We start from the raw sequence: 57,671 nt of genomic DNA, 5'->3' as shown, positions 1-57,671 counted from the left end.
GGGCGCGAGCAGAGGCACACTGGCCGGCGCCGGCGTCGTCACCGGACTCGGTGTGGCAGCCATGCACTATCTGGGCATGGCGGCGCTGCGCCTCGACGGCAGCATCCGGTACGACACGTTCGCAGTGGCACTCTCCGTCCTGATCGCGATCGTCGCCGCGACCGCCGCGCTGTGGGCGGCCGTCACCATCCGCGGCTTCCTGACCAGTCTCGGCGCCAGCCTGGTCATGGGCGTGGCCGTGTCCGGGATGCACTACACCGGCATGGCCGCCGTCAGCGTCCATCTGCACGGCGCGACCGGCGCGTCATGGGCGGGCGACTCGTCCTCCTCGCTGCTGCTTCCCATGCTCCTGGGACCGATCGTCTTCCTCGTCCTGGCCGGCGTGGTGGTCATGTTCGACCCGCTCCTGGTCCTCGGCGAGGGCGAGCGCAGCCGCCCCGGTACGGCACGGCAGACCGGCACGGCCGCGCGGTCCGGCACCCGGCAACAGCCCGGCCGCGCCCCCGGGTTCAGGGCCCCGGCCGACACTCCGCAGCCCAACCGGGAACCGTACGCCCGCAAGTGGTGACCCGGGAGCGCGGCGACGCGCCGGGTCCGCGCTCCCCCTCTCGGCCTTCTCTAGATCATTGTTACGGTGCACAGGTGTCTGACTCCTCACGTGATACCGCCGAAGGCGCCGGCTGGGGCGCCCCCGAACTCGGTACGTACAAGCGGCTGATGCCGACCGAGGTCGAGAAGATCTCCTGGCTCAACCCCAAGATGCTGTGGGCCGCCCGCAACGGCGTGCTGGCGTCCTGGTTCGGGGACCCCACGGGCCGTACCCGCGGCCGCTGGGTGGCGCAGCGGACGGCCGCGGGCGCGCCCGCCGACAAGGTGATCCGGCGCGACGACCCGGACCGGTTCTCGTTCCTCGTCATCGGCGACACGGGCGAGGGCGACGATCCCCAGTACGCCGTCGTGCCCGGTTTTCTGAAGGCGGGTCAGGACACCAGGTTCGCGGTCCTCGCCAGTGACGTGATCTATCCGGTCGGCAGCGCCGACGACTACGGCACCAAGTTCTTCCGGCCGTACCAGGACTACCGGGCACCCATCTACGCGATACCGGGCAACCACGACTGGTACGAGGACCTCGGCGCGTTCATGCGCGTCTTCTGCGACGACGCCCCGCCCCTCGCGCCGGAGCCCGCACCGCGTCCGCTCAGCCGGGCTCGGCTGCGGTCGCTGCTGTGGCACCGCCCGCGCAAGAACGACGGCCAACGACTCGCGGACGCACGTGAGTTGAGGTCCGCGGAGGTCCAACAGGCCGTCCAGCCGGGGCCGTACTGGGCGATCGACACCGGGCCGGTGCGGATCATCGGCATCGACACCGGACTCCTCGGGACCATCGACGCCGAACAGGGCGCGTGGCTGCGCGAGGTGTCGAAGGATCCCCGCCCGAAGATCCTCATCACCGGCTCGCCGCTGTACGTGGACGGCGCACACCACCCCTGCACGATCGAGGGCGGCGGTACGGTCGACGAGATCGTCCGTGACCCGGCCCACCGCTATGTGGCGGCGATCGGCGGCGACATCCACAACTACCAGCGCTACCCGGTCCAGGTCGACGGCCGCACGATCCAGTACGTGGTCGCGGGCGGCGGCGGCGCGTTCATGCACGCCACCCACACCATCCCGCGGGTCGACATCGCGAACGTCACCGAGAAGGAGTTCCGCTGCTACCCGCTGCGCGGCGACTCCCTGGCCTTCTACAGCAAGCTCTACGGCCGCAGGCTGCACCTGCGTCGCTTCTTCGCCGTCACCGAGGCGGAGGCCGCGGCCGTCGTCGCCGAGCGCCTGGGCATCCCGCTGACCCGAGCCCAGCAGACCACGACCCGCATCACCTGGCGCACCCGCCTGGTCGCCAGTCTGCTCGGCGCCGGCCGACGTCCGGACCGCACCGCCCGGTTCCGCCTCCCCGTGCGCAAGATCTACACGCAGCTGTTCTCGCCGAGCTCGGCGACCTACAGCCCGCCCTTCTTCAAGTGCTTCCTGCGTCTGGACGTCACACCGGAGACGGTCCGCCTGCGCTGCTACGCCGCGACCGGCAACCGCGCGCAGGAGGTCGACCCGCCGGTCGAGGACGAGGTGACGATCCCCTTGCACTGATCGCGGGCTTGCACGGATCGCGGGTGGCGGGAACACCGCGGGCGTTGATCGAGTTGGCAGTGCCATACGCCATTGAAGGTTCAATGATGGAGGGGCCCATGCCGTCGACCTCACGCCCGCTGCGCAAGCTGGGCTTCCTCACCATCGGGCTCTTCGACGAGGCGGATCCACGCCGGGGCCACGAGTCCACGCTGGAGATCATCGAGCTGGGCGAACGACTCGGCTTCGACAGCGCGTGGCTCCGCCACCGTCATCTCCAGTACGGCATCTCCTCCCCCGTCGCCGTCCTGGCGGCGGCCTCGCAGCGCACCAGCCGCATCGAATTCGGCACGGCGGTCATCCCGCTCGGCTGGGAGAACCCGCTGCGGCTGGCGGAGGACCTGGCGACGGTCGACCTCCTGTCCGGCGGCCGCCTCAACCCGGGCGTGAGCGTGGGCCCGCCGATGCACTACGACCGGGTCAAGGAGGCCCTCCACCCGGACACGGCCGGCGCCGAGGACTTCGGGTACGAGCGGGTACGACGGCTGCTGGACTTCGTGCGGGGCAAGCCGGCCACGGACTTCAGCGGGCACGAGGGCTTCGAAGTGTTCTCCGACCGGGTGCAGCCGCACTCGCCCGGCCTCGGCAGCCGCATGTGGTACGGCGGCGGCAGCCTGAGTTCCGCCCGTTGGGCCGGCGAGCACGGAATGAACTTCCTGACCAGCAGCGTCGTCAAGGTGGAAGGCCCCGAGGACGCGGCGTCGACGTCACCGGACTTCGCGGAGATCCAGCTCTCTCACATACGCGCCTTCCGTTCCCACCACGCCGACGGCGACAGCGCCCGCGTCTCCCAGGGCCTCGTCGTCATCCCCACCGACTCCGCGACGCCGAAGCAGCGCGCGCGGTACGAGGAGTACGTCGCGCAGCGCACCCCGCGCACCGCGTCACCGCAGGGTCCGGCCCGCCTGCTGTTCGCTCCGGACATCGTCGGCACCTCGGCAGAGATCGCCGAACGCCTCCACGCCCACGCCGCGTTCCGCGAGGTGGACGAGGTGGCGTTCGCGCTGCCCTTCACCTTCGAGCACGAGGACTATGTGCAGATCCTCACCGACCTCGCCGGCCGGCTCGGGCCGGCGCTGGGGTGGCGCCCGGGACGATGACCCGGTCGAGCAGGTGCAGCGGGGCGGGCCGGATGCCGGCGGCCTCCGCCGCGTCCCAGTGGGCCAGTGCACGGGGCAGGTCGACGAGACCGTGGGTCAGTGGCAGGTGACTCCGAGGCCGGCCGGAAGCCCTGAGGTGGGAATGGAGGAGTGACTCCAGTCGGCATGAGGCCATGGTTGCCGGAATCCCGGGCCGCAGGGCGAAGCCCGCGCTCGCCACGGCCGGCAGGTCCTGGCTGAGCCGCGTCTTTGTGGCGTCGAGGGCCAGCAGGCCGCCGCCCACGACCAGCACGTCCTGGTGACTGCCCATCCGGTCCAGTGCCTTCCCGGTGTCGAAGCAGTGCGGGAAGGAGTCGTCGACCACGATCGTGCCGGGGCGGAGCCGGTCGACGTCCAGAAGGGTCGACGCCCCGCTGACGGCGGTGACGACCACGTCGGCCTCGTAGATCTCCGCGGGCAGGGACAGCCCGGACTCCACGACCTGGACCGGCATCGCCGCAGGCGGGTACTCGGACGCCAGGTCCGCTGCCAGCCGTTCGAGTCGCGGGGCGCTGCCGGGCAGGTCGCACAGCAGCAGGCGGGCCGGTGGCCCGGATTCCGTCGCGAGCAGCAGTCGTAGGGACGAGGTGCCGATCGAGCCGCATCCGACGACGGCGAGGGAGAGTCCGTCGAGGCGACGGTCGGTCGCCGCGAGAGCGGAGTGGACGGTCTTGACCACGGCGACGGTCGTCGACGCGTGTCCGGTGGTGATCTCCGCGCCGGTCGTGGTCTCCCGCAGGACGTCGTAGCCGTAGCCGGTGAGCGACGGGATCATGCCCGCGAGCGAGACGCAGCGGGCGCCGAGTGAGGCGGCGTGCTCTACGGCGCGGGCGGTGCGGGCCGCCAGGTCACCGGCCGGGGCCAGTTCGTCGGCGAAGAGCGGGAGGGCGACGAAGCCGGAGTTCCCCAGCGGCGTGCCGGTCTCCTCCAGCAGGCGGGCCCGGCCGTCCGGGAACAGGAGCGCCCGGATCTCCTCGCGCCCGAGGCCGGGGCTGTCGTACGGCAGCCCGGCCAGGGCGGCGAGGTGGTGGGGCGCGGGCAGGTAACCGACGAGCGCGGCGTCGAGGTGGGGGCGCCGGCGGCGGCCCGCGCGGGCTGGGGCAGTGTCGCTCAGCGCCTCCCGCATCTGCTTCCGCATCTCCTCCGCGAACCGGGTGACTTCGCCCGGCGTGAGGGCCGCCGCCGAGGCCCGCACGATGAGGCGCAGGCCTTCGCCGTCCGGCAACGGCCGCACGGCGAGGAACACATCGGTGCCCACCGGCGGCGGGGCGAGGGAGGTGTCGGACTCGTCGGCGTGCAGGGTCAGGCCGGCACCGGCCGCCTCGGTGCCGAGCGAAGTGAAGTCGAGGAAGGTGAAGAAGAACTGGGCGTGGCACGGCAGTCCGGTCGCCGTGCGCACGTCGCTGGGTCCTTCGGCCCTGGCCAGGTCCGTCTCCGCGGCAAGTCGCCGCAAGTCGTCGGCGAAGGCCGGTCGGTCGACTCCGGGGCCTCCGGCAAGGGCCGGGCGCAGCGCCACCGCTTCCGCGAACGGGCCGAACAGCCGGTGTGCGTCCGGCGTGGACTCCTCGCGTCCGGTGACGGCGAGGCCGAGCATCACGTCGCGCTGTCCGGTGAGTACGGCGAGGGCACGGTAGTACGCGGTGAGCAGCGGCGCGTACAGGGTGCGGTGTGCTGCTCGGGCGAGTCGGCGCAGTTCCCCGGTCGTGGCGGCGTCCAGGGTGAAACCCGTGGTGTGGAAGGCCGGTTCGGTATCGAGGGTCTCCTGGGTGGCCGGCCGGCGCAGTGCGGGCGGTGTGTAGGGCGCACGAACGCGGGCGCGGTACTCCTCGGCCTCGGGTCCGTCCGGTCGCGGGCGGGCGGCGGACAGGGCCACGTGGTCGCGGAAGGTGCTGTCGAGCGGTGCCAGGCCGTGCGGGAGACCGCGGTCGAGGCGGTCGTAGACAGTGAGCAGTTCCCGGGCGAGGAGCGCGGCACTGAAGCCGTCGCCGATGAGGTGGTGTGCGTGGACGACGAGCACGTGCTCGCCGGGTGTCACGGTGAACAGCCGCAGGCGCAGCAACGGCCAGGCCCAGGGCTCCAGTCGGCGCCCGGCCTCCTCGTCGATCCGCTGCTCCAGCAGATCGGGGTGCGCGAGGGTCTCCGTCTCCACGGGCAGGCGCAACGAGTCCGGCAGCTCCTGCTGAACCGGCGGACGGGCGCCAGCGGGGAAGACGGTCCGCAGCATCGGATGCCGGGCGACCAGAACGTCGACGGCGCGCTGGAAGACGTCGTGGCGCAGCGGCCCGCGCACCCGGAACCGGGCGAGCCAGCCGGAGCCCGCCCCCGGGTCGATGGCCTCGGCGAGCAGGAATCCGCGCTGGGACGGCGTGAGGGGACAGGGGCCGGCCAGCTGCGGGGGCGTGGAGTCCGGCGCCGATTCGGGCGAGGGATCGGGGACGTGTGTGTCGGCTGCGGCATCGAGAGCCGCCGCGAGTGCGCTCAGCGTGCGGTGGGTGTAGACCGTCGTCGGCCGCGGAACCGCGGGGAGTTGCTCGCGCAGGCGGGCGAAGAGTTCCAGCACCATGATGGAGTCACCGCCGAGTTCGAAGAAGTCGTCCTGGCGGGTCACCTCCGGTACGTCCAGCAGGGTCGACCAGATGCGCGCAACGGTGTGCTCGGTCGGGGTGGCGGGTGGGGTGCCGGGCTCCACACCGTGATCGTCGACCGCGCCGGAGGCATCGGCGCTCGGCGTCCCCTCGCGCTCGCCCGCCAGCCGGTTGCGGTCGACCTTGCCGGTGCCGGTCAGGGGCATCGCGGGGAGCGTGCGGATGCGTCCGGGCAGCATGTACGGCGGCAGGACACGGGACAGGAACGCGCGCACCTCGCGCGGGTCCGGCTCGGCCGTGCCGGACCGGGGTTCGAGGTACGCCACCAGGCGTCCGTCGCGCAGCAGCACGGCCGCGCGGGCGATGTCCGGGTGGGCGAGCAGCGCGGCCTCGACCTCGCCGAGTTCCACACGGTGGCCGCGCACCTTGACCTGGCCGTCGAGGCGGCCGAGGAACTCCAGAACCCCGGCCGCGGTCCGGCGGACCCGGTCGCCGCTGCGGTACCAGCGGCGCCCCTCGCGCTCGACGAAGGCCCGCGCGGTGAGCTGCGGCTCGCCGAGGTATCCGGCTGTCAGACCTGTTCCGGCGATGAGCAGTTCACCGGCCTCGCCGGGGGCGCACGGACGGCCGTCCTCGGTGATGACGGCCAGTTCCGTCCCCGCGACCGGCCGGCCGATGGGCAACTGCCGTACGTCGTCGGCCGGACGGGTGTCGATGACGTGATAGGTGGCGTTGATGGTGGACTCGGTGGGCCCGTACAGGTTGGAGATCCGGTGCTCCGGTCCCCCGCAGTCGTCGAGCAGGTCGAACCAGCGGCGTACGTGTGCCGCGGGCAGCGCCTCGCCGCCGACGTGGACCCAGCGCAGCGCCGACAGGTCCGGGGGCGTCCCGTCCTGCCGTGCTCGGGTCTCGGCGGCGGTCAGCAGCCGCTCCCACAGCGTCGGCACCGAACTCCACACCGTGATCCGGTCGTTGACGATCCGGTCCAGCAGTGCTTCGGGGTCGCGGAGGAGGTCGCGGGTCAGGGTGTGGACGGTGGCGCCGACGAGCAGCGGTGCCAGCAGCTGGCGTACGGAGGCGTCGAAGCAGACGGATGCCGTCTGCACGAGGCGGTCTCCGGGTCGGTAGCCGAAGGTGGCCAGTGACCAGTCCAGATAGTTGACCATGGACCGGTGCGTGATCGGGACGGCCTTGGGGCGGCCCGTGGAACCCGATGTGAAGATGACGTAGGCGGTGGCGTCCGGGTCGGCGGGCTGCGGCACATCCCGAGTCGGCGACGTCGAGGGCGGTGCGTCGGCGGCCACCGGTGTGATGCCGTCCAGCACGGCGACGGCTTCCCGCGTCGCGCGGTGGCAGACCACTGCGCCGACACCGGTGCGCTTCACCTGGTCCCGCAGCCGGGCCGCGGGGTGGGTCGCGTCCATGGGCACCCAACCGGCGCCCGCCCGCAGGATGCCCACGACGCCGACTACCGTGTCCGGGCCCGGCTCGGTGAACAGGCCGACCAGGTCACCGGGGCGCACACCACTCGCCCGCAGCCGGTCCGCGAGGGCGCCGGTGGCGGCGTCGAGTTCGGCGTAGGTGAGCGTGGTACGGCCGGTGTCCACCGCGATGGCTCGGGGTGTCGCCCGGAACTGTGCGCACAGCCGGCCGACGATCCCGGCTTCGCTGTCGAGCCGCTGCGCAGGGATCAACTGACCTGCCGCTGCTCGCAGTTCCTCCAGATACTCCCCAGCGAGGCGTTCGACGGTCGCACGCCGGAAGAGCTGCGCGGGGTGGTTCCAGGAGAGGCGCAGGGTCGCGTCCGATTCCCAGCACAGCAGGCCGAGCCGGGTCGCGGCGGAGGCGGTGGCCGCCGCGGTCGGGGTCACGGTGACCGGCCAGTCCTGGCCGTGGCTCACCGGGAAGCGGGCAAAGCTGAACCCGGCCGGGGCGACCGCGCGCGGGGCGGGGCCCGTGGTGGGCAGCAGCGCGGCGATGTCGGGGCTGGCGAGCGTCGCGTTGGACTCCGCCTGGTGCCAGATCCGCTGCAACCGCCGGGCCAGTACGGTCACGGGTTCGGCGGGGTCGACGGTGGCAAGCACCGGCAGGGTGTCGGCGAGCGGGCCCACGAGACGCTCGATCCCGGGCAGGGCTGCCTCACGGCGCGCACGCGCCACGTTCACGGCGACGGCCTCCTGTCCGCTCCAGCGGGCGAGGCAGCGGCCGTACACCGCGAGGAGCAGATGGAAGAGGGAGACTTCGTGCCGGGCGGCCACCTCCCGCAGCGCCGCCGTGAGCGAGGTGCCGACGGTCGTCTGGTGGTGGGTGAGCGGCGGCGCCGGCAGGGCTTCCGGGTCACCGTCGTAGGGCAGCGTCATCGGCGCGCCCGCTGCTGTGTGCTCGGCGATGCGGTCACGCCAGTACTGCTGGTCCCGGGTGAAGGCCGGGGACCGGCGGTCGGCGGTGATCAGAGCGGCGTAGTCGGTGAACTCAGCGTGCAGGGCAGGTAGTTCGGGAGGGCGGCCGTGGGCGAGCGCGGTGTAGAGCGACCACAGCTCCTCGCACAGGACCTTGAGGCTGTAGCCGTCAGCGGCGCTGTGGTGCACGACCAGCAGAAGGTGGGCGAGGTGCTCGTCCAGGCCGTCGCGGACCAGGACGGCACGCACCGGATCCTCGGCGGTCAGGTCGAACGGGCGGTTGTACAGCCGCTGTTCGAGGTCGGACAGGGGCGGCGCGGTGACGTCCGGCTCGTGCACCTCGTACCAGCGGGGCGCGCGGTCGGTGGACTCGACGGGCGTGACGCACTGACGTGGCGGTGTGCCGTCTCCCGTGATCCGCAGCCGCAACATGGGCTGGCGGGCAGCGAGTTGTGCGAAGGCTCGGCCGAGGAGGGCCGGGTCGAGAGGGCCGCGGATGGTCTGGCGCAGGTAGCCGTAGGAGGTGATGCCTTCGTACAACTCCTCGGTGGTGAGGAAGGCGCGCTGAAGCGGCGTAAGGGGGTGCGGGGTGTCGTCGTGGTCGCGGTTCACGGTGGCGGGCGCGTGGGAGGCTTGTGGGCTCTGCGCGCCGAGGTAGGCGGTCAGTTCGCCGACCGTACGGTACTCGAAGAGCAAGGTCGCGGGCAGGGGGAGTCCGAGTTCCCTCTCCAGGCGGCGGGCGAGGTCGACAGCAGTGAGCGAGTCCAGTCCGAGGCTGAGGAACTGCTCGTCGTCGCCAATGTCCTCCGGGGCGCGGTGCAGGGCCTCGGCCAGCAGGCTGCGAATCAGGTCGGTGGTGCGGGCCGGGTCGGATACAGCGGCGGCGTCGGCGGGCGACGAAGGGGCGGCGGCAGGCGAGCTGTCGGCCTGGGACGGACGGGTCGCAGCCGGCGGGCGGCCCGGAGCGGCAACCACTGAGGACTGCGCGGGGCTCACCAGCAAGTGCGCGGCACCGGTCGCGACGGCCGTCCGCAGTCCCGCGATCGCTGCCCGCGTGGTCATGGGACTCAGTCCGCGGGCGCGCAGCCGCGCCTCGGCCGGTGACCCGGCGGCCAGTCCCGCGTCCGCCACCGGCCCGAACCCGACCGCCAGCCAGGGCCGGCCCGCCGCGCGCTCGGCGGCGGCGAAGGCGTCGAGGAAGGCATTGGCGGCCGCGTAGTCACCGAGCGCGCCTGCCAGACCGGGCAGGACCGAGGAGACGGAGGAGAAGACCACGCATACAGCCGGTTCCTGGCCGTGCCGGCGCAGCGCCTCGGCGACCAGCAGCGTGCCGCGCACCTTCGCGGCGAACATCTGCTCGATCTCCGCATCGGTCTTGGAGCGGAGGGTGCCGGGCCGGACCGAACCGGCGGCGTGGAACACCCCGTCCAGCGGGGGCAGCGCGCCGAACAGCGCGTCGACGTCGGCCTCGTGGGAGACATCCGCCGCGTGGTACCTGGCCCGGGCGCCCCGGGCACGGAGATCGGCGAGCAGTTCGTCGGGGACGGCCCGGGAGCGTCCGGTCAGGATCAGTTCGCATGCACCGCGGCCCGCGAGGTCGCGCGCGAGGGCGGAACCGAGCCCTCCGGCTCCGCCGGTGATCAGGTATGTACCGTCCGGCGGCAGGTCCGCGCGCGCCGTGGATACGTCCGTCACGTGGGCCGGTGTACGGCTGACCCTGCGCCCGGAGCGCCAGGCGACCGCGCCCTCGGCGCCGGGCTCGTGGGCGGAGTACAGCTCACGTTCCAGGGCGTCGACCCGGGCGTCGAGCGGGTCGCGGGAGGACAGGTCGACGCTGCGGGCGGCGAGCCCGGGGTGTTCCTCCGGGAGCGCGAGGGCGAAGCCGTGCAGGAGTGCCTGCGTCGGGCGCGCCGACTCCTGCGGCATGCCGGTGATGTACGCGTCCTCGGTGGCGATGAGGAGGCGGGTGCATTCGGTGGAGAGCAGGTCGAGTGCGTGGCGCAATGCGGAAATGGCCGCGCCGGGGGTCTGCGGGCCTCCGCCGCCGGCGCCTGCCTCCTCTCCCAGCAACACCAGGGTGTCCGCCGTCGCGTCGGCCGGCCCGTGAGCCTCCAGCACGGTCACGCCACGGTCGGTGAGCCTCTCGGCGAGAGCCCGGCCGAGCCCCTCGTCGCCGCCGATCAGCCGCACGACGCGGGGCCCGGCCGCAGGCGTGAGCGGTGCGTCCCTCCAGTCGAGGCGCTGCACCATGGGCGTGGCGTCGGGCTTGCGCGGCCAGTGGCGGGTGCGCTGGAAGGGGTACGTCGGCACCGGCACCGCAGAACGGTTGCCGGCCCGGGTCGTCCGGTCCAGAGCCACGCGGTTCAGGGCAGCCCCGCGTGACCACAGTCGGCCCGCCGTCTCCAGCAGCGCCCGCGCACCGGAGGGGTCGGCATCGCGGTCCGGGGCTGAGGGGAGCCCTGTCGTCGATGCCGAGACGTCCGAGGCATCCTGGGCCCGCGCGACGGCGCGGACGGCCCCGACCAGGGTGTTCCCTGGGCCGAGCTCCACGAAGGTGTCGTACCCCTCCTCCAGGAGCCTCGCCACGGCCGCACCGAACCGCACCGGCTGGACGGCATGCGCCTGCCAGTAGGCGGGCGTGAGGTCGGGTCGCCAGTCACCGGTGACCGTGCTCAGCATCGGTACGGTCGCCGACTTGACCGTCAGTGCCTTCGCGGCGTCCCCGAGTGGCTCGAGGACAGGCTCCAGCAGCGGTGAGTGGAAGGCGTGCGAGACACGGAGCCGACGTGCGGCCACGCCCCGGCTCCTCAGTTCGGCGAGGGCACGGTCGACGGCGTCCCCGGCACCCGAAATCACCACCTGATCGGGCCCGTTGACGGCGGCGACGCTCAGCGAGCCGCCGGATGCGGAGACAAGCTCGGCGACGGTGGCCTCGTCGCCCCTGACGGCGGCCATGGCTCCGGGGAGGGCCCGTTCACCCACCAGCCGGCCGCGCTCCGCGGCGAACCCCACCGCCTCGTCCAGGGTCAGCACCCCGGCGACACACGCCGCCGCGATCTCACCCACGCTGTGCCCGGCCACCGCGTCGGCCGACAGCCCCCATTCCGCCAACTGCCGGGCCAGGCCGACCCCGAAGGCGACGAGCAGCGGCTGGGCCACCTCCGTCCTGGCCAACTCCTCGGAGTCCATACGGGGATCGAGGCACCACTCGGCGAGCGAGCGCCCCTGTATGGGGCCCGTCAGCGAGGAGGCCTCGTCCAGGACGTCCCGGAACACCGGAGAGGATCGGTACAGGGCACGTCCTTGGCCGGGCCGCTGTGCGCCCTGGCCCGGTAGGAGGAACACCGTCCGGGGGCGGGACCGGGCGACCGTGAAGTCCGCTGCGCGGGCCGCGTCGAGGCGTTCCGCGAGGTCGCCGTCCGCGACCACGGCGAGACGGTGGGGACCGTCGTCGCGCGCGGTGTTCACGGCGGCGCACATGTCCGCCTCGTGCCGGTCCGGATTCGCGCGGACACAGGCGGCCAGATCGGTGGTGGCGGCGCGCAGGGCGTCGGCACTGCGCGCCGACAGGGTGAGCAGGTGCGGGCCGTCAACGGCGGGCCTCGCGGTGATGGTTGGCCTGGGCGCCTCCTCCAGAACGGCGTGCGCGTTGGTGCCGCCGAAGCCGAAGGCGTTGACGCCCGCGATGAGGGGCCCTGGTGCGCGCAATTCCCGCTGCTCGGTGACGAGTTCGAAGCCGGGTGCGACGCGTTGCAGGTACGGCGCGGGCGGAGTGGTGTTCGGGGAGGGCGGGACCTCGCGGTGCTGGAGCGCCAGGACTGTCTTGACCAGGCCCGGCATGCCCGCGGCGTTCAGCAGGTGACCGATGTTCGCCTTGACCGAGCCGAGCAGGCGGGGCAGCCCGTCCGCGCGGGGCGCAAACGCGTGCCCGAGCGACTGCGCCTCGACGGGATCGCCGACCGGAGTGCCGGTTCCGTGCGCCTCGACGTACGACACCGCTTCGGGGTCGATGCCGCACTCGCCGTACGCCTGCGTGATGACTTCGCGCTGGGTGCGCGGGTTGGGAGCGAGCAGGCTCAGCGAGCGGCCGTCGTTGTTGACCGCCGTGCCGCGCACCAGGGCGAGGACCGGGTCCCCCGCCCGCTGCGCGTCGTCCAGGCGGGCGAGGACGAGGGCCGCTCCGCCTTCCCCGGGCACGATTCCGTCCGCTGTGGCGCCGAAGGGGCGGCTGCTGCCCGTCGGGGAGAGCGCACCAGCTTGTTCGAGCAGCCGGTGGCCGGTTGGGGTGAGGGCGAGTTGGACGCCCCCGACGACGGCGATGTCGCACTCGCCGCTCTGGAGGCTGCGGCGGGCCAGGTGGAGTGCCACGAGCGCCGAGGAGCAGGCGGTGTCCACCGCCAGGGCGGGGCCGTCGAGGTCGAGTGCCTGGGAGAGGCGGGCGGCGATCAGGTTGGGGAGGTTGCCGGTGAGCGCGCCGGCATGGGCTGCCAGGTCGCCGTGCGCGGCGGCGGCCAGGATCTCGCGGTAGCCGCTGTCGCCGACCGCGGCGAACACCCCGACCTTGCGGCCGGTCCGGCGCGGCCCCGCGTAGCCCGCGCGTTCCAGGGCCTCGTGGGCGAGTTCCAGGAAGACCCGGGCCTGTGGGTCGGTGGCACGGGCCTCCTCGTCGTCCATGCCGAAGCAGGCGGCGTCGAAGGCGGCGGGGTCGGGGAGGAAGGAGCCGGAGAAGCGGGGAGCACCGGGTGTCTTCTCGGTCCCCGCGGCGTTCCCTCCGTCCTCGCCCTCCCAGCGTTCCCCCGGCACGACTGTGATCGTGTCCCGGCCGGAAGCGAGCAGTTCCCAGAAGGCCTCCGGCGTGTCCGCGCCGGGGAACCGGCAGGCCATGCCGAGCACCGCCACCGGGCGGTTTCGCGCAGGGTCCCCGACCGGCTGATGCCCCGGCTCCGCGGCCGCCGGCTCCAGCACCCGACCGTCGTCCGTGACCGCCCTCACGCCGTTGCCCGACGCCCCGTCACCCTCCGACAGCAGAGCCAGCACATGCCCAGCCAGTGCGGCCACGCTGTCATGGTCGCGCAGCACGCGAGGCTCCACCGTGACGGAGAACGTGTCCTCGATCCCGGCGAGCACGGCCATCGCCTTGAGGGAGGAGCCGCCGAGGGCGAAGAAGCGGTCGTCCCGGTCGATCATCGCCGGTGAGAGGTCCAGCGTCCGTGCCCAGATCCCCCGGATCGCTTCCTCGACGTCGCTTCGCGAGCGCGGCACAGCGCCACCCTGCGGACCGAGCTCCTGCTCCTGAGCCCCATCCGTCGGCGCCTGCCTGGCGTCGCCCACCGGAGCCTGGTCGGCCTGACCGGCGACGCCCCGCGCCGTCGACAACCGCCCCTCGACCTCCGCATACGCACCCGCCTCGAACCGCTCGCGCATCACAGCGCGCCGCAGCTTGCCGCTCGTCGTGCGGGGAAACGCCCCCGGCGGCAGCGGCAACACCCTTACGTCGTCGTGGCCCAGCGCTTCCCGGAGCCGGGCCGCCGCCGCGTCGAGCACGGGAAGGGCCGTGGCCGAGGCGGGCCGTGCCCACTGCACGAACACCACGACCCGGTCGGCTCCGGTGTCCGGATCGGTGGACCCGATCGCCGCCACCGTCCCTCCGGGCAGTCCCGGGGTGGCGGCGGCGGTCTCCTCGAGGTCGGGGGCGTGGAAAGTCCGGCCGCCGACGAAGACGACGTCCTTGTGCCGACCGGTGACACACAGCCGGCCCTCGTTCAGGAAGCCGAGGTCGCCCGTCCGCAGCCAGCCGCCGTCGAACGCGGCCGCGCTCGCCTCGGGCGCCCGGTGATAGCCGCGAGCCAGCTGAGGCCCGCGTACCTCGATGTGACCGATCCGCCGGTCGCCGAGCGGCTCGCCGGAATCGTCGGTGACACGGACCCCGCAGTCCGGGACGGGACGGCCCACGTCCATCAGTTCGACGGCGTCCGGGCCAGGTTCCGCGGGAACGGCCCGGCCACGGCTGAGCGCCGCGCGGTCCAGTCGCAGGGGCACGGCGGTCTCGCCGAGCGGGGGCACGGTCACCGCGAGCGTGGCCTCAGCCAGCCCGTACACGGGGAGCATGGCCTTGGCGTCCAGTCCTGCGGTGCCTGCCTTCGCGGTGAACTCCCGCCACACGCGCGGCGCGATCGGCTCCGCGCCCACGAGCATCAGGCGTACGGCGCTCAGGTCCAGTCCGGCCCAGGTGCTGTCCGGCACCCGCCGTGCCGCCAGCGCCAGCGCGAAGTTCGCCGCCGACAGCAGGGTCGCCCGGTGCCTGACCGCCGCCTCCAGCCAGCGGGCCGGGCGCTTGGCGAAGGTCAGCGGCTCCAGTCGTACCTGCTTCAGGCGCGCCGCCATGGGGACGAGGTGGGTGCCGATCAGGCCCATGTCATGGAAGTACGGCATCCAGCTCGCCACCACGTCGTCAGGCGTGATCGCCATGGCGGTACGGATCTGCCGGAGGTTCGCGAGAACGGCCTCGTGGGTGAGTTCCACGCCTTTCGGGGCGCCGGTGCTGCCGGAGGAGAACTGGAGGAACGCGAGGTCCTGTGGCCCGCGCCGGGGCAGTGAGCGGGGCGGGCCGGCCTCGCGCAGCTCCCCCAGTCGCAGCGCGTGCACGGGTCCCGGGATCTCATCGAGCAGCGCTTCCGTGGTCGCGTCCACGACGACGGCGGGCCTGCCGAGGAACTCCCACACCGGCCCCACCCGACGCGGCTCCGGAGCGAGCGGCACCGGCACGAGTCCCGCCGCCAACGCTCCCCAGAACATCGGCTGGAAGTCCTCGCCGAGACCCGCGAGGAGAGGCACAGGTGTGCCGGGCTCCAGTCCCGCCGCACGCAGACCACCTGCCACGCGCAGGGCGTCGTCGCGGAGTCCGGCGAAGGGGACCGTGCGTTCGCCGCCGTCTCCGCGGACGTGGACGACGACCTGCCCGGGGGCCTCCTCGGCGGCGTGCAGCAAGACGTCGAGGAGCGTGTCGGCGGTACGGCGCCCGGGAGTCGGCATGCGCTTCCTTCCTCATCGCACGGGGCGGGCCCGCGGACGTGCCCGGCGGGGTCCGGTACCCGCGCTGAGCGTTGTCGATCATTCACCTGTACGACGAGGAGTCTCGTCGAACGGTTCACCGGGCGAAATGATCAATTGGTGACGGCTGTTCCGCCGAGGGCAGCGGTGATGTCCTGCAGGAACGCCGAGACCGGGCCCAGGGTGAGCAACCCGCTGCCGGCTCCGGCCAGTTCGTTCGCCGCCGGGGTGAGGGCGGTGTGGGCGCGTGCCAGGGTCGGCCGGTCGCCGAGGCTCAGGGCCGCTCGGGCAGTGAGGCACCACAGGGCCTCCTGGAGGAGGTCGTGGGGTGGTTCGGGTGTGGCGTGGAGGGCCTCGGCGGCCTCGGGGCGGTGGCCCCGGTCGATGAGGAGCAGGGGGTGCGCCCAGGGGGCGTAGGGGCCCCAGTCCGTGTCGTCGTCGAAGCGGAGGGGCTGGGCGTGCCGCACGCGCAGGCACAGCAGCGCGAGCGGCAGCAGGCCTTGGGCGAGGCCCGGCATGCCCGCGCCGTGCAACAGGGTGGCCGCCTCCTGGTAGGCCGCCGCCACCTCCGTCACCGGTGCCCGGCCTGTGGCATCCAGTCGCAGTGTGGCGTACCAGCCGGTGAACACACCCACCAGCGGCGTCTCGTGGCGTACGGCCAGCGCGTCCACGGCGGCTGCATGCCGGTCCGCCGCGTTGAAGTCCCCGAAAGCGCTGCGGGCCTGGAGCCGGATCAGGTGGCCGAGGATCTCGAACGTGGTCAGGCCGTGGCGGGTGGCGAGGGCGACCAGTTCCGCACCGATCCCGTCGCGGCGCGACGCCAGCCCGGTGCTGTCGAAGCACTGCATGAACGCCGCGTTCAGGGCGAACGCCAGCAGCGCCGGATCGTCCAGCCGACGAGCCATCTCCTCGGCCTGGCGGGCGGCCTGCGGGCCACGGGCGTGCGGGGTGCCGCGCGACTCCAGCGCGATCGTGGCCAGCAACCGGGCCTTGGCCGCCTCGTGGCCTTCGGCGGGCAGAGCGACAAGGGTGCGTTCGGCGGCGGCGACCACATGTTCCGCCTGCTCCGGGTCGTCGAGGCGGGTCCAGAGCGCCGGGACGTCGTAAGCCCCGATGACCCGGGCGGTCAGCTCGGCGTCGCCCAGCTCCTCGGCCGCCGCAATGGCCGCGACCCGATGCTCCCGGGCAGCCAGCAGCCCGCCGCCTCCGGTCACGGCGAGGCCGCGCAGCAGACCGGCCGAGGACTCCAGGCGGGCACGGGCACCGGGAGCGACGGCACGGTCGTAGGCGGCGGCCACCTGCTCCCAGACTCGGGTGGCCGGGGTGGACGTGTGGGCGTCGGGGTCGGCCTGGGGGAGGTCGGCGGCTTGGCGAGGGTGGTCGCCTTGGCCGGGGTGCTCGGCTTGGCGACCGGGTTCACCCTCACCAAGGTGCTCCTGGCGACGGTCGTCACTTCGGCTGAGGTGCCCGGCTTGCCGACGGTGGTCCCCCTCGCCGGGGTCCTCGGCTTGGCGACAGTTGTCCCCCTGGTCGGGGTACTCGGCATGGCGGAACGAGTCGCCCGGATCGAGGTGCCAGGCCCGGCCGAGGAAGTCACCTGGACGAAGGGGCTCGGCCGCACCGAGGGACTCGTCCCGGCGAAGGCCTTCAGCCTGGTCCAGGTGCTCGTCCCGGCGGAGACGCCCGCTCTGGACCAAGTGCTCGGCTTGGCGGAGCCCGTCGCTCGGGTCGAGGTGCGTGGCCTGCCGGAGAATGTCCGTCTCCAGAGACCGCAGACCCGGCCCCGGGTCGATACCCAGCTGCTCGCTCAGCAGCCCCCGTGCCCGCCGCAGCACCTCCAGCGCATCGGCCTGCCGGCCCGTGCGGTACAGCGCCAGGGCCAGCAGCCGCCAGGCGTTCTCGCGCCAGGGATGCTCGGCCGCGTGCGCCTGAAGGTCCGCGGCCGCCCGGTCGGCCGACCCGAGGGTCAGCAGGGCCTCGGCGCGCAGCTCCACGGCGTGCAGGCGCAGCTCGGCCAGGCGGCGGCTCTCGGCCCTGACCCACGGCTGGTCGGCGAACTCCGCGTAGGCGGGGCCGCGCCACCAGCCGAGCGCCTCGTCCAGCCGTACGGTCGCCTCCGTGGGCAGCCACGTCACGGCGTCGGCGACCGTCTGCTCGAAACGCCAGGCGTCCACCGCGTTCGTCCCGGCGCGCAGGGCGTAGCCCGGACCGTCGGTGACCAGCAGCCGGGCCGGAGCGCGGGGCGGGCGGTCGGGTTCCAGGGCGCGGCGCAGTGCGGCGACGAAGGTGCGCAGAGCACCCACGGCGTCGGCGGGCGGGTCCGTCCAGAGGTCGTCGGCCAGGAGGGAGACGGGCACGACTCGGCCCCGGGCGACGATCAGCCGGGCCAGCACCGAGCGGTGTCTCGGCCCCTTCAGGGCGATCACGTTCCCGTCCGCGTCCCAGGCGGTCACGGACCCGAGCACACCGAAAGCCAAGCCAAGGTCCACGTCCGTCATCACCTCCGTCCGCCGCCTCGGTCACCCGGGCGCTGCTCATTCACTGCTCATCCGCCCCAGGGACGATCGAGGAACAAGATCCCTCACGAGGAGTCTCCCGACAGGCCCTCCCGCAGAAGAACCCCTCACAGAAGAACCCCTCGCAGAGATCCTCCACCAATCGACCAACATCGGAAGGAGCGGAGCCATGCCACCCGTCATCCCCGGCTTCGATCACCACCGCGTCCCCGTGGCGGACGGCGTGTCCCTGCACACGGCCGTCGGCGGCTCCGGCCCGCCCGTAGCCCTGCTGCACGGCTTCCCGCAGACGCACCTGATGTGGCGCCACGTGGCCGCCGACCTCGCCGCCGACCACACCGTGATCTGCCCGGACCTGCGCGGTTACGGCGCCAGCGACAAGCCTGCCGAGACCGACGGCACCGTCTACTCCAAGCGGACCATGGCCACGGACATCGTGGCCCTGGCCCATGAACTCGGGCACGAGCGCTTCGCGTTGGCCGGGCACGACCGCGGCGCCCTGGTGGCCTTCCGTGCCGCGCTCGACCACCCCGCCACGGTCACCCACCTGGCCTGCCTCGACGTGCTGCCGACGCTCGACATGTGGGAGGTGATGCACGGCGTCACCGCCGCCGTCGGCTTCCACCTCTATCTGATGGCCCAGCCGCCCGGCCTGCCCGAGCGCATGATCGGCGCGGCGCCGGACGACTTCTTCGGCCACTTCCTCGACATCTGGACGTCCGACCGGCGGGCCGTGCCGGACGAGGTCCGCGCCGCCTACCTGGCGGCCTGCCGCGAGGCCGTGCCCTCGATCGTCGCGGACTACCGGGCCTCGGCCGGCGTCGACGTCGAGCACGACCGGGCCGACCGGGCGGCCGGAACCACGCTCCGGATGCCGGTCGGTGTGCTCCAGCAGGACTGGGGCGCCGCCCTGGGCTTCGACGCCGCAGCGCTGTGGCGTGCCTGGGCGCCCGATCTGCGGCACACCACGGTCACATGCGGTCACTTCATGGCCGAGGAGGCGCCGGACGAGATGGTGAAGGCGCTGCGTGACCTGGTCGCCCGCTGAGCGCTGTGCGCGCACCGGGGGCGCCGGCTACCAGCGCCCCCGCTCGGTCCCGGTGATCGGCTCCGACGGTTTGCCGTCCACCCCCACCGGCACGTCCCCCGCGAGCATCACCCGGTGCATGGTCCGGGGGAAGTCGAGGTGGGCGTTGTCGCTGGGGGCGAGGTGGATGGTGGCCCGGTTGTCCCAGAAGGCCACGCTGCCGGGCTCCCAGCGGAAACGGACCGTGTACTCGGGGCGCACCGCCTGCTCCAGCAGCATGTCGAGGATCGCCCGGCTCTCGGCCCGCGACAGGTCGGCGATCTGCTCGACGTAGTAGCCGTTGACGTACAGGATCCGCTCCCCCGTCTCGGGGTGGACCCTGACCAGCGGATGCAGGGTCGCGACCTGGTGGTCCAGCAGATGACGGACGTACGCGTCGTCGCCGGGCCGGGGCTGATAGCCGACGCCGAGGCGGTGCTCGACCCGCAGCCCGTCCACGAACTCCCGTACCGGGCCGGAGAGTCCGGCGTACGCGGCCGCGAGGTTCGACCAGGTCGTGTCGCCGCCGTACGGGGGTACGGTCTCGGCGCGCAGGATCGTCGCGGCGGGCGGGTCGATGCGGGCACCGTGGTCGCAGTGCCAGCCACGCAGCAGCGTGTGCCGGCGGCGCTGCAGCCACTCGTCGTGCTCCATGCCGAACTTCCCGCCCAGCTCCAGCCGGTCGGCGGTCGTCTCGATCTCGGGGAAGTCCACCGGAGACGCGCTGCCCCGCTTGCGCAGGACGACCGGTTCGCCGAACCGGCGCGCGAACGCCACATGCCCGGCATGGTCCAGCCGCTGTCCCCGGAAGAACACCACCTTCCAGCGCAGCACCGCCGCCCGGATCGCGGTGACCACGGCCTCGTCCGGCTCCCCGGCCAGGTCGACGCCCGTGATCTCCGCCCCGATGTGCCCGGCGACCGGTCGCACCTCGATCCCCGCGATCGGCTCCGTCCCGTCCGCTGTGGCCCTGTCCCTCGTCATGCCCGCTCCGTCGGTCGTCCGTCCGCACCGGCTCCGGTCCGAGCCGGTTCCAGGAAGATCGTGGCAGTGTTCGGCGGGCATGGCGACAGGGCCACGACAGAGCCTCAGACCGCGAACTCCCGTATCACCGTGTTCCGGAACACCGCCGTACCGTCGACCGTGAACAGCGCGAGCCCGGTGTCGATCAGATACGGGAAGACCTCCGACGAGTGCACGTACCGGCCGTCGTCGACGAACATCTCGACGGACGTACGGTCGACCAGGATCCGCAGCCGCACGGTGCGGGCGGACGGGTCGAAGGGGCTGTGGCTCTCCTGCCACCTGCCGGAGGCGTCGGGGTTCACGGTGGGGCGACGGTTGAGGAAGGCGTAGTCGCCGTAGATCCCGGCGTCGACATGGCGGGCACCGTCGGGTGAACGGCGCAACTGGAGTCCGGCGCCCTTGAGTTGGTCCCAGGTGATCTCGCAGGTCACCTCGTAGGCCGTGCCCTGGTAGTCGAGCACGCGGGTGCCGGTGACCTCCAGGTCGCCCAGGTCCACCGTGCGGGAGACGTGGTCGTGCAGGGCGGCGACCGGTTGTGAGGCGAGGTGGTACGTACCGCTGGATCCCCGCTTCAGGGTGATCTCGCGGACGATCGAGTCGGTGCCGTTGAAGCCGTCGCAGTCGATGGTGGGCGTGGTGTTGGCGTAGTCCCAGTTGTTGAGCCAGCCGATCGCGTAGCGCACGGCCGGGTCCACCGAGCCGTCGCTCCGGTGCTTGTCGAAGGTGACGGCGGCGTACCAGTCCCAGCCGTGGTCGAGCCACTGCGGGTCGGCCGCGTCGGCGGTGAAAGCGGTGCCGTCGAAGGAGCCCGTCCAGTAGGCGTACGTGTTCGGCAGTCCCGAGCCCTTGCCGTTGGCGCTCACGCCGAGCACCCACTTCGCGGTGCCGTCGTCGGTGGTGATGCGGAACAGGTCCGGGCACTCCAGGACGCCGATCCCGCCCTTGACGAAGCCGCTGACGTACCTCCAGGACTTCAGGTCGGTGGAGTGGTAGAAGCCCACCTTGTCGTTCTCGGCGAGCGTCATCACCCAGCGCCCGCGCTCCTCGTCCCGGATCACTTTGGGGTCGCGGAAGTCCCGGACACCGGGGTTGGGCAGCACCGGGTCGGTGCCGTGGGGCGTGAACGTGCGGCCGCCGTCGGTCGAGTAGTACAGGTACTGCGCCTGCGTGACCTCGTCCGGCGCCATGGTGGCGAGGACGATCACCGCGCCCGCGCCGAAGCCCGCGGTGTCGTCGGTGTCGATCACCGCCGAGCCGGACCAGACGTCGCCGTTGGGGGTGGTGTCCTTCGGCACGGCGATCCCGCGGTCGGTGAAGGAGACCAGGTCGGTGCTGGTGGCCAGGCGCCAGGCGGTGCCGGTGGTGGTGCCCCCGGCGAGATAGTCCGGGTTGTACAGGTAGTAATAGTGATACTCGCCGTCGATCCAGATCGGGCGCTGGGGGTCGTTCTTCCACTGGTCGGGGACCGTGAGGTGGTACTGGGCTCGGTAGCTGGCGCAGGTGCTTGCCGCCTTCCTGGGCCTGGCGGCCGCTGTGGGTGCGGTCGGCAGCAGCGCGGCCGAGGCACCCGCCGCGGAACCGGCGAGCAGCGCTCTCCTGGACATCCCTCGCATCACGGATCGTTCCCTCTCGTCTGAGGCGTCAGAACGGTGGCTCGTGGGATCAGGACTGTGGGACCTAACTCGTTAAAGGTCAAGTGGTTCGCACCTATTGACAGGGCCGTGGGCCGCTTCCCATCATCTGGGGCATCACTACTCGACTAACACGAGTTAGGCCCGTTAGATGACCGACTCGCACCTCACCCGCCGCACCCTGATGCGGTACGGCGCCTACGGCGCGGGAGCCGCCGCGCTGGCCGGTACCGCCGCGAGCTGGGACCGGCTCACCGGAGCCGACATCCCCGGCCGCGACGACGGCTCCCTCGTCGTCGCCACGCTCGGCCCCGCCTACGGACCGAAGGCCGTCCGCACGCTCACCGAGGGCTTCAGCAAGGTCCACCCCGACATCAAGCTGCGGATCAACGCGGTGCAGGCCGTCGACTGGTCGGACTTCTTCGCGAAGATCCTCACCCAGATCGCGGCGGGCACCGCGCCCGATCTCGTCTACGTCGCCACCGAGGGCGTCCAGTTGTTCGCGCAGCGTCTCGGGGTCCCGCTCGACGACTGGGTGCGGCGGGACGCCGAGGAACTGCGCGAGTACTTCACCGACGTCCATCCCTCGCTGGTGGAGTCGATGATGTACGAGGGCAGCCTCTACCAGCTGCCGGTCGAGTTCAACGCGGCCGACATCTACCTCAACAACCAGGTGCTGAGGCGGGCCGGAGCGGACTTCCCGGCGGCCGACTGGACCCGCGACGACTTCACCGCGCTGCTGCGGGACATGAAGCGGTCCAGCGGCTCCCAGTTCACGCCGTACTTCTGGACCAACCGCCTGTGGGGCGGCGTGGTGCCCTGGCTGTTCGCGAACGACACCAACCTGCTCGCCGAGTCCAAGGCACCCGGCGGCGCCTGGCTGTGGGACTCCTTCTACCCGGCCGCCCAGCGGCAGGGACGCGGGGGCGGCTTCCGGTGGACGACGCCGCAGGCATCCGACGCGCGCGTGGAGGAGGCGTACGACTATCTCGCCTCCCTCATCCAGGAGGGGCTGTGCACGCGCCCCGAGGGCGGCAACGGCCAGAACCTGATCGGCGTGTTCTCCACCGGCCGGGTCGGGGTCACGCCCGCGGGCGGCTTCTGGGCGGGCGGCCTGCATCTGGCGGGCATGCCGGCCGACGGCTTCGACGTGCAGTACTTCCCTCGCTGGCGCACCCAGCGCATGCAGTACGGCGCCGCCGGCTACGCGCTGCTGCGCACGTCGAAGCGGCAGGAGGAGGCGTGGGAGTTCATCAAGTACGCCGCCCGCCACGACACCCTGACACGGCTGTTCACGACCAACCAGACCACCCCGGCGCGCCGCTCGATGCTGACTGCCGACCGCTATCGCGAGACCGGCCCGAACCGCTGGCAGGTCTTCTACGACACCCTCGATCAGTTCCCCGACACCGGGCCGATCCCGGCGCCGCCGCAGGTCGCCGAGGTCGAGCAGGTGCTGCTCAAGCACACCGGTACCGCGCTGTCCTCCCGGCGTGCGGTGGCCCCCGCGCTGCGCCGGATGCAGGCCGATCTGGAGAAGGCCATGGAGCGTGACGTATGACGAACACCCGGATACCGGACCACGTACGGCCGAAGCAGCCGGCCGCTCCACCGGCCGCCACGGTCCGGCCCTCCGCCCGCGACCGTGGCGCGCGGCTGCTGGCCACGCTGTTCCTGGCGCCCACGATCGTCGGCATCGTCGTCTTCACGGTCGTGCCGATCGTCGGATCGGTGGTGCTGAGCCTCTTCCACTGGAACGTCATCGACTCCCCGAGCTTTGCCGGGGCCGCCAACTACCGTGAGGCCTTCACCGACTCGACCGTGCTGGTCTCCTTCCGCAACACGCTCGTCTTCATGGTGTTCGCGGTCGCGCTGCAACTGCTGATCGCGCTGGTGCTGGCCCTGGCGGTGAACGGGCGGATGCCGGTATGGCTGCGCTCGGTGTTCCGGTCGGCGTTCTTCTTCCCGCTGGTGCTGTCCGCCGCGTCGATCTCGGTGGTGATGAAGTACCTGTTCAACCAGGACTTCGGTGTCGTGAACTGGCTCCTCGGACTCGTGGGCGTGGCTCCGGTGCCCTGGCTGACGTCCGAGAACGCGGCGATGACCACGGTGATCCTGGTCTACGTCTGGCAGCAGTTCGGGTTCTCGTTCCTGCTGTTCGTCGGAGGCCTGAACAACATCCCCAAGGAGATCCACGAGGCAGCCTCCCTCGACGGCGCGACCGGCCTGCGCAAGCACCTGAACGTCACGCTGCCCCTGCTGTCCCCCACGCTGCTGGTCGCGTCGGTGGTCGGCATCATCAACGCGCTCCAGGTCTTCGAGCAGCCCTACGTCCTCACGAACGGCGGTCCCGGTGACGCCACCCGCACCGCGGTGATGGTGATCTACGAGAGCGCCTTCGAGCAGCTGCGGTTCGGCGAGGCCTCGGCGGTGGGCGTGCTGCTGTTCGTGCTGATCATGGCGGTCACCGCCCTCCAGTTCCGGCTCAGCCGGCGTTTCGTCCACTACCAGTGAGCCGGTGAGTCCCATGAGCCAAGCAAGTCCGTCCCTGAGCCGAACCCGGCACTCGCTCGCGCCGTGGGCCCGGATCGTCGCGCTGGCGGTGTGCGCGCTGCTGACCCTGGGCCCGGTCCTGTGGACCGTCTCCACCTCGCTGCGCACCCCGGCCGAGGCCTTCGACCTGCCGCCGAGGATCATCCCTACGGACCCGTCCGTCGAGGCGTACCGCGGGGTCTTCGACCAGATCGACGTCTGGCTGCTCGCCCTGAACTCGACGCTGGTGACCGCGCTGATCGCGGTGGGCCAGATGATCACGGCGGGACTGGCCGGATACGCCTTCGCGCGCCTCGAATTCCGGTTCAAGAAGCCGCTGTTCGGGCTGGTCCTCGCGACCATGATGGTGCCGTTGCAGGTCACGATCGTGCCGGTGTTCCTGGTGCTGAAGTCGATGGGGCTGACCGACACCCTGCTCGGTCTGATCATCCCGGCCTTCCCGACCGCGTTCGGCACGTTCCTGATGCGCCAGTACTTCCTGGGCATGCCCAAGGACCTGGGCGAGGCGGCGATGCTGGACGGCTGCGGGCCGTGGCGGATCTTCCGGTCGGTGTACGCGCCGCTGGCCGCGCCCGGTCTCGCGATCGTCGGTGTGCTGGCCTTCAACTACCACTGGAACGAGTTCTTCCGCCCGCTGATCCTGGAGACCTCCGGCCAGAACTACACGCTGCCGCTGGGCCTCGTCTCCCTCCAGGGCAACCTCGGCACCGGCTCCATCTCCGTGGTGCTCGCCGGTGTCGTCCTCTCCATGATCCCCGCCGTCGCCGTGTTCGTCGTCGGTCAGCGTCCTCTGCGTGAGGGCATCACGTCCGCAGGAGTCAACCGTTGAGCGACACCGCTCGGTTCCCGGATCCCAGCGCCCCGCGCTTCCGGGTGCGTCCCCCCGCCCACTGGATCAACGACCCCAACGGGCCCTTCCGTTGGCGGGGCCGCCATCACCTCTTCTACCAGCACAATCCGGCCGCTCCTGTGCACTCGAACGTGCACTGGGGACATGTGTCCAGCGCCGATCTCGTCCGGTGGGAGCACCATCCGATCGCGCTCACCCCGATGCCCGGCGGCCCGGACGAGGCGGGCTGCTGGTCCGGGTGCGTGGTCGACGACGACGGCACACCGACCGCGGTGTACACGGGCGTCGACCGCCACCACACCGGCCTCGGCACGATCTGCCTGGCGCGCGCGGTGGTCCCGGAGGACGAGACGCTGACCGACTGGAAGCCGCTGCCTACACCGGTGGTGACCGGCCCGCCCGCCGACCTGGACGTGGTGATGTTCCGCGACCCGTTCGTGTTCAGGAGCGGCGGACGCCGCTGGGCACTGGTCGGCGCCGGGCACGCCGACGGGACGCCTTCGGTGCTGCTGTACGACTGTGACGACCTGGCCGACTGGCGGTTCGCGGGGGTGTTCCTGGACGGTGACGACCCGGTCGCGGCGGATGCCTTCGGGGACGGGGCGGTGGGCTGGGAGTGCCCGCAGCTGTACTCGACGGCGGGCGGCGACTGGGTGCTGGTGCTGTCGCTGTGGGACGGAAACCCCTGCACCACCGGCTATCTGACGGGGCGTCTCCAGTCCTACGGCGAGGGGGAGTTGCGCTTCGAGGCCCGCACCGGCGGACGGCTCGACCACGGGCGGGACTTCTACGCCCCCGCAGTGCTCCAGGAACCGGACCGGGCGTTGATGTGGGGCTGGTCGTGGGAGGCCCGTGATCAGGCCGAGGTCGATCGGGTGGGCTGGGCCGGGGTCCTGACCGCACCGAGGGTCGTCGACGTGCACCCGGACGGGACCCTGCGGGTCGTACCGGCGCCGGAGCTCGAACTGCTGCGTGCGGCCGAGCCGTTCGCCACGTCGGGGGGCAGCCCCACCGCACTGCCGGAGGCGTACGACCTGACCGTCACCGCATCCGGCCGCACCACCGTCAGTCTGCTCCGATCGGCCTCGGGCGCCGAGCTGACGGTCGTTCTGGACCCGGACGCCGGCACCGTGACGCTCGACCGTGACGACTGGCCCCGGACAGGACGTGAGGCATCGGGGCCGATCGTGGTGCGGGTGCCGGTCGGAAAGGTGCGGGTCCTCGTCGACGGCTCGCTGCTGGAGCTGTTCGTCGGCGATCGGGCGGTGGTCACCGAGCGGGTCTACCGGCGGCCGGACGACATCCCCGATCTCCTCGTCACCGGAGCGGGGGCCGAGGTCACCGGCTGGGAGCTGGTCCCACCGACGCGCGGCTGATCACCGGACAGGCCAGGCGCCGCACCGTCGCGGGCGGCGTCCTGCCGGTGTCGATGGCGTCGAGGACCAGCCGTGCGGCCGCGTCGCCCATGGCCCGGTGGGGCAGCGCGACCGTGGTGAGGGGCGGGGTGAGGAACTCGGCCATGTGTTCCTGGTCGTCGTAGCCGACCACCGACAACTCGCCGGGAACGGCGATGCCGAGCCGGGTCGCGGCGTGCAGGGCGCCCGCCGCGACCCGGTCGTTGTAGCAGAAGATCCCGGTGGGACGCAGGTCGGCGGGGACGCCGTCGAGGACGCGCAGTGCGCCCTCGAACCCGCCGGCGATCTCGCCGCCGGTGCGCCCGACCCACTCCTTGGGGACGGTGATCCCCTCGGCACGCAGCGCGTCCCGGAAGCCGCGCAGCCGGTCGACGGAGGCGATGTCGTCCTGGCCGCCCACCATGGCGACTCTGCGGTGCCCCTCGTCCAGCAGCAGCCGCGCCGCCGTACGACCGCCCGCGCGCTCGGCGGGAATGACGGCGGGCAGGGAGTCGTCCTCGGGCAGGCAGTTGGCGAGGACGGAGTGGGTGCGGTGCAGGCCCTCGGGGACGCGGACGCGGCGCAGCGACATCGCGGCGTAGATGATGCCGTCCACCCGCCGGTCCAGGAGTTCGGCGACGGCGGCGTCCTCCTTGGCGGGGTCGCCGCCGGAGTCGATGGTCAGCACGAGGTGCTCGCTGTCCCAAGCGGTCTCCATGGCGCCGCGCAGCAGCCGGCCCGCGAAGGGCGAGGTGGCGATCTCGTCGGTGACCAGGCCGATCACGGCCGTACGACGGCGGCGCAGGCCTCGGGCGACGGGGTCCGGGCGATAGCCCAGCTCGGTCGCGGCGCGGCGGATCCGCTCCTGGGTGGCGGGCGAGAGGTTGCCCTCGGCGCGGCCGTTGAAGACGAAGGAGACGGCCGTGTGCGACACCCCGGCCAGCCGGGCGACGTCGCGCGACGTGGGACGCCCGGGTCCCGCCGGCTGCTTCTCCTCGGTGCCGCCCATGCCGTCCGCTGCCCTCGTCCCCGCCGTTCCGGTTGATCACCGCTCACCCTATCCGTGACGCTGGATGCACGACACAGTCAAGGGAAGGTCCGGCAGTGATCAGCATCCCGACCCACACGCTCAACGACGGTACGACTCTGCCCGCCCTCGGCCTCGGCACCTGGCCGATGGACGACGCGCGGGCCGAGGAAGCGGTTCGCGGCGCCCTGGAACTGGGGTACCGCCTGGTGGACACGGCGACGAACTACCGCAACGAGACCGGCGTCGGCCGTGGCGTCGCGGGCAGCGACGTACCCCGCGAGGAGATCGTCGTGACAACCAAGCTGCCCGGCCGGCACCACGGCTACGAGGAGACCCTCGCCTCCTTCGAGGAGTCCCGCGCCCGCCTCGGCCTGGACTACGTGGACCTCTACCTCATCCACTGGCCGCTCCCCCGCGTCGACAAGTACGTCGACTCCTGGAAGGCCATGATCAAGCTGCGCGAGGACGGCCTCGTCCGGTCGATCGGGGTCTCCAACTTCACGCCCGCGCACATCGACCGGCTGGAGAACGAGACCGGGGTCCTGCCCTCCGTCAACCAGATCGAGCTGCACCCGATGTTCCCGCAGGACGAGCTGCGCGCCTTCCACTCCGGCAAGGGCATCGTCACCGAGAGCTGGAGCCCCCTGGGCCGCGGCACCAGCCTCCTGGAGGACCAGGCCGTGAAGGGCATCGCCGACGGCCTCGGGGTGACTCCCGGCCAGGTCGTCCTGCGCTGGCACACCCAGCTCGGCGCCCTGCCCATCCCGAAGTCGGCGAGCCCGCTGCGGCAGCGCGAGAACCTCGACATCTTCGGCTTCACCCTGGACGACACCCGGATGGCCGCCCTCTCCGACCGCGCCCGGCGGCGCCTCGGCGGCGACCCCGAGGTGCACGAGGAGTTCTGAGCGGGCGGGATGTCGACCGAGTGCCCGGCGGGCGTCGGAGACACGGCGCGGGGGTACTCGGGGCGCTCGGGAAGGAGGCGACCGTGGGCGAGACGGACCGACGCGGGACTATCGCGGCAAGCGTGACTTCGGGCGGACCCGCGAACCGGAGGGCCGCTCGACGGCCTCCGGTGCTCAGCCGCGTTTCGTGGTGCAGATCCATGACGCCGGCACCCTGCACTTCGACTTCCGGCTGCAGGTGGACGACGTGCTGAAGTCCTGGTCGGTGCCCAAGGGGCCGTCCGACGATCCCCACGACAAGCGGCTCGCCATGCCCACCGAGGATCATCCGCTGGAGTACGAGGACTTCGAGGGCGTGATCGCGAAGGGCGAGTACGGCGGCGGCACGGTGATCGTCTGGGACAACGGGACGTACGAGCCCCTCAGCCATGACCGCAAGGGGCAGCCGGTCGACTTCGGCGAGTCGCTCGCAAGCGGCCATGCCACCTTCCGGCTGAGCGGCTCGAAGCTGCACGGCGAGTACGCCCTCACCCGGTTCCGCAGCGGGGAGAACGGTGACCGGGAGGCGTGGCTGCTGGTGAAGGCCGGCAAGGGAGGGACCCGCGGGCACGGCACGCCCGACCCGTACCGGGCCCGTTCGGTACGGACCGGCCGCACGCTCGGCCAGGTCGCCGCCGAGAGCGACGAGGGGTGAGCGGTGGCGCCCGATCTCGTGGACTTGCCTACCGGGGATCACACCGGCGGCAGTGGCTGTTCCGCCCAGATCGTCTTGCCGCTGCCGGTCTGCCGGCTGCCCCAGCGTTGGGTGAGCTGGGCGACGAGGAGCAGTCCACGGCCGCCCTCGTCGTAGGCGTGGGCCCGGCGCAGGTGCGGGGAGGTGGCACTGCCGTCGGAGACCTCGCAGATGAGGGTGCGGTCGCGGATCAGGCGCAGCTGGATCGGCGGTGCGCCGTACCGGATGGCGTTGGTGACCAGTTCACTGACGACGAGTTCGGTGACGAAGGCCGCCTCGTCGAGGCCCCAAGCGGTCAGCTGGTCGGTGGCGGCCTGCCGGGTTCTCGCCACGAGCTCGGGGTCCGGCAGTACGTCCCAGGTGGCGATGCGGTCCGCGCCCAGGGCCCGGGTGCGGGCCAGGAGCAGGGCCACGTCGTCGCTGGGGTCCTCCGGGAGGACGGCCTTGAGGACCGTGTCGCACAGGGCGTCCAGGGTTTCGGCGGGCGCGGTCAGCGCGCGGCACAACTCGGCGGTGGCGTGGTCGATGTCGCGGTCGCGGTCCTCGATGAGACCGTCCGTGTACAGCGCGACCAGGCAGCCCTCGGGTAGTTCCAACTCCGCGGCCTCGAAGGGCAGCCCGGCCACCCCGAGCGGGGGGCCGGCGCTCATCTCGACGATCTGCGTGGTGCCGTCGGGCAGCACGAGGGCCGGTGGCGGATGGCCCGCGGCGGCGAGGCTGAGGCGGCGGGTCACGGGGTCGTAGACGGAGTAGAGGCAGGTGGCGCCCAGTTCGGCGACCTCGTCGGTGTCGTCGCCCGCTAGGTGGGTGACCAGGTCGTCGAGGTGGGTGAGGAGTTCGTCGGGCGGCAGGTCCACGTCGGCGAGGGTGCGTACGGCCGTGCACAGGCGGCCCATGGTGGCCGACGAGGGAATGCCGTGCCCGACGACGTCACCGACGACGAGGGCGACGCGGCCGCCGGACAGCGGGATCACGTCGAACCAGTCGCCGCCGATGCCGGCCTGCGATCCGGACGGCCGATAGCGGTGCGCCACGTCGACGGCAGCCTGTCCGGCCAGTCCCCGTGGCAGCAGGTTGTGCTGCAGGGCGAGTGCCGTGGTGCGCTCCCGGGCGAAGCGACGGGCGTTGTCGACGCAGACGGCGGCGCGGCTGGCGAGTTCCTCGGCGAACACGGCGTCGTCCGCTCCGTAGTCGTCCGACTGCCTGATGCGCACGGCGACCGCGACACCGAGTGTGGTGCCGCGGGCCCGCAGCGGCACGGCCATCATCGAGTGTGCGCCCACGCGGTGGCGCCGGCCGGACGGTGCGCGGGCGTTGCGCTCCGCGATCCACCGCATGAACGCCGGCTCGCCCGCCTGACTCTGGATCACGTTGCCGTCGAGGATGGCCCGCGCCGGTGGCGAGAAGGGCGGGTAGTGGTCCACCTCGCCCAGGTGCACGGCCGCTTCCGGGGTGCCCTCGGTGCCGGAGCCGTGGGCGACGTGGCGCAAGGTGATGTCGGTGCCGGCCAGGGCCGGAGGCTCCTCCGATCCCAGGACCCAGTCGAACAGGTCGACGCTGGCGAAGTCGGCGAACCGGGGCACCATGATCCCGATCAGTTCCTCCGCGGTGCGCACCACGTCCAGGGTCGTGCCGATGGCGGCCGCCGCCTCGTTCAGCAGGGCCAGCCGCTCCCGCGCCCAGTACTGGTCGGAGCTGTCGAACGCCGCCAGGGCCGTGCCCACGACATCGCCGGAGGTGTCCCGTACCGGCCACATCTGGATGCTCCAGGCGTGCTCCCGGTTCAGGGCCGGGGCGCCCGTGAAGCTCTCGTAGCGGACGGGCCTGCCCGTCTCGGCGACCTGCCGCAGATGCCGGTGGAAGCCGCGGCTGTGCTCCGCGTCCTCCACGGTCTCCGGGAAGGGCCGGCCGATCAGGACCTCTTCGGGCACGCCCATCACCTGGCAGGCGACGTCGTTGAGGCGCAGGTAGCGCTGCCGGGTGTCGAAGACCGACATCGACATCGAGGCCTGCTGGAAGGCCCGCTCGGCGAGGGTCGGCTCCGGCTGCGCCGAGGGTTCACCGACGACCATGTACCCGTCGGATGCGCCGTCCTCGCCCTGCACGCCGTGGGCCCACAGCGACAGACGTACGTGCGAGCCGTCCCGGTGGCGCAGCACCACGGTGCCGGCCAGCGCTGCCACGGCCTCGGGCGACGGTTCCTCGGCGAGCAGTTCCCGGGCGGGCCGTCCGACGACCTCATCGGCCGTGCGGCCGGTCAGCCGCAGGGCACCTTCGCTCCACCCCTTGACCACACCCTGGGCATCGAGGATCACCGCAGCGGAGACGCGCTCCATGGGGTCCAGCATGAGTCCTCGGCAGCACCGCATCAACCGCGAAGCCCGGCCGTCACCGCCCGTCACGCCATGGCGTCCGCTGCCGCCGCGCCCCGGGCGGCCGTCGGGTCACTTGCGCAGCGCGGCGAGGGCCCGGTCGGCGTGGGTGTTCATCCTGAGTTCGCTGCGGACGACCTCCAGGACGGTGCGGTCCTTGTCGATGACGAAGGTGACCCGTTTGGTGGGGGCCAGTGAAAAGCCGCGCGTCACGCCGAACCGGTCCCGGATCTTTCCGTCGGCGTCGGACAGCAGGGTCATGCCGAGCGTGTGCCGGTCGGCGAACTCCTGCTGGCGTTCGACCTCGTCGCCGCTGATGCCCACGGGACGTGCGCCGGCGGCGGCGAACTCGGCGGCGAGATCACGGAAGTGGCAGGCCTCCGCGGTGCAGCCGGGGGTGAGGGCGGCGGGGTAGAAGAACAGCACCACCGGCCCCTCGGTGAGCAGTTCGGTGAGGCTGCGGGTGGTGCCGGTCTCGTCCGGCAGCGTGAAGTCCTCGACCTTGTCGCCGACCTTCAGCTGTGCGCTCATGCCCGTCCCTCCGTGTTCTTCGCGACGCCTCGCGCCCACAGCACGAGGGGGATCTGCAAGGGCAGCCGGCCGATGGCCACGGCCTTCTGCGGGGTGGGGCGGTGCCGCCAGTCGACGGCCATCTTCACGTTCGCGGGGAACACGCCGACGAAGAAACCGGCGGCTGCCAGCGCGGCGACCTTGCGGGTGCGCGGCAGTGCCACCCCGGCCGCGAGCGCGAGCTCGGCGACGCCACTGGCGTACGTCCAGGTCCGGGGCCTTCCCGGCAGGGCGCGCGGCACGACCGCGTCGAACTGGCGTGGGACGGCGAAGTGGGCGACCCCCGCGGTGGCCAGCAGGCCGGCGAGCAGCAGGGGTGAGCGTTCGGACCGGGGCACGGATCCTCCTTGGATGGCCTGCCGCCGGATGCTACCGGAGGGTAGGTCACGGCCCGTCACCCGCCCCTGGGCGGTTGTCCGCCCTGTTCCGCGCGGCGGTTGTGCGTTCCCGGCGTGTGTCCGAAGGAGCGGCGGAAGACGTCGATGAAGGCGCTGGCGGAGGACCAGCCGCAGCGGTGGGCGACGGCGGTGACGGGGGTGTCCTCGGCGAGCAGCCGCAGCGCGTGGTAGAGGCGCGACTGGGTGCGCCACTGCGGGAAGGTCATGCCGAACTCGGCCCTGAAGAGCCGGCTGAGGGTGCGTTCGCCGGCCCCGGTCGCTGCGCCGAGCGCGGCGAGGGTGCGCGAGTCGGCCGGGTCGGCGTGGACGAGGGCGCAGACCGCGGCCAGGCGTGGATCCGCGGGTGTGGGCAGGCGCAGGGGCTGCTGGGGCGAGGCGCGCAGCTGGTCGCGCAGGACGGCGAGCAGGCGGCGGCTCTCGGGGCTGTCGTCCGCCGGGTCGCGGGTGTGGACGAGGATCAGCTCGCGCAGGAGCGGGCTGACGGCGAGCACGGTGGGGGCGTCCAGGCCGAGAGGGTTGTCGTCGGCGGGCAGGCCGACCAGGTACAGGTCGAGGTGACCGTGGGCGCGATGGGCGTGCACGGTGCCGGCGGGGACCCAGATGGCGCGGTTGCCGGGTGCGAACCAGGTGCCGGCGTCGGTGGTGACGGCGAGGACGCCGGAGCCCGCGTAGACGATCTGGTGGTCGTCGTGCCGGTGCGCGTCGATGCGTTCCCCGGCGGCCAGGACCTTGGCGCGGGTCGGCGCGGTCGGAGTGTGGCGGATGTCCGGCATACTTCGGCAGATTATCGGAAGCGGGCCACCTCCGGGGGCGGCGACGATCGCGGGGTGACCGAGAAACGCAATCGAGCGATCACCCTGATGTCCCTGGGCCATGCCTGTGTCGACGTGTACCAGGGTGCCGTCGCGGCCCTCGTCCCCTTCTTCGTCGCCGAGCGCGCCTACAGTTACGCCGCCGCCTCGGGTGTCGTGCTCGCCGCATCCCTGTTGTCGTCGGTGGTGCAGCCGCTGTTCGGGGCGCTCACCGACCGGTGGGCGATGCCCTGGCTGCTGCCGCTCAGCGCGCTGCTGGGCGGCACTGGGGTCGCGCTGAGCGGCGTCATGGGTTCCTACGCGCTCACGTTGGCGGTGGTGGCCGTGTCGGGTATCGGGGTCGCCGCGTACCACCCGGAGGCGGCCCGCGCGGCCCGCGCCGCCTCGCGAGGCAGTCATACGGCGATGGGCTGGTTCTCCCTCGGCGGCAACGTCGGCTTCGCTCTCGCGCCGCTGCTGGTGGCGGCGGTGATCGCCACCGGCGGACTGCGCGCTTCGCCCCTGCTGGTCGTACCGGCCCTCGCGGGGGCGGCGCTGTGTGCCGCGGCGGTGCGTACGGCGGCGGGCCGGGGCGCGACCGGGACCAGGGCCGAAGGGGCCGGCACCGACGACTGGCCGTCGTTCCTGCGGCTGTCCGGCGCCATCGTGTGCCGGTCGATCGTGTTCGTCGGCCTGAGCGCGTTCGTCTCGCTGTACGTCCGTCAGCGCACCGGCGGCGGGGACGTGGCCGGCACGGCCGCTCTGTGCGTGCTCTACGCGGGCGGCGCGGTGGGCACCGTGGCCGGCGGCCGGCTGGCCGAGCGGTACGGGCGGCTCACGGTCGTGCGGCACGCGTATGCGCTGTCCGCGCTCGCGGTGGCCGGGGTGGTTCTCGTTCCCGGGCCGGCGGTGTATCTGTTCGTCGCCCTGACGTCGGCCGGCCTGTATGTCCCGTTCTCGCTGCACGTCACGCTCGGCCAGGACTATCTGCCCCGCAGGGTGGGCACCGCGAGCGGTGTCACGCTGGGGCTGGCCGTGAGCGTGGGCGGTCTCGCCGCCCCGGTGATCGGCGCGCTGGCCGATGCCACCTCGCTGCGGACGGCGCTCCTCCCGCTGATCGCCCTGCCCGTGCTGGGAGGGCTGCTGCTGCGCGGGCTGCGGGAGCCCGCCTCGCCCGGACAGTCACGGCCGGACGCCGCCCCGGCGTCCGATGCCTCTGGTGATGCCGCCGGCGGCCGCCCTCGCACCGCGTCGGCGTAAGAGGACGGTGACGAGCCGGTCAGACGGTCCCGGCCGGTTGCTGTTCGGGGTCCTCGTCGACGGCGTGGGCGAGGAAGTCGTCGACCATGCGGTGGAAGAGGGTGGCCAGTTGCCGCAGCTCCTCGGGGGTCCAGTCGGACAGGGCGAGCTGCATACCGCGGGCGCCCGCCTCGCGGACCCGGGCGATGGCCTGCCGGCCGGGCTCGGTGAGCTCGATGCGCTGCGCCCGGCGGTCCTGCGGGTCCGGAACCCGGGTGACATAGCCGCTCTTCTGCAGCTGCTGCACCGTGCGCGTCACGTGCGAGGCCTCCACACCGAGCCGGTTGGCCAGCTCCCCGGGACGCAGCGACTCCGAGTCGGCGACCTGGCGCAGCAGCGCCACGGCGGCCCGGTCCAGCGGCACGTGGGCCAGGGCCATGAGCCGGTCGTGCTGCCGGGCCCGCGTGCTCAGATAGGTGATGCGGGTGAGCGCGCGCTCGATCTCGATCACTTCCGGGGACGCGGGCGTGTCGGGGAGTTCGGAGAGCGGTGGTGTGGACATGGAGCCACTTTACCATCTCATTGCGTAACTCAATTAATTTACGGCTCCCCTGGCACCCACCGCCTCCAGCCAGTTCGTGCCGGACGCGATCGCCTGTCGCCACTGCCTGAGCGCACGGGGCGGCATGCCCACCGCGAGCGCGCCGGTGACGCGGTCGCCGGTGCGGTAGGCGGCGACGAACCGGCGTTCCGTCAGGTCGCCCTCAACGATCGCGACTTCGTCGTGGCCGCGCAGACAGCCGTATGCCTGGATCCTCATGTCGTACTGGTCGGACCAGAAGTACGGCACCGGAGCGAACGGCTTGCGTCCGTCAGGGTTGAGCAGATTGCGGGCGGCCGCCATCCCCTGCTCGGCGGCGTTGGTGCGGTGCTCGATCCGCATCGACCGCCCGAACAGCGGGTTGTGCCAGCGGGCGACGTCGCCGGCGGCGTAGACATTGCGGGCGGCCTCGCAGTACTCGTCGCACACCACGCCGTCGCCGACGGTGAGCCCGCTGCCGTCCAGCCAGTCGGTGTTGGGCAGCGAGCCGACCGCGATCAACACCTCGTCGGCGTCGACCGGTTCACCGTCAAAGAGCCGTACGCCGCTCTCGGTGACCTCGGTGACGGTGACGCCGCAGCGCAGGTCCACGCCCCGTTCGAGATGGGCCCGCGCCAGCATCTCGCCGACCTCCGTGCCGACGGCGTGCGCCAGCGGGACCGGGGCGGGTTCGAGGAGCGTGACGTCGCAGCCCAGCCGCCGGGCGACGGCGGCGGCCTCGGCCCCGAGGAACCCGGCACCGACCACGGCCAGCCGCCTGCCCGGCGTCAGCCGGTCCCGCAGCCGCACGGCTTCGTCCAGGGTGCGCAGCACATGCCCGCCCTGCCCGGGCAGCCGACGCGGGCGTACTCCGGTGGCCAGGATCAGCCCGTCGTACGGCACCGTCGAGCCGTCGGCCAACTGCACTGTGCCGTCGGCGAGGTGGAGGCCCGTGGCGGCCACGCCGAGGCGCAGGTCGAGGTCGAGACCGGCCAGGTCGTCAGGAGTGCGCAGTGCCAGCCGCTCGGGCTCCCACTCGCCGGCCAGCACCTGCTTGGACAGCGGGGGTCGGTCGTACGGGGCCGTCGGTTCGTCGCCCACGAGGGTGAGCGTGCCGTCGTGGCCCTCGCGGCGGAGCGTCTCGGCCGCCGCGAGTCCGGCGGCCGAGGCACCCACGACGACGATGCGCCTCACTGGTCCACCAGCCGGATCGCGGCGGCCGGGCAGACCGCGACGGCCTCACGAACGCCGTCGAGGTGGCCGGCGGCGGGCTGCTCGTCGAGCAGGATCGCGATGCCGTCGTCGTCCTGGTCGAACACGTCCATCGCGGCGAGCACGCACTGTCCCGACGCGACGCACTTGTCTGCTTCCAGCTCCACCTTCATGACCGGATTCCCTTCTTCGTAGAGGGTGTTGTTCGTGTGCGGGTGAGGAGGAGCCGTCACCAGGCGACCGGCAGTGCGTGGACGCCGTAGATGAACGCGTCGCTCTTGAAGCGGACGTCCGCCAGCGGGGCGGCCGACTTCAGGGTCGGGATGCGCTTGTAGAGGGTGCCGTAGACGACCTGGAGTTCCATCCGGGCCAGCGGCTGGCCCAGGCACTGGTGGACGCCGAAGCCGAAGGCGACATGGCGGCGGGCGTCGCGGGTGAGGTTTAGGCGGTCGGGGTCGGCGAAGACCTCGGGGTCGCGGTTGCCGATCTCGTTGACCATGATGACGCCCTCACCGGCCTTGATCACCTGACCGCCGATCTCGATGTCCTCGGTCACGGCACGGCGCCGGCCCAGGTGGGTGATGTGCAGGTAGCGCAGGAGTTCCTCGACGGCCCCGGCGACGAACTTGGGGTCGTCGGTCGCACGCAGCAGGGCGAGCTGGTCGGGGTTCTGGAGCAGCGCCAGGGTGCCGAGCGCGATCATGTTCGCGGTGGTCTCGTGGCCCGCGATCAGCAGGAGCAGGGCCATCTCGGTCGCCTGCTGGTGGGTGAGTTCACCGGCGGTGATCCGTGCGGCGATGCTCGACAGCAGGTCGTCCTTCGGCTCGGCGAGCCGCTTGCCCAGGAGTCCGGCGAGGTAGCCCGCGACATCACGGCTCGCCTTACCCCGTTCCTCGGGCGTGGCGGTCGTACGGACCATGGTCTTGGTGTGCTCCTGGAAGAAGTCGTGCTCCTCGTAGGGCACGCCCAGCAGCTCGCAGATGACCAGCGAAGGGATCGGCAGCGCGAACACGTCCACCAGGTCCACAGGGGACGGACCGGCCAGCATGTCGTCGATCAGACCGTCCACGATGCGCTGTACGGCGGGCCGCAGCGCCTCGACCTTCTTGACCGCGAACGGCGCCGTCACCATCCGGCGCAGCCGGGCGTGTTCGGGGTCGTCCATCATGATGAAGCTGAGCTTGCCCTCACCGGCATCGGGGCCGGCCTTGGTGGGATAGCCGGGGCTGTCGGTGTCGGCGCTGACGCGCGCGTCGCCCAGCAGGGCCCGCTGCTCGGCGTACCGGGTCACGAGCCAGGGCTCACTGCCGTCCCACAGCCGCACCTTGGTCAGCGGACCCTGCTCCTGGAGGTTCTTGAGCGCGGGCGGCGGGTCGAAGGGGCAGCGGGACTCCCTGGGCATCGGGAACTCGGGGACGGCGTCCGGCGCTTCGGGCGCGGGGTCGGTCAGGATGTCGGCCATGGTTCTCCTCGGATGGGGGGGGCTCCGGGTGGGGTGGAGCGCCGGGCGAAGGGGGCGAGGCCTCGATGAGCACATGCAAACAGAGGGGTCTGACGCGACCCGGTCAGTTTCCTGACAGGAGGCTGACGTGGCCCGGATCACAGGAACGCCGGGCTCAGGGACGGTTCTCGGCCCGGCCCAGCCAGTAGCCGAAGCCCCGGCGCGTGTGGATCAGCGGCGAGGCGTTCCGGTCCACCTTGCGGCGCAGTCGGGAGACGAGCTGCTCGATCGCGTTGTCGCCGCGGTGGTCTCCCCAGACGTAGCGGCCGATCTGTTCCTTGGACAGCACCCGGTGCGCGTTGACCAGGAGATGGCGCAGCAACCGGTACTCCGCGGGCGTGAGTTCGAGCGCCCGCGTCCCGCGCCGCGCCCGGCACGCCGAGTCGTCCATCACCAGGTCCCCGTACTGCAGCGGATGCCCCCTTGACGGGCCTGGCCGGGCGCCCCGCAACAACACCTGGATCCTGGCGAGGACTTCGGCCACCCGGAAGGGCTTGGTGACGTAGTCCCGCTCCCCCGGTCCGAGTTCGGGCACGAGCCGGTGCAGGCGGTCGGTCCCGCTGAGCAGCAGGACGGGCGGACGATACGGAAGCCGGGGCCGACGCTCCCGACTGAACCGCCCCATGTCCGGCACATCCGTGTCGAAGACGACCAGATCAAACCGCCGCTTCCCCATCCACGCCAACGCGTCGACACCGGTGCCGGTGAGGCTGATCCGGTAACCGGCCAACTCAAGGGTGATCGCCAGCAGTTCGGCGAGATCGGCTTCGCCTGCCACGACCAGGAGACGCTGCCCGGCACCACGGGCCAGGGCGAGTCGGGTGCCGGGAGGTGCGGGGGTGGGGGGTGGCAGGTCCGGGGTGGGGCTGTGGGGTGGGGGTGGGGTGGCATCGGGGGTGGCGGGGGCTGAGGCGGGTGGAGCATTACCCGCGCCGCGTGCAAGGGCCGGCGGCTCCTGAGAGGGGCCGTCACCGGGTGGGGTCGTCTGGCTCGGGGTCATAACCCGCCTTGCCCGGCGTCGCGGTGGCGGCTTTGGGCGAGAGTCGGTTTCACCGGTGTGCTCCCTGTCGTGCTCCGTGCCGGGTGGTGTCAGCGGATCGGTGTGACGGGTGCCAGCCACATGCCGACGACCGCGTCGGCGAGGCCCGTGGCCGCGTCGTCCCAGCTGGAGCGTGGGGTGGGGGTGTGCTCGGCGAGGGCGCGTTCGCGGTCGGCGGCCACGTGGACGATCAGGTGGCGGACCATCTCACCCCGTTCGGCGCTCACCTCGGCCGGGAGGTCGGGCAGGCACCGCCTGAGGCCCTCGATGATCGTCTGGAGGGACGGGGAGGTCAGAGCCTCCTCGACCATGATCTGGTGCAGCGCCGGATCGGAGACGACCTGGGCGCAGAACCGCGCGTACCACGTGGGGCTGCCGAGCGCGGCGAGGTGTTCGAGCGCCGGGCGGACCAGGCAGTCCACCCAGCCGCGCAGGTCGTCGGGATCCGCGAGGTCGGCGAGCAGCCGGGCGCGGATCTCCTCGATGCGGGTGGCGTGCTTGCGGACGATGGCGCGGACCAGGTCGGCCTTGGTCCCGAAGTGGTAGCCGACCGCGGTGTTGTTGCCCTGCCCCGCGGCCTCGCTGACCTGACGGTTGGACACCGCGTACACCCCGTGTTCGGCGAAGAGCCGCTCGGCCGAGGTCAGGAGCAGCTCCCGGGTCGCGTTGACCTGTTCCTCCCGCAGCGTCCTGCCTGCCATGTTCACCACCGCACCGGGACTTCACGGAGCACCACGACGGCCAGTCCCTCGAGCCGCCCGCGGTTTCACAGACCTACAATCTAAGTCACTTGATTGAAAGAATACGGCGGGCACGGGCGATGGACATGGTGGAGCGGGCCACATCTGCGCCTCGGGTGTCCGCACCCCGGCGCGCAGGGATCGGGTCACCTGGCGCCGAAGGCATGCGGGCGACGTTGCGGCAGGCCGGACGGGCGACGGTCCATCTGACGGTGGCCGCCGCGATGGCGTTCGGGACGTACCTGTTCATCACCGTGCTGCTGATCACCGCCATCGGGACGGTCGCGGTGATCGGTGTCTGGCTGCTGCCCGAGACCGTGCTGCTCGTGCGGCGGATCGCCGGGGCGAAGCGGCGCCTGACGACCGCCTGGACGGGGCGGGAGATCCCCGAGGCGTACCAGGTCGTCGACGGCCCGCTGACCCAACGGCTGCGGACGGCCGTACGCGATCCCGGCACGCTGACCGACCTGCGCTGGATGGCCGCTTACTACGTCTACGGCGCACTGCTCCTGCTCGCCCTGCCGCTGTGGCCCGTCGGACTGGTCGTGGACGGCGTGGGCTGCGGACTGCTGCACCGGCGGGCAGTGGTCCTGCCGTGGATCACGCGTCTGGCGGACCGGGAGGCCAACTGGTCCACGTCGTTGCTCCGGCCCTCGCCCAAGGCGCTGCTGGCCGCCCGGGTCGAGCAGCTGACCGCGACCCGGGCCGACGCGATCACCGCGCACGGCGCCGAGCTGCGCCGCATCGAGCGGGACCTGCACGACGGTACGCAGGCCCGGCTGGTGGCCCTCTCCATGCGGATCGGCCTCGCCAAGCGCGCCTACGACCATGATCCGGACACCGCACGCAAGCTCCTGGACGACGCCCAGGAGCAGGCCGAGCAGGCGCTGACCGAGCTGCGGCACGTGGTCCGCGGCATCCATCCGCCGATCCTGACCGACCGCGGCCTCGTCGGAGCGGTGCGCGCGCTGGCCGCCGGCGCCGGGCTGCGGGTGACCGTGGACGTGGCGGGGCTGGCGGACGACGGCCCGAGGGCCCCGGCGGCGGTGGAGGCGGCCGCCTACTTCGTGGTGGCCGAGGCCCTCACCAACGCCGCCAAGCACAGCGGCTCGCCCACGGCCTCGGTCCGGATCACCCGCGTCCGGCGTGGGCTCCGGGTCGAGGTGGCCGACCAGGGGCACGGCGGGGCCGCCGAGTCGAGCGGTTCGGGACTGCTCGGGATGCGGCGCCGGGTGGCGGCCCTCGACGGGACGGTGCGGATGTCGAGCCCCGCCGGTGGGCCGACGGTGATCGAGGTGGAGCTGCCGTGCGTGTGGTGAGCCCGCGACGGGGCGGGGGCTCGGCCCGGGTCGTCCTGCTCGGGGATGACCTGACCCACGGCACGTACTGCGTTCCGAGTAGGCGCGAATGTAGGCAGCCGCACGACGACACGGCGGGCCGATCCGGGAAGGCTGAGTCCTGTCCAACGATCCGGAACCGGAAGAATCCCCGCCCATGACCATCCGCGTCCTGCTCGCCGACGACCAGGCCCTGCTGCGGGCCACGTTCCGGATCCTGATCGACTCCTGCGCGGACATGGAGGTCGTCGGGGAGGCCACCGACGGCGCCGAGGCCGTCGCCCTCGCCCGAACGCACCGCCCCGACCTGGTCGTGATGGACATCCGCATGCCGGGCACCGACGGACTGGCCGCGACGTCCGCGATCTGCGCCGACCCGGACCTCGCGGCGGTGCGGGTACTGATCCTGACGACCTTCGAGATCGACGAGTACGTGGCGCAGGCGCTGCGCGCCGGGGCGAGCGGCTTCCTCGGCAAGGACGTCACCGCGGACGTGCTGCTCGACGGGATCCGGACGGTGGCCGCCGGCGAGTCCCTGCTCTCCCCCACGGCGACCCGCACGCTGATCACGCGCTTCCTGGCCTCCCCCGCCGAGAGTTCGCAGTCGGCCGCGCCCGAGCACCTCGCCGCTCTCACCGCCCGCGAGCGGGAAGTCATGGCGTGGGCGGCCGAGGGCCATTCGAACGAGGAGATCGCCGAGAAGCTCTTCGTCAGCCCTCTGACCGTGCGCACCCACGTCCACCGCGCCATGACGAAGCTGGGCGCCCGCGACCGTGCCCAACTCGTCGTGATGGCCTATCAGTCGGGCCTGGTACGGGCCGTACCGCCGGGCGGCGACCACTGAGGTCCCGGCCGCCGTACAGGTGAAGCCGCCGTTCAGGCGAAAACGGCCGCCGGGGTGCGTGGCGGCGGGCCGGGCCGTCGACAACTGACCCGTGAGCCTGCCGCTGATCCCTCCGATGCTCGCCACGCCCGGCACCCTGCCGCCCACGGCGCAGGATGCGCGCTGGGCTTACGAGACCAAGCAGGACGGCCAGCGGGCAGTGATCTATCTGGAAGGGGACGGCAGCCTGCTGGTGCGCGCCCGTTCCGGCGAGGACATCACGGCCGCCTATCCCGAACTTCGGCCGCTGGGCGACGCGCTCGGCACGACACCCGCCGTACTCGACGGGGAGATCCTGGCGCTGGACGAAGAGGGCCGCGCCGACTTCCAGTTGCTGCAGTCCCGCATGGGCCTCGCGCACGCCCCCGCGCGGGCCGCCCGTATGGCCGCGCAGACCCCGGTCCACCTGGTGCTCTTCGACGTCCTGCACCTGGCGGGCGGCTCCCTGCTCAAGGTCCCCTATTCCCGGCGGCGCGGCCGGCTGGAGGGGCTCGGCCTGGGCGGGCCGTTCTGGTCGACGCCGAGCGCGCTGGTGGGACACGGCGCCCAGGCGCTTACGGCCACGCGTGAGCACGGGCTGGAAGGGCTGGTGTGCAAGCGGCTGGACTCGGTGTACGAGCCCGGGGTGCGCTCCCGCGCCTGGATCAAGATCCGCAACATGCGCAGCGAGGACGTGATCGTCGGCGGTTGGCTGCCCGGCAAAGGACGGCTCACCGGTCTGCCGGGCTCGCTGCTGGTCGGCCAGTACGCGGCCCGGCGGCTGCGCTACGTGGGCGGGGTGGGCACCGGCTGGAGCGAGGCCGAACGGGCGCACCTGGCCGAACTGTTGCGGGCGTCCGAGACGGACACCTGCCCCTTCGACCCCGCCCCGCGCGTGCCGGGCGCGCACTGGGTGCTGCCCCGGCTGGTCGGCGAGGTCCGCTACAGCGTCCGCACCCGGTCCGGGATGCTGCGCCAGCCGTCCTGGCTGCGACTGCGACCTGACCTCACCCCGCAGGACGCGTCGGCCGACTTCCCCGAAGACATCTGACACGCACGCCCGACACTGACGTCCGGCACACAGGTCGGGCGGCAACTATTGCGCTGCCCTTCACCCACCGGTACGCCCGTGGCTCTTGGCGCGTAAGTGAAAACCCGGGATCCTGAACTGCCTTTCCCCCCACAGCCGTTGGGCTGCGCCCGGACCCCGAGGAGACGCAGTGTCGTCACAGACGTTCCGCACACATGGCAAGAGATGGCTCACCGGTCTGGCCGGTGCCGCCGCGCTGGTCGTCGCCTTCCCCAGCGTCGCCTTCGCCGCCCCGCCGGGGGCACTGCCCGCCAACGCCGAAGCGGCCGAAAGGACGTACCAGCCGGCGTTCGACTACGACACCGACGGCTGCTACTCCACCCCGGCCATCGGTGCCGACGGCAGCGTCAACGGCGGCCTCAACCCCACCGGTGCGCTCAACGGCAACTGCCGGGACGCCTCGGACCTCGACAACACCAACGGCTACTCCCGCTACAAGTGCAACAACGGCTGGTGTGCCTACATGTACGGCCTGTACTTCGAGAAGGACCAGGCGGTGCCTGGCAGCAGCATCGGCGGGCACCGGCACGACTGGGAGCACGTCGTGGTGTGGGTGCAGAACAACGCGGTGCAGTACGTCTCGACGTCCAACCACGGCTCGTTCACGATCAGCCCCGCGTCGTCGGTGCGCTTCGACGGCACGCACGCGAAGATCGTGTACCACAAGGACGGCATCAGCACGCACTGCTTCCGGCTCGCAAACTCGGGCGACGAGCCGCCGGAGAACCACAAGGGAACCTGGCAGTACCCGCCGCTGGTCGGCTGGAACGGCTACCCGGCGGGCGTGCGCGACAAGCTGGTGGCGTACAACTTCGGCAGCGCCAACTTCGGTCTGAAGGACGGCAGTTTCGCCAGTCACCTGGCCTCGGCGAAGCCGTCCGGGATCGCGTTCGACCCCAACGCCTGATCGTTGCGACCGAACACCTGAGCCCTAGTCACATCGGGCGCGGGACCTAGGCCGCCGGCACGCTCGGCTTCCGTCCCGCGCCCGATCCCCGCGCACCCGTGTGCGACATAGCGTCCCGTTCATGGACACCATCGCCACGAGCGGACACTTCGAAGAAGCCCTTGAACGCCTTCACACCTCCGGTCCGGAACGAGAGGGCTGGCTGTCCAACCACGCCCCCATGGTCGTCGAGGCGCTGGCCGCCCACGGACACGCGGGCGCCGTCCACCGCTGGGTGGACCTCTACCGGGAGAAGCTGGAGGACTTCCCCGACCGCGTCGCTCCCGTCACGGACGACAACTGGCGTGCGGCGCTGGGGGATCCACGGCGGATCACGGACTGGACCGACCACTACTCCCGTGTGCTCGCCGAGCGTCCGTGGCGCGCCGTCCTCGCCGAGTGGTGGCCGCGCCTGCTGCCCGGCCTGTACGGCGGCGCCACTCATACGGTCATCCGCGTCGGCCATGCCGTGCGCGCGCTCGAAGCGAACGAGAACGCACCCCGGCTCACCGAACTCGCGCACGCGCTGGGCTATTGGGCGGCCCGGCACCAGTCCGTGACCGGAGTCGTCCCGCTGTCCGGCGCGCCGACGGCCACGGCCGCCCTGGACGCCGTACCCGCGATCGAGGCGGGGCACACGGGATTCCGGAACCGGCTGTCCGCCGTACGCCGACTGCCCGCCTGGGCGGACGACGTGACCGACCCGGACACGGCCCGCGAGCGGCTCACCGAACTCGTGCGCGCCGCGACCCACCGCTACGCCACGCACGGCCACGGCGAGCCGACCATGCTCGTGCACGCGGCCACGGCGCCCAACGCCGTGCTGCGCACTCTGGATTCGCTGCCCCGCGACCAGTGGGTGCCGAGCCTGCGCGCGGCCTGGACGGCGTCCGCGGCGGTCACCGCGATGTACGCCCCCGTCGAGCCGGTCGCCTACGCCCCGGCTGCCCGGCTGACACGCGAGGACGTCATGGAGCGGGCCCTCGCCCACGGCGACGAGCACGTCATCAAGCTGACCGACACCGCGCTGGACGTCGGCGACGAAGTCGCCCTCGCGGCGGCCCTGCGCGCCGTCGAGATCAGCCCGCCCCTGGTGTGAGCCGCCCGTTCGCCAGGGCGTCCCCCAAGGCCGTTCGCCCGTACAGCACGTAGTAGCCCTGACGCCTCGACTCCAGCAGGCCCGCCTCCCGCAGGACCGACAGATGGGCCGACACGGTCGACGGCGCGAGCCCGTGGCGGCGCGCGAGGTCCGTCGTCGAGGCGGGCACTGCGAGGCCGGTGAGGACGGCCGCGCGCTGGTGGCCGAAGAGGCGGGGAAGCGCCTCCGGCGGGCGTGGTGCCGGGGTGATGTGAAGGCGCCCCATGCCTCGGGCCGGGTAGATGACCGTCGGCTGCCAGGGCCGGGCGAAGCCGCTCACCACGTCCGGCCACACGAACACGCTCGGCATGAGCAACACGCCCCTGCCGTCGGGCCGTTGGGCATCCGTCACATCGGCGTACTTGCGCAGGGTGAGCGTCTGGCCTGCCCAGTCCACGGCCGGGTGGAGGCCGGTGAGCAGCGCGTCGAGACCGCCGTCCGCGGCCCGGCGCGAGCGGTGCGCGATGTCCGCCTCCAGAACGGCACGGTGGCGCGGCCAGTCCGGTGCGAGCAGGGCGTGCCAGGCCTGCTCGGTGAGGTCGGCCAGGCGCCGGACGGTGCCGGCGGGGTCGTCGAGCGCGGCGCGCCCTCGGGGCGACTCGGCGAGTCCGGGAGTGCAGGCCAGCGAGCGGGTCATCTCCGCGTGGGCCAGGACGGGATCGGTGGCGCGCATCCTCGCCAGCTCGTCCTCGATGGTGGGGTACGGCTCCTGCGGCGGCGGGCCGAGGAAGTCGGGGGTGTAGCCGCCGGCGGGCGGGATGAACAGCCACAGGTCTGCCAGGTCGAGGCCGGCGACCGAACGGCGCATACGGCGCAGCCAGCCGCGGTGGTAGCCGTGCCGAGCGGGCCGGCGGAGCATGCGCAGGGCCTCGTGGGTCTGGCACAGCGGCGAGATCGCGAACCGGCAGCGGGTGAGGTCGGCGGTGCCGAGGTGCAGGGCGAGCGGCATGGCGACCCCCGTCGTGAGCAGCGATTCGTCCTGGACCGAAAGAGTAGAGGCGCCCGACCGCGGCCCCGCACGCTTGCCCCGACTCCCCTGTCGGAAAGGCGGATGGATGGGCAACGTACGTCCGGCACCTTGGCGGCGTGCCGCCGTCGTCGCGGCGCTGATGCTGGCGGCGTTCACTTTCAACACCACCGAGAACCTGCCGGTCGGCCTGCTCGCGCTCATGGCGGACGACCTGCGGGTCTCTCTCACGGCCGTGGGCGCTCTGGTCACCGGCTACGGGCTGACCGTGGCGGTCGTGTCCCTGCCGCTCGCCCATGTCACCCGGTCGGTGCCGCGCCGGTATCTGCTCGCCGGACTGCTCGGGCTGCTCGCCGTGGGCAGTTGGGTGTCGGCACTGGGAGGAGTGTCGTACGGGGTGCTGCTGACGGCGCGGGTGGCGACGGCGCTGGCGCAGGCGGTGTTCTGGTCGGTCATGGGGCCGGTCGCGGTCGGTCTCTTCCCGCCCGAGCGCCGGGGGCGGATCATCGGGCTGCTGTCCGTCGGTGGTTCCCTCGCCACGGTGGCCGGGGTGCCGGCCGGGACCTGGCTCGGTGGGCACACCGGCTGGCGGACGCCCTTCGCGCTGCTCGGCGTGCTCGCGCTCGTCTCGCTGGTGGCCATCGGCGCCCTGCTGCCGTCGTCCCGACCGCAGGACGGTCACTCCGCGTACGGCGCCACCCCCGACCGGCGCAGGTTCCTCGTCGTGCTGACCGTCACCGTCCTGTCGGTGACCGGCGCCTTCGCCGGGTTCACATACATCGTCGCCTTCCTCGACGAGGTCAGCGGGTTCCGCGAGGACGCGGTGAGTGCCGTGCTGCTGGCGTTCGGCGGGGCGGCGCTGGCCGGGGTCACGATCGCCGGGCCGCTCCTCGACCGCTTCCCGCGCGCCACGCTGACCGTGCCGGTGGCGGCCCAGGCGGTGGCACTGCTCGGCCTCCACGTGACGGGCCAGGTCCGGGCGGCGGCTGTCGTCCTGGTCATGCTGCTGGGTGCCTCGGTCGCGACCGCCTTCATGGCGACGCAGAGCCAGGTGCTCCAGGTGGCACCGGGCCGCACCGAGACCGCCCTCGCGGCCAACTCGGCCGCCTACAACCTGGGTATCGCCGCCGGTGCGCTGATCGGGGGCGTGCTGCTGCCCGCGGTCGGGGTGCGCGGGACGTTCCTGGTCGGCGGGCTGCTCACGGCGGGGGCGCTGGCGGTGCTGACGTGGCCGGTGCGCGGCAACATGCAGGACCGGGCAAACGGCGAGGGCCCGGCGAGCGGCAAGGACAGGACGGGAGAGGGCGAGGGCCGGGCGGGAATGGGGCGGTACGGTGCGGACGCGGGGTTGTGACGGTCTATCGTGTCCGCATGTCCGTGCCTGAACTGATCCGTATCGTCTCCCGCGACTCGCCGATGGCCCTCGCCCAAGTGGAGCGCGTCCGCGCCGAGTTGGCGGTCCTGCACCCCGGTGTGCGCACCGAGGTCGTGCCGGTGAAGACGACCGGTGACAAGTGGATGGGAGACCTGTCCCAGGTCGAGGGCAAGGGGGCGTTCACCAAGGAGGTGGACGCGGCTCTGCTGGCGGGCGAGGCCGATCTCGCCGTGCACTGCGTCAAGGACATCCCCGCCGACCGGCCGCTGCCCGCGGGGACGACGTTCGCGGCGTTCCTCAAGCGCGACGACGTCCGGGACGCCCTCATCCACCCCGGCGGCCTCACCCTGGACGAGCTCCCGCCCGGAACCCGGATCGGCACCTCCTCGGTGCGCCGGGTCGCCCAGCTGGCCGCCACTCACCAGCACCTCGAGTGCGTGCCGTTCCGCGGCAACGCCAACCGGCGGCTGGAGAAGCTGGCGGCCGGCGAGGCGGACGCGCTGCTCCTCGCGGTGGCCGGCCTGGAGCGCATCGGCCGCGCCGACGTGATCAGCGAGGTCCTCTCCCCCGAGGTGATGATGCCGCCGATCGGCGCGGGCATCCTCGCGCTGCAGTGCCGGGAGGGCGACAGCGAGCTCATCGACGCGGTCAGCGGCCTCGGCGACCCGGACACGTACCGGGAGGCCACCGCCGAGCGGATGTTCCTGCATGTCCTGCAAGGGCACTGCAACAGCCCGATCGCCGGGTACGCGCGCGTGGACCGGGGCGGCGAACTGTCCCTGCGGGCCTGCGTGTTCACCCCGGACGGCAAGACGCGGCTGAACGCCCACGAATGGGCCGGCCGACTGGACCCCGCCACCCTCGGCACGTCGGTCGCGGTGGCGCTGCTGCGTCAGGGCGCCCGCGAGATCATCGACGGCATCCCGCACTAGAGCCTGCCGTCCGGGCTCGAGCCCCCACCAGGCGGCGCCCCTCACAGGGGCGCCCGTCAGGCGGTGCCCTCTTCGGCCTGCTCCCGCAGGAAGTTGCTCACCTGGAGCGCGAGGCCGTCCCGCAGCGTGGCGGCGTGGGCGCCGGCGGAACTCTCCTGGAGGCCGAGGCCGCCGCTCCACATCCGGCGTTCGGCCCACTCCTCCTCGACGCGCAGCTGGATCTGGACGTCGACCTGGCTCAGGCTCGCCTCCGGGCCGGCGGCGTACAGCACGGCGGTGGCGCGGCGCAGCGGGTAGACGTCGAAGCCCTCGATGAACTGCGAGTTGCGCCAGTCGATGAACGCCGCCTCGCCGTCACCGCCGATCCGCACGTCGATCTGGCCGTCCTCGAGGTGAATGCCGAGGTGCCGCTCGCCGCGGTTCTCGATGGTGACGCGGACCCTGAAGTACGCCAGCCCCTCCGCGGCCTCATCGCGTCCGCGCGGCGGCTCGGCGGCTTCCAGTTGGTGGACGCGGACACGCAGACCGGCATGCTCGTCGTACTCGTGCCAGTCCCCGACCACGTTCGGCTCGTACACAATCCACCTCTCGACCCAGAGAGCTGCTTCCTATCTTTGCGCTCAGTGCACTGTCAAATGAGCAGAATGCGCTGTGGCCAGCCCATTCGCCCCCTTGATCACCGATCAAGCCGTGGGCAGGAGGAATCCGCTTTCCGGCCCGGCGGGCCTGTTCCCCCACGTGCCGCACATCACGTTCCGCACCAAGATCAGCGGGCCAGCCGGCCCAGCAGCGAGGAGGCGGCGGCGATGCCGAGCGCGGCGGCCACGAGCAGAACGGCAAAGTCGAGCGCGAGGTGGGAGGGGGTGCCGAGGAGAAGGCCGCGCAGGGCGTCCACCTGGTAGCTGAGCGGGTTTGGCCTTGCTGACCGCCTGGAGCCAGCCCGGCATCACCGACAGCGGGTAGAGGGCGTTGGAGGCGATGAACAACGGCATGGTGATGGCCTGCCCGAAGCCCATCAGCCGGTCGCGGCTGAGGACGATGCCGGCGATGGTCATCGACAGACAGGAGAAGAAGGCCGAGCCGAGGACGACGACCGCGGCGACGCCGAGCAGCTTCAGCGGATTCCAGGTCAGCGCCACACCGAGCACCGCCGCGACGACGATCACGACGACCGCCTGCACCAGGGACTTCACCCCCGCCGCGAACGCCTTGCCGGTGATCAGGGCCGAGCGCGGCGTCGGGGTGACGAGCAGCTTGTTGAGGATGCCGGCGTCGCGCTCCATGATGATCTGGATGCCGTAGAAGATGGCGATGAACATCGCGGACTGGGCGATGATGCCGGGGGCCAGAAATTCGATGTAGGGGATGCCGTCGGTCGGGATCGCCTTGATCCGGGTGAAGGTCTGGCCGAAGATCAGCAGCCAGAGCGCGGGCTGGACCGCGCGGGTGTAGAGCTCGGTGCGGTCGTGGCGCAGCTTCTGCAGCTCGACGGCGCACATGGCCAGGACGCGGGCGGGCAGCACCCGCCAGCCGGCGCGGGGCTCGGGCGGCCGTAGCAGCAGGTCGATACCGTCGGCGCGGTCCCGGTCAGCCGACACGGCTTGCGGTCCGGCGGGTGCTTCGGACATCGCGGAAGTCTCCTGAACTCTCGTCGAGCCCGCTGCCGGCGATGTCCCGGAAGACGTCCTCCAGCGTGGGCAGCGGGTCGGTGCCGGAGGCCCCCGCGGCACGCCGGCGGGCGCCGAGCCCCTCCCTGAGCTCGGCCGGGGTGCCGAGGGCCCGGATGCGGCCGTGGTGCATCAGGCCGACCCGGTCGCAGTACCGGTCGGCCTCGTCCATGTTGGGGGTCCCCCCTCTGGGGGAGGGTGGTGACGAGGACCGTCATGCCGGTGGCGGCGCGGACGGCGTTGATGTGCTCCCACACTCCGGTGCGGGCGATCGGGTCGAGGCCGATCGTGGGTTCGTCGAGGATCAGCAGCCGGGGCGCGCTGACCAGGGCCTGGGCGAGTTCGAGGCGGCGGACCATGCCGCCCGAGTAGGTGCCGGCGAGCCGGTCGGCGGCGTCGGTGAGGCCGACCGCGGCCAGGGCCTGGCCGACCCGTGCGGCGCGTTCCCGACGGGGCACGTCGAAGACGCGGGCGAACAGGACGACGTTCTCGCGGCCGGTCAGGCTCGAGTCGGCGGACAGTTGCTGCGGGACATAGCCGAGCAGGCGCCGTACGGCCATCCGGTCGCCTGCCGCGTCGTGCCCGAAGACGTTGACCATCCCCGTGGGCACCGGCAGGAGGGTGGTGATGCAGCGGATCGCCGTCGTCTTTCCGGCACCGTTGGGGCCGAGCAGGCCGAAGACCTCGCCCTGCGCCACCGTCGGGTCGAGTCCGTCCACCGCGTTGGTCTCGCCGAAGGCGTAGGCGAGCCCGGTACAGGCCACGGCTTCGGTGCCGGCGTCTAGTGTCATGGTCGCTCCGTCTCCTCGCGCAGTGAGTCCGCCAGCCTGCGCAGTGCCGGGATCGCCGCGAGCAGCGTCTCCCGGTCCGGCTCGTCGAGGCGGGACACCTGACGGCGTACGAGATCGGCGCGCCGTCTGCGCCATTCGCTCAGCCGGGCCTCGGCCGCGGGGGTCGGCAGCAGCCGGGCGGCGCGCCGGTCGGAGGGGTCGGTCTCCCGCCGCAGACAGCCCTGCCGGGCCAGCTGGTTGACCAGGGTGGACACCGAATTGCCCGCCAGGTACAGCTCCTTGGCGGCGTCCGAGATCCCGATACCGGGCCGCTCCACGACCAGCCGCAACAGCTCCACCTCGGCACCGCGCAGCTGCGGGGCGGTCATGTCGCGCCGAAGCCGGCGCCGGATCAGTCGTTGGACACCGACGAGAGCGTCGGCGAGTTCCTCGCCGTCCACGTCGTCGAGATTACCTCTGTAACAGAGGTAATGACGTCAATGAGAGAGTCAAGCAGAAGGGTCAATCACGCAAAGCAGTAGTCGCATTCATGAATTTTGTTTCGGATGCCCTATCATAGGGAAAAGTGACAAATGTGCTTCGGACAGGAGGCACGTCCGTGGGAGCCGGCTCGCCGGAACCCTGGGTGACCTCCTGAGGTCCGACTGCGTTGCCTCCCACGGTGTCTCGTCCAGTCAGCACCGCTGAGGGAGGTGCGCACCTGATGAGTGCCACCACCAGAACGAAGCAGCACCCCCACGACGACGCCCCCGACACCGCGGCGGCCTTCGATCACTTTCTCGGGCTGCCCGAGGGGCCCGAGCGCAAGCTGCTCAGGGACGAACTGGTCCAGGCCTGGCTGCCCATGGCCGAGCGGATCGCCGTCCGCTTCAAGGGCCGCGGCGAGTCCCTCGAGGACCTGTACCAGGTGGCGGCCCTGGGTTTGGTGAAGGCCGTCGAGCACTACGACCCGGCACGCGGCCACGCCTTCGAGGCGTACGCCGTTCCCACCATCACCGGCGAGATCAAGCGCCACTTCCGCGACCACATGTGGACGCTGCACGTGCCGCGCCGGGTCCAGGACCTGCGCAACCGGGTGCGGAACTCCATGAAGGAACTGTCACAGAGCACCTCGGGGCACGCGCCCACCGTCGCCGAGATCGCCGAGCACGCGCAGCTGAGCGAGAGCGAGGTGCGCGCCGGGATGGAAGCGCTGGAGTGCTTCTCCGCGCTGTCGCTGGAGGCGGAGATGCCCGGCACGGACGGCTACGCGCTGGGGGACGCCATCGGCAGCCCCGATCCGGCGTACGACGTGGTCATCGACCGAGTGACCGTCACACCGTGTCTGGAGCGGCTTCCGGAGCGGGAGCGGACCATCCTCTACCTCCGCTTCTTCGGCGGGATGACCCAGAGCCGCATCGCGCAGCAGCTCGGCATCTCGCAGATGCACGTCTCCCGGCTGCTGAGCGGCTGCTTCGCCCAGCTGCGCGAGGAAATACTCGCCGAAGCCCCCTGACGCCGGAAGGGTGAGTCAGTCCTGGGCCGATCCCGGAATCTGCGTCGGGCCGTAACGCTCGAGGGCCTCTTCGAGTTCGACGCGGATCTCCGGCGGCATCCTTCCGTCCCGGCCCCAGATGAGAATCAGCTCCGCGACATGGCGGAGCTTGATGTTCGTGTGCTGCGAGACGTCCTTCAGCACCGCCCACCCCTCGTCCGGCGCGACGCGGCCGAGGGCGACGATCATCCCGATCGCCTGGTCCACGACGGCGTGCGAGACCATCGCCTCCTTGAGCTGTTCGACTTCCTCTTCCAGCTCGATGATCCTGTCGGTCCCGTCGGCGGGCTCGTGCGGTGTCGCTGCCACGCCACCATGTTCGCCGCTTTGCCTGCCTCGTGCCAGCGAAGCGGAGGGTCGCTCTCCCGGGCCGTTTCGGCGCCACGCCGGGGGTACTCGGCAGGCCCCGGGGCGAATCCGGCTGGACACTGGGACAAGACCGGTGGCCGCCGGTTCGGGCGAGAACCAGGACAGCGACTGCCATGAACCACGATGCGACAAGCTCCAACAGCACGGCCGAGGTCGTGTCCACACATTCCGTGTTCGGCGCACCCTGCTGGGTGAGTCTGACCAGCCGTGATCTCGAAGTCACCCACGGGTTCTACAGCGCCGTGCTGGGGTGGCGGTGGCGGCCCGCCAAGCTGGGCGACCACTTCTGGGTCGCGCTGGCGGACAGCGTGCCGGTGGCCGGGGTCGCGGCGGTCGCCACGATGTGGCAGATGGCCGTGGCCTGGACCCCCTATTTCGCCGTGCCCAGCGCCGACGATGCCGTGGCGCGGGTGCAGGAGCGCGGCGGCACATCGGCCGTCGGCCCGCTCTCCCTGCCGCCGGGACGCGCGGCGCTGCTGGCCGACCGGGACGGTGCGACCTTCGGGGTCTGGGAGGGGGAGCTCCCCTCGAACTGGGAGACCTGGCGCCGCGCCGCGCCCACCTTCATCCGGCTCCACACCCGCGACGCGTTCGACGCCGCCATGTTCTACGGCGAGGTCCTCGAATGGGCGTCGGACCGGGCCGGCTGCTGCGAGGTCCGCTACGAGGGCGGCGAGGTCGTGCTGCGCAGCCGGGGCGACGTCGTGGCGCGGATCGAGTCGGGGGCGTTGGAGGCTGCGCCGGATCCCACGATCCGGCCGCACTGGCAGGTGCACTTCGCCGTCGCGGACGTGGAGGCGTGCGCGCGGGCCGCCGAGCGGCACGGCGGGAGCGTCCTGTCCAAGGGGAGTGACGAGGCTGTACTGCGGGATCCTGACGGGGCACAGTTCACGCTGACTTCGCGGCGTTCCCGCTAGGTCGTGTCCGCAAAGTCCCGTCGTCCGCCCGGAGGGCGGGCCCCGCGGCGTCCGGTGCGTGCTCTCGGCGTGCCGGGCGGAGCCCTTTGTACTGGATGTACTCGGGGCTTCGCCCGGTGCGGCGGTGGGGGCCCCTCCCGCTCGAGCGAAGCCGAGAGCGGGGGGAGCGTGCCAGGCGTCGCGGGGCAGGCGGGACTTTGCGGACACGGCCTGGCGCTCCCGCGCTCCTACCGGCGTTGCCGCGAGGGCGTCGACAGGAGGGCCAGGCTGCGGCGTTCGATCAGAAGAGCGGTGCCTGCCTTGTACTCCGACTCGTCCGAAGGGCCCTGCGGTTCGGAGGTGTCGATCAGTGGGGTCCAGCGGTCGCCGAACGCTGCCTCCGGCAGTTGGAACTCCACCGGCTCCCAGTAGCTGTTGAACAGGAGCAGGAAGGAGTCGTCCACCACCGGGCGGCCGCACCAGTCGGGTTCGGCGATGGCGTCGCCGTTGAGGAAGACGGCGACCGAGTGGGCGTCGGGGTGCTGCCAGTCCTCGTCCGTCATCTCACGGCCGTCCGGCAGCAGCCACACCAGGTCGGGCAGCGGCTGGTCCGGGTGGGTGGCCGTCTCGCCCTTGAAGAAGCGGCGGCGGCGCAGGACGGGGTGAGCAGCGCGCAACCCGATGACGTAACGGGTGAAGTCGGCGAGTGCGCGCTGCTCGTCGGTGAGTCCCCAGTCGACCCAGGAGACGTCGTTGTCCTGGCAGTAGGCGTTGTTGTTGCCGCGCTGGGTGCGGCCCAGTTCGTCGCCGTGGCCGAGCATGGGGATGCCCTGCGAGAGCATCAGCGTGGCGATGAAGTTGCGCTGCTGGCGGGCGCGCAGCCGGCGCACGGCCGGGTCGTCGGTGTCGCCCTCCGCTCCGCAGTTCCAGGACCGGTTGTGGCTCTCGCCGTCCCGGTTGCCCTCGCCGTTGGCCTCGTTGTGCTTGTCGTTGTACGAGACGAGATCGCGCAGGGTGAACCCGTCGTGCGCGGTGACGAAGTTGACGCTGGCGCGCGGGCGGCGCCTGCTGTGTGCGTACAGGTCGGAGGAGCCGGTCAGCCGGGAGGCGAACTCGCCGAGCGAGTCGGGCTCGCCGCGCCAGAAGTCCCGTACGACGTCCCGGTACTTGCCGTTCCACTCCGACCACAGCGGCGGGAAGTTGCCCACCTGGTAGCCGCCCTCGCCGACGTCCCACGGTTCGGCGATCAGCTTGACCCTGCTGATCACCGGGTCCTGCTGGATCAGGTCGAAGAACGCCGAGAGCCGGTCCACCTCGTGGAACTGCCGGGCCAGCGTGGCCGCGAGGTCGAAGCGGAAGCCGTCGACGTGCATCTCGGTGACCCAGTACCGCAGCGAGTCCATGATCAGCTGGAGCACGTACGGGTGCCGCATCAGCAGACTGTTGCCGGTGCCGGTGGTGTCGTAGTAGTGCGCCCAGTCGCCGTCCACGAGGCGGTAGTAGGAGGCGTTGTCGATGCCTCGGAAGGAGAGGGTGGGGCCCCGTTCGTTGCCCTCGGCGGTGTGGTTGTAGACGACGTCGAGGATCACTTCGAGGCCGGCCTCGTGCAGGGCCTTCACCATCGACTTGAACTCGTTGACCTGCTCACCGCGGGTGCCGTGGGCGGCGTAGGCGTTGTGCGGCGCGAAGAAGCCGATCGTGTTGTAGCCCCAGTAGTTGGACAGCCCCCGGTCCAGCAGCACGCCGTCCTGGACGAACTGGTGCACCGGCATCAGCTCGACGGCGGTCACCCCGAGGGACGTCAGATGCCCGATGGCGGCGGGGTGGGCGAGCCCGGCGTAGGTGCCACGCAGTACCGGCGGGACGTCGGGGTGGGTGGCGGTCATGCCCCGTACGTGGGCCTCGTAGATGACGGTGTCGGCGTACGGCCGTCTGGGCGGGCGGTCGTCGCCCCAGTCGAAGTACGGGTCGGTCACGACGCCGAGCATGGTGTGCCCGGCGCTGTCGCCGGGGGACGGGGCGCCGGGGGTGCGCTCGAACAGCGAGGCGTGGTTGTCCACCTGGCCGTCGACGGCCCGGCTGTACGGGTCGAGCAGCAGCTTCGCCGGATTGCACCGGTGACCGAGGCCCGGGTCCCAGGGGCCGTGCACCCGGTAGCCGTAGCGCTGTCCCGGGCCGACGCCGGACAGATAGCCGTGCCAGACGAAGCCGTCGACCTCGGTGAGCGGAATCGGGGTGTGCCGGTCCTTGTCGTCGACGAGGACGAGCTCGACACGGTCGGCGACCTCGCTGAACAGGGCGAAGTTGGTGCCCTGTCCGTCGAAGGCGGCTCCCAGCGGGTAGGGGTGCCCGCTCCAGGCGGGCACCCCTTTGCTGCGCTTTCGCGCGGTCACCGGGCTTCCTCCAGGATGCCGTCCCGGATGCCCGCCGCGTCGGCGATGGCCGTGACCGGCACCTCGCGGGGCACCTGAAGTGCCTCCCGCAGGTGGGGCGCCGGGGCGGCCGGCACGAGCGGGGCACGTTCGCCGGCGCGGGCGCGCTGCGAGAACCAGATGACCTTGGCTCCGGTCTCGGTGGCGCAGCACCCCCAGCCGTCGCTCATCGCGGCGAGGTGCTGCAGGCAGGCACGCAGCTCGTGGTCCGGGCGCAGGGCACGGTTGTTGTCGCCGATGGCGGTGATGAGGTGCTGGCCGTTCCACCACATCTCGATCGAGGTGTTCTTGTCCCTCGCATGTTCGTCGATGGCCCGCAGCAGCATCTCCGTGCCGTGGCGGACGGGCTCGACAAGCGTCTCCAGGTCCCAGTACCGGAGGTGAGCGGCCAGAATTCGGCTGACCTGACCCACCCGTTCGGGGCTCACTTCCACGTCGAGGTGGTAGTAGCAGGGCACTGCGGTCTTCACCGTCGTTACCTCCTCACCGCGAAAGCTCCCGCTCTCCTCGCCCCTGCGGGACGGGCCCCGAGTACGGAGCGTGAGCGCTGATCGCTTCTGAGTGACTCCAGGGTGGGGGCGGTAGGCCATTCGTGCAACAGGAGCAGATCCCTGAGGTAGTTGAAGATCCAACAGGACGCTGAGTCGTCGACCGTGCACCATGTGTGAAGACCTCGATAACCCGTAACGGAACCCGTGCGTGCGCGCACGGGTTTCCGCCCGACGGTCGGGAGACGCGTCATCGAGTCCGAACCGGAAGGTGAACGGCGCCATGCTGCTACCGGCCAAAGCCGAAGTCGCCCGGCAACTGCGGCGATATCGGGCCTGGGAACGCGCCATGCTCGCGGCCCCGGCCGACCTCACGGTCCGCGCCACCTTCGAGGACACCGGCTACACCCTCTGCGTGCTGATGGGAAAGCGCTGCGCACGCGAAGCCGCCGACGCGGCCGAACGCTATCTGCGCATCACTCCGGCCGCCTACCTCAGCGAGCTGGACGAACGGCCGCGCACGGCGAGCGTCTCGGCGCGGCGCGGCCCGCCGGGAACACGGCGGCGGAGTTTCCACGCGGGGAGGTAGACCCCTTCCGGCGCAGCCTGAATCCCCCGGCCGGGCCTGGTGCCCGGCCTCGAGCACGGTGGAGGTGAACCATGGGCAGGACCAAGAGCAGGACCGGTGCCGGTACCGGGACCATCGGCCGCATCCCGGTACGGGACGTACGGCCGGCCGTGGAGTGCGGCAGGCACCCGGCCAAGGCCGTCGTGGGAGAGACCTTCGAGGTCACCGCCACCGTGTTCCGCGAGGGCCATGACGCCGTCGCGGCCAACGTCGTACTGACCGACCCGGACGGCCGGCCCGGCCCCTGGACGCCCATGCACGAACTCGCCCCGGGCAGCGACCGCTGGAGCGCCAAGGTGACCCCGGCGACCATGGGCCGCTGGACGTTTCACGTGGAGGCGTGGAGCGATCCGGTCGCCACCTGGCGCCACCACGCCCAGATCAAGATCCCCGCCGGGATCGACGTCGGACTGGTCCTGGAGACGGGCGGCGAGCTGTACGAACGAGCGGCGTCCGGGGTGCCCGACAAGACGGAGCAGGCGACGGTGCAGGCCGCCGCGGACGCGCTGCGGGACGACTCACTGCCGCCCGAGTCACGGCTGGCGGCGGCGTTCGCGGCGAACGTCGACGCGGTGTTGGGGCGGTATCCGCTGCGGGACCTGGTCACCGCCTCCGACCCGCTGCCGTTGCTGGTGGAGCGGGAGCGGGCCCTGTTCGGTTCCTGGTACGAGTTCTTCCCCCGCTCCGAGGGCACCCCCGAGCAGCCCCACGGCACC

General features: G+C 72.1%; 42 protein-coding genes and 3 pseudogenes (1 of these 45 running past the window's edge). 22 read left to right on the top strand and 23 right to left on the bottom strand.

Features of this window, described 5'->3' with window-relative positions:
• The 3 genes from ACZ7M7_RS31290 to ACZ7M7_RS31280 form a co-directional block, all read left to right on the top strand.
• Nucleotides 1-568, top strand: the 3' portion of a protein-coding gene (locus ACZ7M7_RS31290) for an MHYT domain-containing protein (protein ID WP_472122585.1). It extends 314 nt beyond the left edge of the window; 568 of the gene's 882 nt are visible here — the last part of the coding sequence; its start codon lies beyond the left edge, outside the window; its stop codon occupies nucleotides 566-568.
• A gap of 74 nt (nucleotides 569-642) precedes the next feature.
• A complete protein-coding gene (locus tag ACZ7M7_RS31285; protein WP_472122582.1) occupies nucleotides 643-2,145 on the top strand; it encodes a metallophosphoesterase family protein in 1,503 nt (500 codons plus the stop codon).
• 98 nt (nucleotides 2,146-2,243) lie between these two features.
• Nucleotides 2,244-3,284 (top strand): LLM class flavin-dependent oxidoreductase, encoded by a 1,041-nt coding sequence (locus ACZ7M7_RS31280; protein WP_472122580.1) that lies wholly within the window; start codon nucleotides 2,244-2,246, stop codon nucleotides 3,282-3,284.
• Here the strand turns inward: ACZ7M7_RS31280 and ACZ7M7_RS31275 are convergent.
• Nucleotides 3,229-15,339 carry an amino acid adenylation domain-containing protein gene (locus tag ACZ7M7_RS31275; RefSeq protein ID WP_472122577.1) on the bottom strand — a complete coding sequence of 4,037 codons (12,111 nt, stop codon included), beginning with the start codon at nucleotides 15,337-15,339 and terminating at the stop codon, nucleotides 3,229-3,231. The two genes, ACZ7M7_RS31280 and ACZ7M7_RS31275, sit on opposite strands and share 56 nt — an antisense overlap.
• Before the next feature lie 131 nt (nucleotides 15,340-15,470).
• Nucleotides 15,471-17,855, bottom strand: coding sequence for an AfsR/SARP family transcriptional regulator (locus tag ACZ7M7_RS31270; protein WP_472122574.1), 2,385 nt, complete (start codon nucleotides 17,853-17,855; stop codon nucleotides 15,471-15,473).
• Nucleotides 17,856-18,042: 187 nt separating this feature from the next.
• Here ACZ7M7_RS31270 and ACZ7M7_RS31265 point away from each other — a divergent pair, with 187 nt between their 5' ends.
• On the top strand, nucleotides 18,043-18,921 hold the full coding sequence (locus tag ACZ7M7_RS31265) for an alpha/beta fold hydrolase (protein ID WP_472122572.1): 879 nt from the start codon (nucleotides 18,043-18,045) through the stop codon (nucleotides 18,919-18,921).
• Nucleotides 18,922-18,948: 27 nt separating this feature from the next.
• Here ACZ7M7_RS31265 and ACZ7M7_RS31260 read toward each other — a convergent pair whose 3' ends face one another.
• Nucleotides 18,949-19,923, bottom strand: coding sequence for a TauD/TfdA dioxygenase family protein (locus tag ACZ7M7_RS31260; protein WP_472122569.1), 975 nt, complete (start codon nucleotides 19,921-19,923; stop codon nucleotides 18,949-18,951).
• A 104-nt stretch (nucleotides 19,924-20,027) separates the two neighbouring features.
• Nucleotides 20,028-21,578: a glycoside hydrolase family 32 protein gene (locus ACZ7M7_RS31255; RefSeq protein WP_472123303.1), complete on the bottom strand. Its 1,551-nt coding sequence runs from the start codon at nucleotides 21,576-21,578 to the stop codon at nucleotides 20,028-20,030.
• 169 nt (nucleotides 21,579-21,747) lie between these two features.
• Here ACZ7M7_RS31255 and ACZ7M7_RS31250 point away from each other — a divergent pair, with 169 nt between their 5' ends.
• Genes ACZ7M7_RS31250 through ACZ7M7_RS31235 form a run of 4 tightly spaced genes read left to right on the top strand, consistent with a single transcriptional unit; the run spans nucleotide 21,748 to nucleotide 26,375 of the window.
• Nucleotides 21,748-23,157: an extracellular solute-binding protein gene (locus ACZ7M7_RS31250; protein ID WP_472122566.1), complete on the top strand. Its 1,410-nt coding sequence runs from the start codon at nucleotides 21,748-21,750 to the stop codon at nucleotides 23,155-23,157.
• A complete protein-coding gene (locus tag ACZ7M7_RS31245) occupies nucleotides 23,154-24,110 on the top strand; it encodes a carbohydrate ABC transporter permease (RefSeq protein ID WP_383606086.1) in 957 nt (318 codons plus the stop codon). The genes ACZ7M7_RS31250 and ACZ7M7_RS31245 overlap by 4 nt, the downstream gene beginning before the upstream one ends.
• Before the next feature lie 13 nt (nucleotides 24,111-24,123).
• Nucleotides 24,124-24,978, top strand: coding sequence for a carbohydrate ABC transporter permease (locus tag ACZ7M7_RS31240; protein ID WP_383606089.1), 855 nt, complete (start codon nucleotides 24,124-24,126; stop codon nucleotides 24,976-24,978).
• Nucleotides 24,975-26,375, top strand: coding sequence for a glycoside hydrolase family 32 protein (locus ACZ7M7_RS31235; RefSeq protein ID WP_472122562.1), 1,401 nt, complete (start codon nucleotides 24,975-24,977; stop codon nucleotides 26,373-26,375). The genes ACZ7M7_RS31240 and ACZ7M7_RS31235 overlap by 4 nt, the downstream gene beginning before the upstream one ends.
• On the opposite strand, the gene ACZ7M7_RS31230 is transcribed toward ACZ7M7_RS31235, so the two are convergent.
• Nucleotides 26,338-27,402, bottom strand: a complete 1,065-nt coding sequence (locus ACZ7M7_RS31230) for a LacI family DNA-binding transcriptional regulator (protein WP_472122559.1) — start codon at nucleotides 27,400-27,402, stop codon at nucleotides 26,338-26,340. The two genes, ACZ7M7_RS31235 and ACZ7M7_RS31230, sit on opposite strands and share 38 nt — an antisense overlap.
• A 95-nt stretch (nucleotides 27,403-27,497) precedes the next feature.
• On the opposite strand from ACZ7M7_RS31230, the gene ACZ7M7_RS31225 reads away from it, so the two are divergent.
• Together ACZ7M7_RS31225 and ACZ7M7_RS31220 are read left to right on the top strand one after the other, a co-directional pair.
• Nucleotides 27,498-28,328, top strand: a complete 831-nt coding sequence (locus ACZ7M7_RS31225) for an aldo/keto reductase (protein WP_472122556.1) — start codon at nucleotides 27,498-27,500, stop codon at nucleotides 28,326-28,328.
• Nucleotides 28,329-28,431: 103 nt separating this feature from the next.
• A pseudogene (locus ACZ7M7_RS31220) lies at nucleotides 28,432-29,022 on the top strand (DNA polymerase ligase N-terminal domain-containing protein); the annotation flags it as partial.
• 38 nt (nucleotides 29,023-29,060) lie between these two features.
• Here ACZ7M7_RS31220 and ACZ7M7_RS31215 read toward each other — a convergent pair.
• From ACZ7M7_RS31215 to ACZ7M7_RS31200, 4 genes are all read right to left on the bottom strand, one after another.
• On the bottom strand, nucleotides 29,061-31,397 hold the full coding sequence (locus ACZ7M7_RS31215) for a SpoIIE family protein phosphatase (RefSeq protein WP_472122553.1): 2,337 nt from the start codon (nucleotides 31,395-31,397) through the stop codon (nucleotides 29,061-29,063).
• 108 nt (nucleotides 31,398-31,505) lie between these two features.
• Nucleotides 31,506-31,964 carry a peroxiredoxin gene (locus tag ACZ7M7_RS31210; RefSeq protein ID WP_472122550.1) on the bottom strand — a complete coding sequence of 153 codons (459 nt, stop codon included), beginning with the start codon at nucleotides 31,962-31,964 and terminating at the stop codon, nucleotides 31,506-31,508.
• Nucleotides 31,961-32,341, bottom strand: a complete 381-nt coding sequence (locus tag ACZ7M7_RS31205; RefSeq protein ID WP_383625567.1) for a DoxX family protein — start codon at nucleotides 32,339-32,341, stop codon at nucleotides 31,961-31,963. The genes ACZ7M7_RS31210 and ACZ7M7_RS31205 overlap by 4 nt, the downstream gene beginning before the upstream one ends.
• Before the next feature lie 56 nt (nucleotides 32,342-32,397).
• Nucleotides 32,398-33,174, bottom strand: coding sequence for an AraC family transcriptional regulator (locus ACZ7M7_RS31200; RefSeq protein WP_472122547.1), 777 nt, complete (start codon nucleotides 33,172-33,174; stop codon nucleotides 32,398-32,400).
• Between the two features lie 87 nt (nucleotides 33,175-33,261).
• On the opposite strand from ACZ7M7_RS31200, the gene ACZ7M7_RS31195 reads away from it, so the two are divergent.
• On the top strand, nucleotides 33,262-34,452 hold the full coding sequence (locus tag ACZ7M7_RS31195; protein WP_451177015.1) for an MFS transporter: 1,191 nt from the start codon (nucleotides 33,262-33,264) through the stop codon (nucleotides 34,450-34,452).
• A gap of 19 nt (nucleotides 34,453-34,471) precedes the next feature.
• On the opposite strand, the gene ACZ7M7_RS31190 is transcribed toward ACZ7M7_RS31195, so the two are convergent.
• The 6 genes from ACZ7M7_RS31190 to ACZ7M7_RS31165 form a co-directional block, all read right to left on the bottom strand.
• A complete protein-coding gene (locus ACZ7M7_RS31190; RefSeq protein ID WP_472122544.1) occupies nucleotides 34,472-34,993 on the bottom strand; it encodes a MarR family winged helix-turn-helix transcriptional regulator in 522 nt (173 codons plus the stop codon).
• A gap of 33 nt (nucleotides 34,994-35,026) precedes the next feature.
• On the bottom strand, nucleotides 35,027-36,205 hold the full coding sequence (locus ACZ7M7_RS31185) for an NAD(P)/FAD-dependent oxidoreductase (protein ID WP_472122542.1): 1,179 nt from the start codon (nucleotides 36,203-36,205) through the stop codon (nucleotides 35,027-35,029).
• Nucleotides 36,202-36,396, bottom strand: coding sequence for a ferredoxin (locus tag ACZ7M7_RS31180; RefSeq protein WP_451176944.1), 195 nt, complete (start codon nucleotides 36,394-36,396; stop codon nucleotides 36,202-36,204). Before ACZ7M7_RS31180 ends, ACZ7M7_RS31185 begins: the two co-directional genes overlap by 4 nt.
• A gap of 56 nt (nucleotides 36,397-36,452) precedes the next feature.
• Nucleotides 36,453-37,685 carry a cytochrome P450 gene (locus ACZ7M7_RS31175; RefSeq protein ID WP_472122539.1) on the bottom strand — a complete coding sequence of 411 codons (1,233 nt, stop codon included), beginning with the start codon at nucleotides 37,683-37,685 and terminating at the stop codon, nucleotides 36,453-36,455.
• A gap of 154 nt (nucleotides 37,686-37,839) precedes the next feature.
• Nucleotides 37,840-38,502 carry a response regulator transcription factor gene (locus tag ACZ7M7_RS31170; RefSeq protein ID WP_472122535.1) on the bottom strand — a complete coding sequence of 221 codons (663 nt, stop codon included), beginning with the start codon at nucleotides 38,500-38,502 and terminating at the stop codon, nucleotides 37,840-37,842.
• A gap of 311 nt (nucleotides 38,503-38,813) precedes the next feature.
• A complete protein-coding gene (locus tag ACZ7M7_RS31165; protein WP_472122531.1) occupies nucleotides 38,814-39,464 on the bottom strand; it encodes a TetR/AcrR family transcriptional regulator in 651 nt (216 codons plus the stop codon).
• Nucleotides 39,465-39,667: 203 nt separating this feature from the next.
• Between ACZ7M7_RS31165 and ACZ7M7_RS31160 the strand changes: the two genes are divergently transcribed.
• From ACZ7M7_RS31160 to ACZ7M7_RS31140, 5 genes are all read left to right on the top strand, one after another.
• Nucleotides 39,668-40,822, top strand: a complete 1,155-nt coding sequence (locus ACZ7M7_RS31160) for a sensor histidine kinase (RefSeq protein WP_472122528.1) — start codon at nucleotides 39,668-39,670, stop codon at nucleotides 40,820-40,822.
• A 175-nt stretch (nucleotides 40,823-40,997) separates the two neighbouring features.
• On the top strand, nucleotides 40,998-41,684 hold the full coding sequence (locus ACZ7M7_RS31155) for a response regulator transcription factor (RefSeq protein ID WP_427842930.1): 687 nt from the start codon (nucleotides 40,998-41,000) through the stop codon (nucleotides 41,682-41,684).
• A gap of 91 nt (nucleotides 41,685-41,775) precedes the next feature.
• Complete coding sequence (ligD, locus tag ACZ7M7_RS31150) at nucleotides 41,776-42,753, top strand: non-homologous end-joining DNA ligase (RefSeq protein ID WP_383606138.1); 978 nt, start codon at nucleotides 41,776-41,778, stop codon at nucleotides 42,751-42,753.
• Nucleotides 42,754-42,922: 169 nt separating this feature from the next.
• Nucleotides 42,923-43,699 carry an NPP1 family protein gene (locus ACZ7M7_RS31145; RefSeq protein ID WP_472122525.1) on the top strand — a complete coding sequence of 259 codons (777 nt, stop codon included), beginning with the start codon at nucleotides 42,923-42,925 and terminating at the stop codon, nucleotides 43,697-43,699.
• 121 nt (nucleotides 43,700-43,820) lie between these two features.
• Nucleotides 43,821-44,837, top strand: coding sequence for a questin oxidase family protein (locus ACZ7M7_RS31140; protein WP_472122523.1), 1,017 nt, complete (start codon nucleotides 43,821-43,823; stop codon nucleotides 44,835-44,837).
• On the opposite strand, the gene ACZ7M7_RS31135 is transcribed toward ACZ7M7_RS31140, so the two are convergent.
• The gene (locus ACZ7M7_RS31135) at nucleotides 44,818-45,825 is read right to left on the bottom strand and encodes an ArsR/SmtB family transcription factor (RefSeq protein ID WP_472122520.1); all 1,008 of its coding nucleotides are present in this window, start codon (nucleotides 45,823-45,825) and stop codon (nucleotides 44,818-44,820) included. The two genes, ACZ7M7_RS31140 and ACZ7M7_RS31135, sit on opposite strands and share 20 nt — an antisense overlap.
• A gap of 106 nt (nucleotides 45,826-45,931) precedes the next feature.
• Here ACZ7M7_RS31135 and ACZ7M7_RS31130 point away from each other — a divergent pair, with 106 nt between their 5' ends.
• Nucleotides 45,932-47,197: an MFS transporter gene (locus ACZ7M7_RS31130; protein ID WP_472122518.1), complete on the top strand. Its 1,266-nt coding sequence runs from the start codon at nucleotides 45,932-45,934 to the stop codon at nucleotides 47,195-47,197.
• Nucleotides 47,198-47,214: 17 nt separating this feature from the next.
• Complete coding sequence (gene hemC, locus ACZ7M7_RS31125) at nucleotides 47,215-48,150, top strand: hydroxymethylbilane synthase (protein WP_472122515.1); 936 nt, start codon at nucleotides 47,215-47,217, stop codon at nucleotides 48,148-48,150.
• 56 nt (nucleotides 48,151-48,206) lie between these two features.
• Here the strand turns inward: hemC and ACZ7M7_RS31120 are convergent, their stop codons facing one another.
• From ACZ7M7_RS31120 to ACZ7M7_RS31105, 4 genes and pseudogenes are all read right to left on the bottom strand, one after another.
• Nucleotides 48,207-48,728 carry a hypothetical protein gene (locus ACZ7M7_RS31120; RefSeq protein ID WP_383606157.1) on the bottom strand — a complete coding sequence of 174 codons (522 nt, stop codon included), beginning with the start codon at nucleotides 48,726-48,728 and terminating at the stop codon, nucleotides 48,207-48,209.
• A 188-nt stretch (nucleotides 48,729-48,916) separates the two neighbouring features.
• A pseudogene (locus ACZ7M7_RS31115) lies at nucleotides 48,917-49,778 on the bottom strand (ABC transporter permease).
• A pseudogene (locus ACZ7M7_RS31110) lies at nucleotides 49,738-50,608 on the bottom strand (ABC transporter ATP-binding protein). Before ACZ7M7_RS31110 ends, ACZ7M7_RS31115 begins: the two co-directional pseudogenes overlap by 41 nt.
• Entirely contained in the window at nucleotides 50,605-51,048 is a 444-nt protein-coding gene (locus ACZ7M7_RS31105; protein ID WP_383606163.1) for a MarR family winged helix-turn-helix transcriptional regulator, read from the bottom strand. Before ACZ7M7_RS31105 ends, ACZ7M7_RS31110 begins: the two are co-directional and overlap by 4 nt.
• Before the next feature lie 263 nt (nucleotides 51,049-51,311).
• On the opposite strand from ACZ7M7_RS31105, the gene ACZ7M7_RS31100 reads away from it, so the two are divergent.
• Nucleotides 51,312-52,103, top strand: a complete 792-nt coding sequence (locus tag ACZ7M7_RS31100) for a SigB/SigF/SigG family RNA polymerase sigma factor (RefSeq protein WP_383625610.1) — start codon at nucleotides 51,312-51,314, stop codon at nucleotides 52,101-52,103.
• 15 nt (nucleotides 52,104-52,118) lie between these two features.
• On the opposite strand, the gene ACZ7M7_RS31095 is transcribed toward ACZ7M7_RS31100, so the two are convergent.
• On the bottom strand, nucleotides 52,119-52,451 hold the full coding sequence (locus ACZ7M7_RS31095) for an ANTAR domain-containing protein (RefSeq protein ID WP_369269026.1): 333 nt from the start codon (nucleotides 52,449-52,451) through the stop codon (nucleotides 52,119-52,121).
• A gap of 173 nt (nucleotides 52,452-52,624) precedes the next feature.
• Here ACZ7M7_RS31095 and ACZ7M7_RS31090 point away from each other — a divergent pair, with 173 nt between their 5' ends.
• Nucleotides 52,625-53,428: a VOC family protein gene (locus tag ACZ7M7_RS31090; protein ID WP_383606170.1), complete on the top strand. Its 804-nt coding sequence runs from the start codon at nucleotides 52,625-52,627 to the stop codon at nucleotides 53,426-53,428.
• Between the two features lie 227 nt (nucleotides 53,429-53,655).
• Here the strand turns inward: ACZ7M7_RS31090 and glgX are convergent, their stop codons facing one another.
• Both glgX and ACZ7M7_RS31080 read right to left on the bottom strand, forming a co-directional pair.
• Complete coding sequence (glgX, locus tag ACZ7M7_RS31085; protein WP_472122511.1) at nucleotides 53,656-55,800, bottom strand: glycogen debranching protein GlgX; 2,145 nt, start codon at nucleotides 55,798-55,800, stop codon at nucleotides 53,656-53,658.
• The gene (locus ACZ7M7_RS31080) at nucleotides 55,797-56,309 is read right to left on the bottom strand and encodes a pep a2 (protein WP_383606175.1); all 513 of its coding nucleotides are present in this window, start codon (nucleotides 56,307-56,309) and stop codon (nucleotides 55,797-55,799) included. Before ACZ7M7_RS31080 ends, glgX begins: the two co-directional genes overlap by 4 nt.
• 301 nt (nucleotides 56,310-56,610) lie before the next feature.
• Here ACZ7M7_RS31080 and ACZ7M7_RS31075 point away from each other — a divergent pair, with 301 nt between their 5' ends.
• Nucleotides 56,611-56,916 (top strand): DUF5133 domain-containing protein, encoded by a 306-nt coding sequence (locus ACZ7M7_RS31075; RefSeq protein WP_383606178.1) that lies wholly within the window; start codon nucleotides 56,611-56,613, stop codon nucleotides 56,914-56,916.
• 71 nt (nucleotides 56,917-56,987) lie between these two features.
• Nucleotides 56,988-57,671 (top strand): maltotransferase domain-containing protein (locus tag ACZ7M7_RS31070; RefSeq protein WP_472122508.1); only part of this gene is annotated, 684 nt, incomplete at its 3' end.

Source organism: Streptomyces sp. NPDC111606 (assembly GCF_055656945.1).
This window is presented reverse-complemented; position numbering and strand designations above follow the sequence as displayed.

Coding starts and splice junctions, on each gene's coding strand:
- ACZ7M7_RS31280 (WP_472122580.1), top strand. CDS start 2,244: ATGCCGTCGACCTCACGCCCGCTGCGCAAGCTGGGCTTCCTCACCATC.
- ACZ7M7_RS31275 (WP_472122577.1), bottom strand. CDS start 15,339: ATGCCGACTCCCGGGCGCCGTACCGCCGACACGCTCCTCGACGTCTTG.
- ACZ7M7_RS31270 (WP_472122574.1), bottom strand. CDS start 17,855: ATGACGGACGTGGACCTTGGCTTGGCTTTCGGTGTGCTCGGGTCCGTG.
- ACZ7M7_RS31265 (WP_472122572.1), top strand. CDS start 18,043: ATGCCACCCGTCATCCCCGGCTTCGATCACCACCGCGTCCCCGTGGCG.
- ACZ7M7_RS31260 (WP_472122569.1), bottom strand. CDS start 19,923: ATGACGAGGGACAGGGCCACAGCGGACGGGACGGAGCCGATCGCGGGG.
- ACZ7M7_RS31255 (WP_472123303.1), bottom strand. CDS start 21,578: ATGCGAGGGATGTCCAGGAGAGCGCTGCTCGCCGGTTCCGCGGCGGGT.
- ACZ7M7_RS31250 (WP_472122566.1), top strand. CDS start 21,748: ATGACCGACTCGCACCTCACCCGCCGCACCCTGATGCGGTACGGCGCC.
- ACZ7M7_RS31245 (WP_383606086.1), top strand. CDS start 23,154: ATGACGAACACCCGGATACCGGACCACGTACGGCCGAAGCAGCCGGCC.
- ACZ7M7_RS31240 (WP_383606089.1), top strand. CDS start 24,124: ATGAGCCAAGCAAGTCCGTCCCTGAGCCGAACCCGGCACTCGCTCGCG.
- ACZ7M7_RS31230 (WP_472122559.1), bottom strand. CDS start 27,402: ATGGGCGGCACCGAGGAGAAGCAGCCGGCGGGACCCGGGCGTCCCACG.
- ACZ7M7_RS31215 (WP_472122553.1), bottom strand. CDS start 31,397: ATGGAGCGCGTCTCCGCTGCGGTGATCCTCGATGCCCAGGGTGTGGTC.
- ACZ7M7_RS31210 (WP_472122550.1), bottom strand. CDS start 31,964: ATGAGCGCACAGCTGAAGGTCGGCGACAAGGTCGAGGACTTCACGCTG.
- ACZ7M7_RS31200 (WP_472122547.1), bottom strand. CDS start 33,174: ATGCCGGACATCCGCCACACTCCGACCGCGCCGACCCGCGCCAAGGTC.
- ACZ7M7_RS31195 (WP_451177015.1), top strand. CDS start 33,262: ATGTCCCTGGGCCATGCCTGTGTCGACGTGTACCAGGGTGCCGTCGCG.
- ACZ7M7_RS31190 (WP_472122544.1), bottom strand. CDS start 34,993: ATGTCCACACCACCGCTCTCCGAACTCCCCGACACGCCCGCGTCCCCG.
- ACZ7M7_RS31180 (WP_451176944.1), bottom strand. CDS start 36,396: ATGAAGGTGGAGCTGGAAGCAGACAAGTGCGTCGCGTCGGGACAGTGC.
- ACZ7M7_RS31175 (WP_472122539.1), bottom strand. CDS start 37,685: ATGGCCGACATCCTGACCGACCCCGCGCCCGAAGCGCCGGACGCCGTC.
- ACZ7M7_RS31165 (WP_472122531.1), bottom strand. CDS start 39,464: ATGGCAGGCAGGACGCTGCGGGAGGAACAGGTCAACGCGACCCGGGAG.
- ACZ7M7_RS31160 (WP_472122528.1), top strand. CDS start 39,668: ATGCGGGCGACGTTGCGGCAGGCCGGACGGGCGACGGTCCATCTGACG.
- ACZ7M7_RS31155 (WP_427842930.1), top strand. CDS start 40,998: ATGACCATCCGCGTCCTGCTCGCCGACGACCAGGCCCTGCTGCGGGCC.
- ACZ7M7_RS31140 (WP_472122523.1), top strand. CDS start 43,821: ATGGACACCATCGCCACGAGCGGACACTTCGAAGAAGCCCTTGAACGC.
- ACZ7M7_RS31135 (WP_472122520.1), bottom strand. CDS start 45,825: ATGCCGCTCGCCCTGCACCTCGGCACCGCCGACCTCACCCGCTGCCGG.
- ACZ7M7_RS31130 (WP_472122518.1), top strand. CDS start 45,932: ATGGGCAACGTACGTCCGGCACCTTGGCGGCGTGCCGCCGTCGTCGCG.
- hemC (WP_472122515.1), top strand. CDS start 47,215: ATGTCCGTGCCTGAACTGATCCGTATCGTCTCCCGCGACTCGCCGATG.
- ACZ7M7_RS31100 (WP_383625610.1), top strand. CDS start 51,312: ATGAGTGCCACCACCAGAACGAAGCAGCACCCCCACGACGACGCCCCC.
- ACZ7M7_RS31090 (WP_383606170.1), top strand. CDS start 52,625: ATGAACCACGATGCGACAAGCTCCAACAGCACGGCCGAGGTCGTGTCC.
- ACZ7M7_RS31075 (WP_383606178.1), top strand. CDS start 56,611: ATGCTGCTACCGGCCAAAGCCGAAGTCGCCCGGCAACTGCGGCGATAT.